This is a genomic window from Massilia sp. S19_KUP03_FR1 (assembly GCF_036688685.1).
In the GTDB taxonomy this organism is placed as follows: domain Bacteria; phylum Pseudomonadota; class Gammaproteobacteria; order Burkholderiales; family Burkholderiaceae_D; genus JALYUM01.
The window spans coordinates 57672-114518 of sequence record NZ_JAQQPS010000015.1 but is presented as its reverse complement, the minus strand read 5'-3'; the positions used below and the strand labels follow the sequence as shown (position 1 = coordinate 114518).

The following is a 56847-nucleotide window of genomic DNA, read 5'->3' as shown; positions in this document are numbered from 1 at the left end:
GTGCCGGTGAACTTGTTCTGGATATCGGTGAAGGCCTGCACGTTCTTTTCCAGGTAAGAACCCATCATGCCCTGCATTGCGTGGCCGTAGTAGCGGATGATTTGCGACAGCACGGCGCTGGAAAACATCGGCGCGCCATTCGCTTCTTCTTCCAGGATAATTTGCAGCAGGATGCTGCGGGTCAGGTCTTCGCTCGATTTGGCATCGATCACGGTGAAAGTGTCAGCGTCCAGCACCAGTTGTTTTACATCGGTCAGCGTGATGTAGGAACTGGTTTGCGTATCGTACAGCCGGCGGTTCGGGTACTTTTTGATCAGGCGTTCGGTACTTTTTTTCGTACTGCTCATCTCGACGTTCCAGGTAAAAGAAGTTACCCCGCTAAAGTCTCCAAACTCGGCGGGGGCGCAGCGCCTAAAAATACCACGCTATTGCTGCACGTGCAGCAATTATTAGGCGCACATCATCTTTTATGCGTTAGCAATGAAAGTTAATCAGCACGCGCTTTCACGTAACTGCCGGGCGCCGGCTCACCTGGCTGGTAGTCGGCATTGCCCGCCACAACCGGCGCGGCGACCTCTGTGCCACCATGTTTTTTCAGGAAGTCGGACCATGCAGGCCACCAGCTGCCGGCCTGCTCGCCAGCGCCTTCCATCCATTGCGCCGCCGACGCCGCAGCGCCGTCACGCAACCAGTGGCTGCGTTTCTTCTTGGTGGCCGGGTTGATCACCCCGGCGATGTGGCCGGACGCGCCCAGCACGAAGGTATTGTTCTCGGGTTTGGTGGGATTCAACAGGGACAGCGAGCGGAAGGCCGCATCCCACGGCACGATATGGTCTTCCTTCGAGCCGTAGATGAACACCGGCGCATCGATCGCGCCCAAATCCACCTTGGCACCGGCCACGGTCAGCTTGCCGGGAATGCGCAGATTGTTTTCCAGGTACATATTGCGCAAGTAGAAGCAGAACATGGGGCCCGGCAAATTGGTGCTGTCGGCGTTCCAGTACAACAGGTCGAAGGCCGGCGGTTCCTTGCCTTGCAAATAGTTCGACTGGACGTAATTCCACATCAGGTCGTTCGGACGCAGCGACGAAAAGGTCGTCGCCAGGTCGCGCCCCGGCATCAGGCCGCCCTTGGCCAGCATGCTTTCGCGCAGCGCCACCTGTTGTTCGTCGATGAAGACATCGAGCACGCCAGTGTCGCTGTAGTCGAGCAAGGTGGTCAACAAGGTCAGGCTGGCGGCGGCTTGCTGGCCGCGCGCGGCCAGCACGGCCAGCGCGCTGGCGGCGATGGTGCCGCCCACGCAAAAGCCGAAGATGTTCAGCTTGTCCTGGCCGCTGATGGCGCGCGTCACGTCGATGGCGCGGATCGCGCCTTGCTCGACGTAATCGTCCCAGGTGGTGTGCGCCAACGACTGGTCGGGATTGCGCCAGGACACCATGAACACGGTATTGCCCTGCTCGACCATGTAACGCACCAGCGAATTGTCCGGCTGCAGGTCGAGGATATAGTATTTGTTGATGCACGGCGGAATCATCAACAGCGGCACGGCGTGCACTGTCGGCGTCACCGGCGTGTATTGGATCAACTGGAACAAGTCATTTTGAAAGACCACGGTGCCGGGCGTAGTGGCGACGTTTTCACCGACTTGGAAGGCCGACTCGTCCGACTGCGAAATACGCCCCTTCTGCAAATCCTTGAGCATGTTTGCCATGCCCCTGGTCAGGCTGTCGCCCTTCGAGTCGATCAGTTGCTGCTGCGCTTCCGGGTTGGTGGCCAGGAAATTGGCGGGCGACATGGCGTCCACCATTTGCTGTACGGCGAAGCGGATTTTTTGTTTTTCGCGCGCCGGCGCCTCGACGGCATCGGCCATCGCCGTCAGGAATTCGGCGTTGAGCAGGTAGGAAGCGGCACTGAAGGAGGACATCACATTGTCCTGCCAGGCCGGCGTCGCGAATTGCTTGTCCTGCACGACGGGCAGGTTGCCCAGCATGGCGCTTTGCCACAGCTCAGTCGCTTTCTTCAGGTAAGCGTTGCGTATTTCTTCCAGCTTCGATGGCGCAATGGCGCCGGCGACCTGCGCGGGCGCTAGTGCGGCAGCCGGGTTGCTGAACTGCGCCATCCACGCAGCGAGGAAGGCTTGGGGATCAGGCATGTTCATATTCGCGTCCATTGGTTAAAATTGCGTGATTAATCAAGGATAAGGGGCAAAGACAAAATGATGTGGATCGTTGCCATCGCCTGGATGTACGTCGTGGTATTGATGGCCGCCACCGAAAGTTCGGTGCTCGGCGGCGTCCTGACGCTGCTGTTTTTTGGCGTGCTGCCATTATCGCTACTTTCGTACTTTTTTGGCGCGAAAGGCAGGCGTGCGCGGCACAAGGAGCGCGTCGAGAAAATGGTGCGGAAGAATGGAGACCGCCGCGATGAACCGCGGCTTTGATTATGAGTTGATCCAGATCAAACTGGCTTGCCGGCCTGTGATGCCATCCCTGCGGTAGGAATAAAACAGCTCGGCTTCGGTGACGGTGCAGTGCTCACCGCCCCAGACGCGTGTGACGCCGTCGGCTGCCAGCAGCATCCTGGCCAGCATGTTCATGTCGGCCAGATACTTGCCCGGACGCCCAGGATAGTGCTTGAATGCATCTTGCGCGCCGGTCACAGCGGCGAGAAACGTCGCGCGTACATCCTCCCCTACTTCAAACGCCGCGGGACCGATGGCCGGCCCCAGCCAGGCGGTGATCTCGCCGGCGCCGGCGCTGCGCATCGCGCGCACCGTGGCGCCCAGCACACCGGCCGCCAGGCCGCGCCAGCCGGCATGTGCGCCGCCGACCACCTTGCCCTGCATGTCCGCAAACAGCACGGGCAGGCAATCGGCCGTCATGATGGCGCAGGCGACGCCGGCTTGCGTGGCGATACTGGCGTCGGCCTCCGGCGCGCTGACGCCGACCGTGGCCGCATCGACCACCGTGACACCGTGCACCTGCGCCAGCCAGGCCGGATGGCCCGGCACCAGTGCCCGGTTGCGCGCCACCGAAGCAGGATCGTCGCCCACGTGGGTACCGAGATTGAACCCGCCGCCACCGTGGCCGTCATCATAGGGCGCCACGCTGACGCCGCCCACCCTGGTCGTCGCCAGGGCGTTGACATTGGGTGGTAAATCGGGCCAGTGCGGCGTCATTACACCGCTTCCGGTTCCGGAATGCCAGCTTTGGCGATCAGCTCGGCGAAATCGTCGGCCAGCGGCACGATCCATTCGCAGGCAACACCCGTGGCCGGATGCACCAGGCCGAGGCGGCGTGCCTGCAGCGCCTGGCGGCCGAAGACTGGCGTCAGGTGTTGCTTGCCGTAGGTCGAATCGCCCACCAGCGCGAACCCCAGGTGTTGCATGTGGACGCGGATCTGGTGGGTGCGGCCGGTTTCCAAATTACACTGCACCAGTGTCACCGGGCGGCGGTCGAGTAAACCCGATTCAATGCGCTGGTAATGGGTGATGGCCGGCTTGCTCGACATGCTGGTCGATACGGCCATCTTGATGCGGTCTTTCGGGTGCCGGCCCATCGACGCGTCGATGGTGCCAGACAATTGCGGCGTGCCCCACACCAGCGCAAAGTATTCGCGCTTGACGGTACGCGCTTGCAGCTGGCGCACCAGATCGGTCTGGGCGGCCAGCGTTTTGCCAACCACCATCAAACCGCTGGTGTCCTTGTCCAGCCGGTGCACGATGCCGGCGCGCGGGACGCTGGTCAGCTGCGGCGCGTGGTGCAATAAACCGTTGAGCATGGTGCCAGACCAGTTGCCGGCGCCCGGGTGCACCACCAGGCCGGCTGGCTTGTTGATCACCAGGATGTGGTCATCTTCGTAGATGATATTCAGGTCCATCTTTTCCGGCGTGAACGCCGTGTCTTCCGGTGCTTCCTGGGGCGCGACGACGATGCTTTCGTCGCCATACGCCGTGTCCTTGCCGCGCGCGGTCTTGCCGTCGACGAGGATGTGGCCGCCGTCGAACCACAGCTGCAGGCGGCTGCGCGAAAATTGCGGCACCAGGCCAGCGACAACTTTGTCGAGGCGCTGGCCGCAGGCGTCCGGCGTCAGTTGCAGGTGAATCGGCGACAGGTCGATGCCATGGCCGGCGCCGAAATCGATCTCGATCTCGTCGTCGATATCGACGTCCATCGTTAAACTTGGTAAATCCACCGAAATCGGCGTTGTAGGTAAGGTCACATCAGTCCCATCGGCTATAATCAGCCTTCGTAAAATCTTGGTAAAACTTTCTTGCAAAACGCTATGCAAAAAAAACTGTCTCTCCTGCTGGCCGCACTGACTCTGTTGAGCATCACTGCGTGCGGCGTGTTCGGCGATAAACCCGACGAAACCAAAAACTGGTCGGCGACCAAATTATACTCGGAGGCGCGCGAGGAAATGGCGGGCCAACACTATGAGGCCGCAATCAAGCTGTTCGAGCGCCTCGAGTCGAGCTACCCGTTTGGCACCTACGCCACGCAGGCGCAGATGGAAATTGCCTACGCCTACTACAAGTCGCAGGACCAGGCCCAGGCGCTGGCAGCGGTGGAGCGCTTCATCAAGCTGCACCCGAACCATCCGAACGTCGACTATATGTATTACCTGCGCGGCCTGGTCAATTTTAATGACCAGCTTGGCTTCCTGAATTTTGTCTACACCCAGGACCCGACCGAACGCGATCCGAAAGCGACGCGCGAATCGTTCGCTGCCTTCAAGGTACTGGTCGATAAATTCCCGAACAGCAAATACGCACCGGACGCGATCGCGCGCCTGAACTACCTGATCAATGCGATGGCCAACTATGAAGTGCACGTGGCGAGCTATTACTATCGCCGTGGCGCCTTCCTGGCCGCGCTGAACCGGGCCCAAGGCGCCGTCAAGGACTACGCCGAATCGCCGGCCACCGAAGAAGCGCTGTTCATCATGATCCAGAGCTACGACAAGCTGGGCATGCCTGAACTGCGCGACGACACCCGCCGCGTGTTCGTGAAGAATTATCCGGACAGCCGCTTCATGGGCGGCGGCGCCGGTCGTGATGCGCCATGGTGGCAATTCTGGGCCAAGTCCGGCGCGCGCGCTGCGCCGAAAGACGCCATCAAATAAAGCAGAAAGCGGAACCTCGGTTCCGCTTTTTTTACGCCCTTATTTCGCTGCGCAGGCCGGCAGCGCGGCGCGGGTGCGGCCGGTAGCGGCGCTGTCGTCCGGCCCCACCGTGTTGTCGGTGAATTTGCAGCCGTATTGCGGATCGGCCACCGTGGCCGGCGCCAGCACCTCGTCACCCGCCGGTTTTACCCCGGTTTGTTCCCACTTGACCATCGCGTCGAATGCGGATGCCTGTTCCGCCACCGTGAAATCGCAGTGGCTGATGCCGCGGATGGCGCGCTGCACCAGCAGATTCGAGGTGCCCAGCTTGTCGGCCCGGCGTTTATAGATCTGCTCCATGCTGAACGGCACGTACATATCGCCCAGCGTGTGGATCGTGACCATCGGCACGGAAATTTGCGCGTTCGTTTTGGGCACCCAGCGCAGGCCGTCGCGGCGCAGGCGGTTGGCGTCCGGCGTTGCCTGGACCCGGAAGATGGTGGCATTGAAGGCTTGCTCGTCGCTGGTGAGCGCCGCATTGGCGTCGAACTGGAACACCGTGTCTCTGCTCGTGTTCACGTCCTCGTTGAGGATGCCCTGCAACTTGCCGTCGCGCCCGAACACGCCCCAGACGGTCGCCTGCAGCGCGCCGGCGTAGGCGAAATCGAACAAGGGACGCGTGCCACCGGTGAGGTTTTGCACGATGGCCTTCAGGCGCTGGCCCTGGGCGGTGGGCACGGCGGCCGCCGTCGGCGTGCTGCCTCCCGGAAAACTGCTGAACAATCTGGCTTGCACCTGCGGCCCGATGGTGTTCCAGTTCGCTGGCGGCCAACTGGTGGCCGGGAGGCCGGCCTCCTGCTGGGCGGCGGTCTGGTAGGCGGCGAAATAATCGAACAGCTCGGTGTCGCCCAGTACGCCGCACATCGGCACGGCGCCGGCATAGCGGATGCGGTTGTTGGCGCTGCGGATGTTTTCTTCATCCACCGCGGCGGCCGTGATGTGCCCGCCCATCGAGACGCCGGTGATATACACCTTCGATGGCGCCGACACATTTCTGCCGTTCTGGCGCGCGATGTCGTTAAATGCCAGGGCCAGCGCATTGGTGTCCTCGACGCCGGCGCGCACATCGTAGTAATTCTTGCTGTAGCTCGACGCCGCCCAGGCATAGCCCTGGCTGAGCAGATAGCGCCGGATGGCCGGCGGCGCCACGGTCAGGGCCTCGCCCGTGCCGGCGTAGCCGTGGGCGTACATGACCAGCATGCCGTTCCAGTTTTTGGGCACTTCGACCTGGTAAGCCGCGCCCTTCAGGATGCCGGCCCAGCGGTCGGTTTCCGGCACGCCGGCCATGGCGGCAAAGGTATTGCCGGTCTGGACGGCGGCAAACAGGCGCGTGTCCTGCGGGCGCTGGGCTTCAGGGGTGGTGTCGACGCGCACGTCGTCATTGCCGCCGCCGCAGGCCACGAGGGCGCAGGCGGCAAGGATGGGAAGTGCAAACAAGCGATGGGTCATCAGATGTCTCCGTTATTTTAATGTGCATGGTTAGTTTTACTCTGCGAAACCGTGTTTCTAACAGCGGTTTTATTGTAAAACTAACTGCAAATTATGTATATCGGCACACCTGACGCTGATTACGCTGCCTGCTTGCGCCGGAAAACCCAGCTGGTTTCAGTCGAGTCGGCCTTGTCGAAGGCATAGCCATCGACGTCGAAGCGCTTCAGCTTGACTGGGTCGACGATGCCCTTGACTGCCGCATAGCGCGCCATCAGCCCGCGCGCGCGCTTGGCGTAGAACGAGATGATCTTGTATTTGCCGTTCTTGAAATCCTCAAATACGGGCGTGATCACCGGTACGTCCAGCGACTTCGGGCGCACCGATTTAAAATATTCTTCCGAGGCCAGGTTGACCAGCGCGGTGGACCCAAGCTGCGCGACTTGCCTGTTCAGCGCTTCGGTGATGGTGTCGCCCCAGAAGGTGTATAAATCCTTGCCGACAGGATTGGCCAGCTTGATGCCCATCTCGAGGCGATACGGGTGCATCAAGTCGAGCGGGCGCAGCAGCCCGTACAGGCCGGACAGGATGCGCAGGTGCTCTTGGGTATAAGCCAGCTGCTTCGGGGTCAGGCTGCGCGCATCGAGGCCGCCATAGACGTCGCCGTCGAACGACATCACCGCCTGGCGCGCGTCGGAGACGTCGGTGCGCCACTCAGCGTAGCGGCCGACGTTCAGGTCGGCAAGTTTGTCGGAAATGCCCATCAATTCGCTGATCTCGCCCGGCGAGCGGGTGCGCAATACCTTGATCAGTTTCTCTGAGCGATCCAGGAAATCGGGCGTGCTGTGCAGTTTGGTGGTGGGCGGCGTAGTGAGGTCGAGCGTCTTGGCGGGCGAAATAACAAGCAACATGGTGATAGTTCAGTACTCAGCAATTAGAATGGCGACCATGATACCTGCTCCTACTCCACCACAACGCGTCATCCTCGACACCAACGTCTGCCTCGACCTGTTCGTGTTTCACGATCCGCGCTGGGCGCCGCTCCTCGCTGCGCTCGAAGCCGGCACGGTGCAAGCCGTGACGCGCGCGGATTGCCGCGATGAATACCTGATCGTGCTGCACTATTCCCACTTGCCGCTGGACGAGGCGACGCGGCCCATTGCGGCGGCGCGCTTCGACCAGCTGATCACGGTGATCGATCCGCCGGTCAGCGGCGTGCGCCTGCCCGTGTGCACCGATCGCGACGACCAGAAATTCCTGGAACTGGCGCGCGATGCGGCGGTCGATACCTTGATTACCAAGGACAAGGCCTTGCTCAAGCTGGCGCGCAAGACGGCGCAGGCGGGGATGTTCAAGATTATGGTTCCGGAGGCGTGGTTGAAAGTGTTTGGCGCAGACCGTGGTGAGGTGTCGGTGTCTTGAGGTCGTTGGTGCTGCAAGCTCAGCATGGATCCCGGCCTGCGCCGGGATGACGGTTTCGCATGAAATGAAATGAAGCACGTGAGCGCTTGGCTGCGCAACTTCATCCGTAGGAAAGTCCGGACCGATGCTGAATATGACAACGCCGCGCTAGAATAGCCGCACCAGACTATTCAAAAAAATCCATGCCCACCGTCCCGTCCCGCCTCCCCGCCATCGGCACCAACGTCTTTTCCACCATGTCCGCCCTGGCCGTCGAACACGACGCCGTCAACCTGGGCCAGGGTTTTCCCGACTTTCACTGCGACCCGCAGCTGGTCGACCTGGTGCATCAATCGATGCTGGCCGGCCAGAATCAGTACCCGCCCATGCCCGGCGTGGCACCCCTGCGCGCCGCAATCGCCGCCAAGGTGGATTCCCTGTACGGCAAGCGCTACGACCCGCATACCGAGATCACGGTCACCAGTGGCGCCTCGGAAGCGATCATGTGCGCCATCCTGTGCAGCGTGGGGCCGGGCGACGAAGTGATCATCATCGAACCGGCCTACGACTGCTATCTTCCGGCCATTTTGCTGGCCGGCGGCAAGGTCGTCACGGTATCGATGCAACTGGGCGAACAAGGCTTCACGGTGCCGTGGGACCTGGTCGCGGCAGCCGTCAGCGCGCGCACGCGCATGGTCGTGATCAATTCCCCGCACAACCCTACCGGCGCGATCCTGCGCCAGGCCGACCTGGACGCGCTGGCCGACATCGTGGCCGGCACCGACATCCTCATCCTGTCCGACGAAGTCTATGAACACATGGTCTACGACGGCCAGCAGCACGTTTCTGTAGCGGGTCACGCGCGCCTTGCCGAGCGCGCGTTCGTGGTTTCGAGTTTCGGCAAAACCTACCACGTCACCGGCTGGAAAGTCGGCTACGTCCTCGCGCCGGCGGCCATGAGTGCCGAATTGCGCAAGGTCCACCAGTACAATGTGTTCACTGTGAACACGCCGATGCAGCACGGGATCGCCGCCTACATGGCCGACCCGCAGCCTTACCTGGACTTGCCGGCCTTTTACCAGCACAAGCGCGACCTGTTCCGCGCCGGTCTGGACAACACGCGCTTCACGCTACTGCCGGCCGACGGCACCTATTTCCAGTGCGTGCGCTACGACGCCATCTCGCCTTTGCCGGAGCTGGAATTCGCCAAATGGCTGACGGCGGAAATCAAAGTGGCCGCCATTCCGCTGGCGTCGTTTTATGTCGGCGGCAAGGAACAGGGCATCGTGCGCTTCTGCTTTGCCAAGCAGGATGCGACCCTCGAACTGGCCCTCGCGCGCCTCGCGCGCGTATGACAAAAAAAAAGCCCACCGGGGTTGAGCCGGTGGGCAAAAACCAGTCCCTGGGAGGAACGGATGCACAAGACGTATCTTAGTGCCCGAACATTTCACCCTCATGACAAGTCATTGTTTTAACTGCTGAACCTTGCGTTCGACAAACCCCTGCAGATTCGGCGGCAGCGCGCCGCTGGCATCAGCCTGCTGAAACGCAGCGAGCGCCTGCGGCAGGCGCTTCTCTGCCTGCAGCGAAATGCCCATCCCCATCAGCCAGATCGGGTTGCCCGGCGTGGCGGCCAGCGCCGCCTGATACTGGACGACCGCTTCGCCGTGGCGCTGCTGGCGTTGCAGCACGCCAGCCAGAAAAGCCTGGTAGTCGCCATTGCCCTGCGCGTACGGCAAGGTACGCAACAAGGTGTCGACGGCGCCGGCATCGCCCTGTTCAAGCTGCAGACGCGCCAGCAGCATGGCCATGGCCGGTTGGCGCGGATCGAGCCCCAGGCCCAGTTGCAGCTGGCGCTGCGCCGCCTCGCGGCGGCCGGCTTCGACCAGCAAGCTGACCAGGGTCTGGCGCGCGGCATCGTGGCGCGGGTCGGTTTGCAGCGCACGTTCCAGCGCGGCGATGGCGTCCGTCACACGCCCATCCTGCAAGTCCGCCAGCGCGCGGCGGTAATCGGCTTCACTGCCGCGTGGCGCCGCCGCGGCTGTACTGCGCGTAACGATGTTCTCCGTCTGCTCTGCGGGCTGTGCCACGCGACGCGGCGCGCGCACGGGCGCTTCGGCTTTGACGACCTTGACCCGCGCTGGCGGCGCAGCCACGACGGTGGCCGGCGCGATCACGGCAGGCGCGCTAACGACCGGCTGCGGCGGCGTCACACGCACCATTCCGGCCGGCACGGCGGCCAACGGCATCGGCCCTTTGGATGGCTGCGGCTTCTGCTGCACGCGCCAGCCGAGCCATCCCGCCACCACCAGCAGCGCGACCAGCCCCACTGCGAGCGCCACGCGCGGCACCAGCTTCGGCGTCGGCCGCAGCACAGGTTTCACCAGCACAGGATCGACTCCGCCGCCGGCGCCGCGCGCATCGAGGTCTTGCAGCATTTTGTTAATCAGACTCATTGCGCCAGCACCCATGCCAGACCGCCACCCGCGGCGGCCACCATGCCGAACGCGGTCAGCCACGGCCAGGCCAGCCGTTTGGCACCGATCGTGTCGCGCGCGGCCGCGACGATGTGCGCGTCGCTGACTTGCTGGCGGCCTTCGCCATACGCCAGCATCAACGCCTTGTGCGCAACGATGTTGACCAGGCGCGGAATACCGCCGCTGGCCCAATACAGGCGCCGCACAGCGGTGCGCGAAAACAGGCGCGCCCCGGTGAAACCGGCCACGCGCAGGCGGTGCGCCAGATAGAAATCCAGGTCGTCGCGCGTCAACGGCCCCAGGTGATAGTGGAAGGTGATGCGCTGGGCCAACTGGCGGATCGAATCGGCCTGCAGGTTGCGGTTCAGTTCGGGCTGGCCGAACAAGACGATTTGCAGCAGTTTTTTCTTCTCGGTTTCCAGGTTCGTCAACAGGCGCAGCGCTTCGAGCGTGACTTGCGGAATCGCCTGCGCTTCGTCCAGGCACAGCAGCACGCGCTGGCCGCCGGCGGCCAGTTCCATCAGGCGCGCCGTGATCGATTTGAGTAACTGGTGCTGATCCACCTCCGTGTCCAGCACCACGTCGAGTTCGTCGGCCAGGGCCAGCATCAGCGTACGCGGCTCCAGATAGGGGTTCGGGATGTAGGCGCTGACGAAATCCGGGCCCAGCGTGGCCAGGAATTTGCGGCACAGCAGCGTTTTGCCGGTGCCCACTTCGCCGGTGATTTTAATGAAACCCTCACCCGTGCGCGCCGCCACCAGCAGCGTGTTGAGCGCTTCCTGGGAATGCGGACTGGTGAAAAAATAACTGGTGTCCGGGGTGATGCCGAACGGCGCCTCGCGCAGGCCGAAGTGGGCGGTGTACATAAACTAGGGCCGCCGCTGGTTCGGATCCAGCTGGTCGACGCGGGCTCTGGTGTCGAGCAGATCCTGGTTCCAGCTGTTGGCGCCATCGACAATGGTCGGCTTGATCAGCACCACCAGCTCGCGCTTCTGGTTGACGTTTTTATTGTTGCGAAACAGCGCGCCCAGCACAGGGATGCTGCCCGCGCCCGGCACTTGCGAATTGTCGCCGGTCGACGACTGCCGCATCAGCCCGCCGATGGCCACCACGCGTCCATCCTGGCCGCGCACCATCGAATCGATTTCCGAGGTCGACGACGCCGCCAGTGGCAAACTCAGACTGCCGGCCGTGCCGAGGTTGATGTCCTTGGTCACCTCCGTCACCTGGCTGACCGACGGGTGCACATGCAGCAGGATATTGCCCTTGTCGTCGATCTGCGGCGTCACGTCCAGCACCACGCCGGAAAAGAACGGCTGCAAGGTCACGCTCGGGGTCACGGTGCTGCCGGTGGTATTGCTGTTGGTGGTGCTGGTGACGCCGGTGACATAAAACTCGTCGGTGCCGATTTTCAGCACGGCTTTCTGGTTGTTCAGGGTGGCGATGCGCGGGCTGGACAGCACGTGCACGGTGCCCTGCGACTCGAGGAACGACAGCAGCGCGGCAAAATTGCTGGTCTGGAAAGCCAGTCCGAACAAGGAACCGGCCGCCTGGCGCGCATTGCCCAGGCTGAAACCGGTGCTGGCCGTGAGGCCATCGGCGCCAATCACCGGCGGTTGTCCGCCGCTGTAGGGCAAGGGCGCCAGCGTCGTGCCAGGCGAGACAAAGCCGGTCGACACGCGGTTGCTGTGCTTGCTGTTGAAGGACGCGAACGAGGCCCAGTTGATGCCGCTCTGAAAACTGTCGTTCAGCTCGACTTCGAGGATCTTCGCTTCCAGGATCACCTGGCGGTCGACCGACAATTGGGTCGCTTTCAGGTACAGGTCGACGTTGCGCAGTTCCTCCGGCATGGCGCGGATCACCAGCACGCCCGACTGCGGGCTGACAACGACGCTGCGCCCGCCGGCCTTGCCGCCCACAATCGCTTCGATCGACTCCTTGAGTTGCGGCCAGAAGTCGGTTTCCGAGGTGGTCAACAGGTCGGTGCTGTTTCTCTGGCTGCCGGACTGGCCGTTGGTCTGGTCGTTGTTGTTCTGGTTATTGTTCTGGTTGTTGTTCTGGTTATTGCTGTTCTGGCCGTTCTGGCCGCTGTTACTGTTCGCGTTCGAGACCGACGTCGAACTGACCCGCACGCTGGACGCGCCGCGCCGCGCAGTGTTCAGGTAATTCACCTGGAACATGCGGGTCTGCATCGTCAGCGGACGGATCGACACGCGCGTGCCATTGATCTGGTAATCGTAGCCATACATGTCGCGAATGGCGTCCAGCGTTTCGACCAGCGTCACGTCTTTCAGATTGGCCGTGATGGTGCCGCTGACGTCCGGGTGCACCAGCATGTTGTAGCGCGTGCCGGCCACGATCGACTGGAAGAACTGCTGCGCCGGCACCTGGCGGAACGCCACATTGAACCGTTCTTCCAGCGCCGGCCGGGCTTTGGGCAGATTATTGGCCAGCGCCCCGACCGGCGGCAGCAAGGCATTCGCGACCGCGTCGTCGAGCGGCGCGGCCGGCGTCGACGCGCGTGCGGCGCCGGCCATTTCCTTGCTGATCTCGTCGTAGGTGGAACGGGCGGTCGGCGTCTGGCAGCCTGCCACCAGGCTGAATATGGCAAGCAGGACGGGTGCAAGGGCGCGGCGATGGTTCGGCATGGTATTCCTCATTCTGGCTTGCCTGCATTTAAAGCAGGCGCGGCGTCGGGCGTTTGCAATTTCAGGATCTCCTGGCTGGCACCGCGCCGCAAGTGCACCTCGGCGCTGAGGATGGCGATGACGCGCGCGCCCGCGACCCGGTCACCGACCCGCACCGTTTCGCCATCGATGACGGCGACGCGGCGGCCGCCTGCGGCGCGCCCGATCAGGATCGATTGCAGGCGCGGGCCCTCGGCGCCCGCTGCGCCGGCGACCGGCTGCAGCAGTGCCGCCGGCGGGCGGGTCGGGTCCTGCAGGGCCTGGGCGCAGACGCCGGCGCCCGCCAGCGCCAGCAGCAGGAAGAATAGCTTCATAGTTTCAGCCATTTGCTGTCCAGGCTGAGTGTGTACAAGGTCAGCGTGACGTGGGCGCGCGGGTAGTCTTCCACCGTCAACTGCGCCGGCCCCCAGAACAGCTGGGTCGGCAGGTTTTCCAGCGCAGCCATGTAATCGATCATGTCGGAATAACTGCCGCGCACCGTCACCTGTACGCCGTGGCGGTACAGCAGACCTGCCATGGCCGTCGCGGCAGTTGGTGCAGACGCGCCAGCTTTGGCAGGATCGGCCCCGGCGGCACCGACCGCGGTCACCGGCAAGGTCGTCAGCGACACCAGTTGCAGGCGCGCGTTGGCGCGCAGGATGCTTTGCAGCAGCGGCGTCATCTGCTCGGGTGCGACCAGGCCTTTTTGCATGGCGGCCAGGCTGTCGCTGAGCGTGCGCGTTGCAAGGCGCGCTGCTGCGACGCGTTCCCGACTGGCCGCATCCGGGTCGCGCGCGAATGCCTCGAGCAAGGCGGTCAACTGGCTGTCGGCCCCGGCCATGGCGGCCTGCTGCGCGCCGATCTGGACGCGCAGGCGGGTTTGCTCCCGCTGCAGCGGCTCGAATGCATACAAATAAAACAGGTACAGCACCACGAAGGCACAGGCCGCGAACAGGCCGACGCGCTGGCGCGGGGTCAGCACGTCGATGCGGGCGGCCAGTTTCAGCCAGCGCTGCTTCATGATTTGACCTCCGCCGCGTTGGCCTGCAGCGAAAATTCAATGAACCGCTGCGTGGCCGCTGGCGCCGACACGCCCGGCGCACCGGCGGCCGGCGCAGCAGCGGGCTGGCTGATCTGCAGATCGCCGAACGCCTTCCCGCGCAACGCCGGCTCCCGGGTCAGGCGAGATATATAGGCTGGCACCAGCGTGGCGTCCAGCGCCCTGCCCTGCAGCGACATATCGGCGCCCAGCCCGATCCCGACCGCCGTCAGCCACAGGCCGTCCTGGTGCTGACGTCCAAGCGCGCGAAAATGTTCTGCGTAGCCATGCGTGTTGCCCAGGTCGCCGCCCTGGATGACGTGCGCCACCCGGCGCAGCGCTGCCAGCCGGGTTTCGGCATCGGCTGCTTCCGCTGTCAAGTCCGGGTTCGGCTTCCTCGGTGCAAATTCGGTCGTCGCGGCGAGCAGGCGCGCCTGTTTTTTGGTCGCCTGCAGGGTCAGTTCGGCGGCTTCCTGGCGCAGTTTTCCGACACTGTGTGAGGCTGCGCTGGCGATCGCCAGGGCGCCCAGCGCCAGCAAGCCGAGCGACTGCGCCATGGTGCGCGCCGCAAAAATTTTCTTCTGCTGAAGGAAGATCGGGTTGAACAGATTGATCTGCTGGCTCACAGCGCCTTCTCCTCGCGCCGCAGCGCCGCACCCAGCGCGATGAACAGTTGCTGCTGCAAGTCGGGCGCCGCCAGTTCCGGCACGGCGGCGATATCGAAGACATCGGCCAGGTCGAAGCGCGCCACCGGCGTGTACAGGTTGCTCGACAGGTATTCTTCCAGGCCCGTCACCGGCGACGGCGCCAGCAGCAGGCGCGCGACGCTAATGAAGTGGAACTGGCGGTCGAAGTGGTCCAGCGAGCGCTGCAGTTCGAGCGTGATCTTTTCAAAGCGCTGGTGCTTGCGCTCGTGTTCTGGGTCGAGCAATTGTTCGAGCGTGACATCGATGCGACGCGACAGATACAACTCGCCCTGGAAGGAGACCGTCAGCAAGCCGCCGTCCGCGTCGAACGACAGCATGGCCAGGCCGCGTCCGGCCGTCTCCAGCAAGGCCGCGATATTGCGCTGTGCCATCTCCGGGATATCGATGGCCAGCAGCTGAATTTTGGCCAGCGCAAACTGTTTCTGGCGTTGCTCGATGACGCTGTTGCGCGCGGCGATCGCGAACATCGCGTGCGGGTGCACGGCCGCGGTTTTGTCGACGGGGATGTCGAGCACGTCGATGCTGGCGTCGTCAATATGAAAATCGAGCATGTCCTTCAGGCGCCAGCGCACGGCGGTGCGCAATTCGTCGGGCGGCACATTCGGGGCATCGACGCTGAGCATCTGGTAATGCCCGCCCGACAACACGGTGCTGACCTGGTAGCGGCTGGCGTGCAAAGCGCGACCGGCTTTTTCCAGGCCCGCGCCCTGCGCGCCACCTTCAATGATGGCCGCCAGTTGCACCACCGGCCGGGCGTTCTCGGGACGCGCGACACTGGCCGCCGCCAGACGTTCCCCCTTGGGTATCAGCGCCAGCCAGCCATCGGTTTTCCGGGTTTTTTTGAACAAGCGCATGCGACGCATAAAAGAGTATTAACGAGAAGGTGAGGAATCCACGCTAGCTGTTTGATTATATTCAAGTCCTGGACAAAATCGATGCCAAGTTTGCACAGAGGCAACAAAAGTCGGCAAACTTTGTTGAAGTGTCGCATTTCTATGTGGTAATTATCACAACGCCTTAACCGACTGTTAGTAGACCTCGCGTAAATAGATGAAATTACTCTTGTAGGCGCCAAAAACGGCCTGGGCCTGGGTGCTGGGCAGCCACGCTGGCGCGCCGGTCATATTGAACGTGGCGCTGCCGGTTTTGCCGGCGCCGGGGGCCGCGATGAAGAATTTGGCGACGCCGGCCGCGAACACGGTGTCGCGCGCCGTCATCGACAAGCCGCTGTAGCACGCGCCCGCTACCAGCAGATTGCGCTTGCAGTTGGAAAACGCAATCGTGGTCGGCGTGGCGCTGTTGTCGGCCGGGTTGGTGGTCCAGGCGCCGCCGTTCGCGCCCGGCAGCCAGAACTGCGCTGTCATCGTCACGGGCAGGCGCAGCAGTTCGGAACCGGAGACGGTCGACAGCAGCAGGCGGCCGTTCAGGATGGTGATGCCAGCTTCCAGCGTGGTGTCGGCCTGCTTCGAGGTAATGAGCAGCCCGTTCGGGGTGTCTTGCGCCGTGGCGCGCAGAAAAATGGCGGTCGGGCCGGTCCACGCGGTGTTGGCAGCCAGGCTGCGATCGAACGGCCTGAGCAGCGCATACGCCGCGGCGCTATGGAGCTGCGCATTGGTGCTGCCGGGAGGCAGGGCCGGGATCGTGGCCGCCGTCAGGCCGGACGGCCCGCCCGCCGGATTCTGGACGCTGCCGGCAGCGCTGTCGTATGCCGCCAGGGTGATCACGTCGCCGAACACGCCGCGAAAATTCTTGACTTCCTTGCTGCTTGCGTCGACCGGCATCACGGCCACGTCGAAAGCCTGGGTGGCATACGCAGCGCCCGGCGGGGCCGTCGGACAGGCCGCGAACACGTCCGTGCATTTGGCGAAAACGGGCGTGACCGTGGTCTTGAACGCGAACGGCACGAAGCGCCCTGCTTGCTGGACCGCGTCCGTCACATCGTCAACGCCGAAATAACCGCCGTCGACGCTGGCCGTCACCACGATCACGCCCACCTCGTTAAACGCCGCCGTGCCGCTGAAGGCGCCGCCAGAGCCGGTGTTCATGCCGGTCGTGACCAGGTCGGGAACATTGCCCATGGCGGCGGCCATGGCCTTTTCGTCGGCGCTGCCGCTGGCCGATGGCGTGGCCGGCACCAGGGCGATGCTGGCGTCGCCATTGCCGAAGTTGGGCGCCTGGACGTTATTGTTCATCAAGGCAATGACTTTCACGGGGAAGGACACGCCTGCCGCCCGCAACACGGCCGAGGTCGACGACACCGTGGCCGCAGTCTTGTTATCGATCGTCATTTGCAGCGAGACGGGACGGAAGATGATCGACGGGCTGGTCGAAATCGCCCCCGCCAGCTCCTTGACGGAAAGGAGCACCTTGCCCACGTCGGCATAATACAAGGTGATTTTCGACGACGGCGCATTGGCCGCGAATACCAGCGAAATCGCGCCGCTGAAGGCCGTCGTGAGTGCGGTGGGCGCGCTGGGGCCGTCGGCGCACAAAGGCAAGGCAGTGCCGTTGATGGTCGGCCTGACCCCGGCGTTTTGCAGCGGTAGCACGCATGTCATGGCAAAGTACACTGGCACCGTGGACGACGCGGTGGTACTGCGCGCCACCGGCACGCCACCCGACAGGGTGGTCAGATAGCGGTCCTGCGCAAGCGCGGCCGGCAGGCGCGTGTCGGCCGCCAGCACGCCGCACTGGCCGCTGGTGCCGAACACCACATTTGGTTTACAGGCGCTGTCGGTGAAGACATAGGTATACGCCCCTTTTGTGACCGTGGTGGTATCGGACGCCGTGTTGTTGCTGGTGTAGTAATCGTAGTCGACACCCGACACCGTGGCCCGGTTGGTGATGCTGCCCTCGGCCGTCGGCAAGACATTGAGCGTTAGATCCGGCAGCGCGGTGTTCGGCGTGAACAAGCCATCTATCTTGCAGGTGACCACCTGGCCCGACGCCGAACAGCTCCAGCCGCGCACTGCGGAAAACGACAGGTAACTCACGCCTGCGGGCAGCGTATTGACCACCGTCACCGGGCCATTCTCCGTGGCCGTGCCGCTGTTGTAGAACGACAGCGTGTAGCTGCCGGCCACGCCGCTGGTAAAGGCGCCGTTTCGCGTCATCGTGATGGCGATGTCGACGGCCGGCACGCTCGGCAAGGCAATCAGCTGGGCCGACAGCAAGGCCATGTCGATGCCGGACGTATACAGCGTGGTGGCGCTGGTCTGGCCGGCGGCAATGATGGGCGCGCTGACGGTGTAGGCATCGAAGTCGATCCCATACGAGGCGGAATTACCGTTGATATTGCTTTTTGAGTTGAACTGGTTGCCGGAGGGGTTCAGCGTGTCGGTCAGTTTGGTGCCGTTCAAGGCGATGTCTTCACCGGTCTGGCCGGCCGTGCCATCGCCTTCGAAGGTGATGTGGCCAATCCGGCCGGTCATGGCCGCCGTCAATGGCGACGGGATGCGCAGGTTGCTGATGGTGGTCGTCAGGCTGCTGTTCTGGTAGTACTGGAAGCCTTCGTACAGGTTCAGCACCCGGTATGGCTGGCCGCTGTCGGAATACACCACCAGCAAGGACATCGCCGACAGCACGCCCTGGACGGCGCAGTACGGCGCGCCGCTATTCACCACCAGGCCATAGAACTGGTAATTGCCGTTGCGCCGTGCCTGCACCTGCGCGGTGACGTCGACCGCGCCGCTGAAAAAATCGTAGCCCACCGACTGCGAGGTGTAACTGCGCGCCGGCGTGGACGTGACATCGCCCGACTCGAAGCCGACCGTGTAGTCGGGCGTGCTGCCGGAACCGGCCCAGTACAGCTGTGCGGTCAGGATGGTGGCCGTCGTCGGGATGCCGGCCAGCGATACCGACAGCGCGGTATTTGCGCCGTACAGCGAGCAGACATTGGTACTGCTGTTGCGAAAGCTGACAACGGTGCCGGTGAAATTGACATTGCCGGCCCAGCTTTTGAACAAGGTCAGCGGCATGTCGGCATGCGCGCCGCCAGCAACCAGCAATAGCAACAGCCACACCAGGCGGCGCATCACAACTGCACCTCGATGACACGCTCGACATAGTCCAGGTTGGCGGCGGGCGCCGGGCAGGCGCCGCCGGATGGCTGGTTGCAGGCGGTGGCGGTCAGCCTGCGCACGCTGGTGCCAGCGTCGCCGCCGGGACCGGCAACCGTCTCGCACACCACCGTCACCGTGTACATGCCGAGCATGCTCGCCGCCGGCAGCGCGAAACTGTTGGTGACGTCACATGCGCCAGCACTGCGTTGACGGAACAGGCCCCATTCGATGCCCGCCCGCGCCGCCTGGTAGGCGCGCGCGCCCTGCACGTCGAGCTGACTGGCGGCCTGCTGTGACGAGAACACCGTGACCATCGCCGCCGCCAGGCCAGCAATGACGACCAGCAGGAAGATGGCAGTGACGAGGCCGACGCCGGTTTGCCGTTGCAAGGAGCGCATCATGGCGTGCTCATGGCGTATTATCCACGTGCACCTGGTGCACCAGGCGGATCGAAGACACGGCGGCGGCACCGTCCACGCTGCGCGCCGCCAGCGCCAGCGTGATATTCACCAGCGCCGAGCGCTGGGCCGCCGTGTCGAGGGTAAAAATGCCGGCGCAGTTGTTGACGCGCCGGCTCAAGGGCGCCACCGAGCCGGCGCCGACCGGTGGATTGACCTGGCCGACATTGATGCCGTAGCCGGCGTAACGCGTCAGCACCAGCGCATTGTCGCTCGCGCGCGCGCAGGCATACGTGACCGGTCCGCTGACGATCTGGTAGCGGTGGTCCGGCGACGGCATCGAAGGTGACTGCGCGGCGAAGGGATTGTTGACCAGTTCCAGCACGGGACGGATGGCGTTTCTGGGGAGCGCAGTCCGGACGCGCGCAATATTCCGGTCGGCCGTCGCCAGACCCCAGGCATCGGCCGGCGTCATGCCCTCTCCCAGGTTGTTGACGACGAAAAAGTCGGTCGTTGCAATCGGCTCGGACAGCGTGCCGAGCAGTGTCACGTTCGTCCTGGTGCTGTCGCCGAAATCGAGGATGGGAAAGGTGCTGGCCAGCTGGTCTTCCAGCGCCAGGTAGCGCCCGCCGGTCTTGGTCAGCAGGAATTCGATGGCGCTGCCGTCGCTGGTCACGCGCAGGCTGTTCGGCAGCGCCATGCGCAGTTCGCGCGCCATCCGGCGCAGGGCCAGATCGGCCTCGTCGCTCACTTCCGCGCGCGCCACGCTGTCGGCGTAATTCTGCACCGGCAGGCGAATAAAGACGGCGACAATGGCGCCGATGATGCCGATGATGGCAATCACGATGACGGCTTCGACCAGCGTGAAGCCCCGCTGCACGCTGCGCATCAGATGGCGGGCGCGTAACGCGCGCGGTAGCCGTCCAGCACCAGCGACTGGTTATCGTAAAACACCGTGATGCGGATGCGCAGCATGTCGGTGTCGGCAGACGCGCCGCCAGCGCCAACCTGGAAACCGGTCGGCCCCACGGCTTCCGGCGTGATCGCCACGGTGGCGCTGTAGCCGGTGACGGCCAGCGCGCGCCCGTTGGCGTCGGCCAGCGCGCCGCCCACGTTGAAGGCGGCCACGGCCGTGCCAGCGGCGCTGACGTAATCGTTGACGTTGTCGTAGGGACGCGGGCCTACCGGCTCTGGCGCCACCTGGCCCCAGTTTTCCGGAATGGTGCAATTGCCGCTGGCGTCAACATCGCCGCTGGGGTCGCACTGGGTAAAACGCGCCAGTTGCACTTCTTCCAGCAAACCCTCGGCAATCATCAGCGCCTGCTTGGTGCGCACCGGGTCGGCGCTGCTGCTGGTGGTGACGTTCATGACGCCCAGGATGGCCGTCAGCGCGATACCGATGATCATGATGAACAGGATCAGTTCGATCAGCGTCACCCCGCGCTGGCGCCTAGTAAACATAGCCGGTCTCCGTCACGACGTTGACCTGCGTGGTATTGCCGTCGCCGCTGATGTTCACTGTCAGGTTCAGGAAGGCGCCGGCGTTGCAGGCAGTCGTGCTGCCACTGACCGGCAGTCCCGGCTGGCCGAGGGCGTTGAAGCAGAGCGTGCTGGTGGCCGATGGGCTGACGGCATACGACATCGTCGCCGGCGGCGCTACGCAATACCAGCTGCTCGGCGCGCACACCGTCGCCCCGCCATTGCTGCCGGGCGCTGGCACGCGGCTTGCGGCCGGGCATGGCGCCGTGCTGGCAAAGCACAGCGCGATGGTGCTGCCGTTCATCTGGGCGTAGACGGCGCGGTGCTGGGCGATGGCCAGTTTCTGGCCGAAGCGCAGTGCGGCGCGGGTTTGTTCGGCAAAGGCCGCGCTGTCGAAACCGCGCCGGTCGAAATAGCGCACGGCGCCAATGGCGCCGAGAATGCCGACAATGATCAGAACAACCACCAGCTCGACCAGCGTAAAACCGCGCTGCCGGACGTGAAAGTGGCCGGCGACGATATTCGATGCACGAAACTCGAGGCCGGCCACAGCGTATGTAAGACGCAGGTCTTTAGCAGGAGGTGGTGATGCTGGTAATCGCTGGCGCGGCCACGGTGCCGGCCGCTGGCTGGGCGTAGGAAGCGTAGCAGCTGACCGACGCTGCGGAATCAGCAATGCCAATCGGAATAAAAACCAGCTGGCCAGCGGCATTGCCTGGAGACGTGGTACTGGCGGCAGTCAGGGCTGGGCCAAGAATTTTGTAGTCGACGGCCTGCAAGCCCGCGGTGGCAGTGAAGACCGAGTCAGCTGCAGGATAGCCATTGCCAGCAACAACGGTTACCGTGACGCCTTCCACGGTGACAGTCGTACCTTTGCTGCCATCGACGATCCAGCGCCCTTTGATCATCGACGAGCTGCTCGACAGCGCGCCGCGCACCGCAGTCACGCTGGCGGCGCGGGCATCGCCGCCGAAGCTGACGAATTTCGGCAGCGCGGTGGCAGCCAGGATGCCCAGAATGACAATGACAACGATCAGCTCGATCAGGGTGAAACCAGCTTGCGCGACGCGTTTAATGCTTTTCATCAGTGTATCTCCAGGTGCGGATGGGGGGATGGGGCGAGATTGCCGCGCATCAGAATGGGCGGGGTGATTCATTGCCATTTGTGCATGCTGCGGGGGCGATTCGGCGGAAATCTTGTTCCCTTTACCATCCCACGAGCATTCTTAATTGCCACTAAGAAATAATAGCACAGCCAAATTTTTCCGCAATTTAAGATCATTGCTGAGTTGTATTGACGCCACAATGTCCTGGACAGAATGACAAGTACCAAGCAAGCCTGGCAGTGCCAGGCTGTCTACGCTTTGTGCATGGCCACCTTGCCCAGGTCCCACATCGGCAGGAAGATGCCGAGCGCCAGCACCAGCACCATCGCGCCCAGGAAGGAAATCAGGATCGGCTCGATTTGCGCCGACAGTGTTTTCAGTTCGTAATCGACCTCGCGCTCGTACATCTGCGCGATTTCATCCATCAATTCTTCCAGCGACCCGGTCTCCTCGCCCACCGCGATCATCTGCAGCACGATGGGGGTGAACACCCCGGCCGCCGTCGAGGTCCGCAAAATGGTTTCACCGCGCTCCACGCCGTCGCGCATCTGCTCGATGCGGGCCGCCAGGTAGGCGTTGTCGACCGTCTGCGACACCACGGTTAGAGCCTGCACGATCGGCACCCCGCTCTTCATCGACAAGGCGAAGCTGCGCGCGAAACGGGCCATGGTGCCCTTCAGGATGATCTTGCCGGCAATCGGGATGCGCAGCTTGTGGCGGTCCCAGGTGTACAGGCCGTCTGGCGTGGCGGTCCAGGCGCGAAAGCCGAACAAGCCGGCCACGGCCAGACCCAGCAACAAGCCCCAGTATTTCACCGTGAAACTGGAGGTGCCGATCAGGATGCGCGTCATCAGCGGCAACTCGGCGCCGAACTTGGCGAACACCGTCACGAACTGGGGAATGACGAACACATTGATGATGGCGATCGCGACGATCATCGCCAGCACAACGAACATCGGATAGCGCAGCGCGCTTTTGACGCGCCCGCGCATGTCGCGGTCGAATTCCAGGTGGTCATACAGGCGCAGGAAAACTTCTTCCAGGCGCCCCGTCATCTCGCCGACGCGGATCATCGACAGGTAAAAATTCGAAAAGCATTCCGGGTGGCGGCGCATGGCCGCGGACAGTTCCCGACCCGAGTCAAGCGATTCCCTTAAATCCTTGATGACCCGGCCAAAGCTTTTGGAAATTGCCGACTCCTGCAAGCCGGCCAGCCCGCGCATGATCGGCACGCCGGACTTGATGAGCGTGTACATCTGGCGGCTGAACAACTGCACGTCGATCGGCGTGACCTTCTTTTCGCTAAACTTTTCCCAGGTGCTCTGTTCGCCCGAGGCGGCCGAGACCGCACGGCTGGTGGCGCGAATGTCGACCGGTGTCACGCCGGTGCCAAACAGCTGGTCGGCAACGGCGCCGGCGTCGGCGCCTTCCAGCACACCTTGCATCAGCTCGCCGCGGCTGTTGCGGCCTTTATAGGCAAAAAACGGCACCTCAATCCTCCAGCTGGTTACTGATGCGCATCGCCTCGAGCACCGTCGTACGGCCCTGCACGGCCAGTTGCACGGCGTGGCGGCGCAAGGTTTCGCCGGCCATCTGCGCCTGCGCCACCTTCAGGAAGTGGGCCGGGTCGGGATGGTTCACGGCATCGGTCACGGCGCGTGTCATTTCCAGCAATTCGTAGACACCGGTTCGGCCGCGAAAACCGGTACCGTTGCAGTGCGAGCACCCCTTGCCATAGAAAAACGGTGTGCTCGCCGCCAGTTCTCCCAGCTCGGCGCGTAGCCAGGCCCGCTCCTTGGGTTCGAGCTGGGCCGGCGCGGTGCAACTTTCACAGATCACGCGCACCAGGCGCTGGGCCAGCACCGCCTGCAGCGAGCCGCCCACCATGTAACGCGGCACGCCCATATCCATCAGCCGCAGCGGGGTGCTGGCGGCGTCGTTGGTGTGCAAGGTCGACAGCACCAGGTGACCCGTCATGGCGGCGCGCAGGCCAATTTGCGCCGTTTCCTGGTCGCGCATCTCGCCGACCAGCACAATGTCCGGGTCCTGGCGCAGCGCCGAGCGCAGCACGCGGGCAAAGTTCAGTTCGATCTTGTCGTTGACCTGCACCTGGTTGATGCCGGGCAACCGGTACTCGACCGGGTCCTCGACCGTGATGAGTTTTTTCTCGACCGAGTTCAGTTCCGCCAGCGCGCTGTACAAGGTCGTGGTCTTGCCGCTCCCGGTCGGGCCGGTCACCAGCACCAGGCCGTTCGGGCGCGCGACGATGGCGCGAAATTTTTCCACCAGCGCGCGCGGCATGCCGATCGCATCCAGCCGCAAGCTCATGCCGCCCTGGTTCAGCAGGCGCATCACGACCGATTCGCCATACTGGGTCGGCATGGTCGAGATGCGCACGTCGATGCGCTGCTGGCGCACCTTGACTGCAAAGCGGCCATCCTGCGGCAGGCGTTTTTCTGAAATATCCAGGTCGGCCATCAGTTTCAGGCGCAGCGCCAGCGGGGTGGCGATCTTGATGTCGGCTTCGGTCTGAAGGTGCAACACGCCGTCGATGCGAAAGCGGATTTGCAGGCGGGCATCCTGCGGCTCGATGTGGATGTCGGATGCGCGCACCTGGGTCGCATCGTCGAACACCGATTGCAGCAGCTTGACGATGGGCGCCTCTTCCAGCCCCGGGTTGGCGGCCAGCATGCCGAAATCGATGGAGCTGTCGCCCAAATCCTGCTCGACCTCGCGCGCGAAGCCGGTGATGTCGCCAGTGCGGCGGTACAGACGGTCGATCACCGCCAGCACTTCGGTTTCATTGACCACGGCCAGTTCGATGTCGCGCTTCACCAGGCGCGCGATTTCGTCATAGGCGAACAGGTCGGTCGGGTCGGAAATGCCGATCAGAAGACTGCCGCGCCGCTCTTCCAGCGCCAGGGCGCGGAAGCGGCGCGCCTGGGTTTCCGGCAGCAGCCGCACGATCTCTGGATGAATATTGAAGAACTTCAGATTAATATAGGGAATGTCGAGCTGGCGCGCCAGCGCGCCGGAAATCTGCTCTTCGGTGACAAACCCGTTTTCGATGAAGACGCGCCCGAGTTTGCGCCCGGTGCGTTTCTGGTCGGCCAGCGCAATCCCCAATTGCTCTTCCGACAGCAGCTTTTGCTGGACCAGGATTTCACCGAGCCGGACTTTTTCTGGGCGTGCCATGTTCTTCCTCTGACCAAATCATTTCTTTGGGGCATTGTATGCCAGATCGCTGGCGTATTTACCCCAAGGTATTATTTCCGCGCTATCTGTACGATGCGCGCCACGTTCGACCACTTTTTATGCAAATAACGATGCCTGAACTGACAACAAAAACCAGCGTGCAGCGCCGCCGCATCGTCCTGATGCGCCATGGCAGCGTGACGTATTTCGATGCGGCGGGTAAGCCAGTACTGCCCGAGCAAGTGCCCCTGAATGCCGAGGGGCGCGACCAGGCCGATGCGGCGGGGCGCTCCTTCGCGGCGGAGGGTGTCATATTTGACAAGGTGATCGTCTCGGGTTTGCCGCGCACCGTTGAAACCGCGGCGCGGGTGCTCGCCGCGGCGGGGCTTGCACATGCCGTCGAGACCTGGCCGGAATTGCAGGAAATTCGCGGTGGACGGCTGGCCGATATTCCACCCGACCAGTTGCGCGCTGCCTTTACCGGCGTCTTTTCCGGTTCGGTCGGGGAAGACACCCGTTTTCTGGGTGGCGAGTCGGTTGGCGAATTGCTCGACCGCGTGCATCCGGCCATCGCGCGCCTGCGCGCGGACCCGGACTGGGATTGCGCCCTGCTGGTGCTGCACGGTGGCGTCAACTGCGCGATCCTGTCGCTGGCCATGACCGGGCAGCGCATGTTTTTGGGCGGGCTGGCCCAGGCGCCCGGCTGCATCAATGCGATCGACGTGGGCGCAAACCAGGGCGACTGGGTGGTGCGCTACGTGAACTACGCGCCCCCTGCCCCCTTGCAGGCGCGGGTGCGCAGCACGACCATGGAAGACCTGATTCAACAATATAAAAAAACAAAATAGCACGACCGTGTTTTACCGCTAGAATAGTAAAACAATAAACCGCTCAGCGGAATCCAGGAACAACCAGGAGACAAGATGTTTGAAGAGATGATCGGGACCAAGCCCGTATCGGATCGGCAAAAGTTCGACGTTACCGCACTCGCCGCTTACCTGGAACAACACGTGCCCGGCTATCCCGGCGGCGTGCCCACCGTGGAACAATTCAAGGGCGGCCAGTCAAATCCCACCTTCCGCCTGACCGTCGCGAACCAGCGCTATGTGCTGCGCACCAAGCCGGGGCCGGCCGCCAAATTGCTGCCATCGGCCCACGCCATCGAGCGCGAATACCGCGTTATGGCCGCCTTGCACGCGGCCGGCTTTCCGGTGCCGCGCCAGTACGCCCTATGCACCGACGAAGCCGTCATCGGGCGCGCGTTTTTCGTCATGGAATGCATCGAAGGCCGGGTGCTGTGGGACCAGTCGCTGCCCGGCATGACGCCGGAACAACGCGCCGCCATCTACGCCGAACAGAATCGCGTCATTGGGCAATTGCACACCATCGATTACGCGGCCATCGGCCTGGCCGACTTCGGCAAGCCCGGCAATTATTTTGCGCGCCAGATCGAACGCTGGACGCGCCAGTACCAGGCCTCCGCCACCGAATCGATTCCCGAGATGGACCAGCTGATCGCCTGGCTGCCGCAGCATATTCCGCCCGGCGACGACACGTCCATCGTGCACGGCGACTTCCGGCTCGACAATATGATCTTTCACCCCACCGAGCCGCGCATCCTGGCCGTGCTCGACTGGGAATTGTCGACGCTGGGCCACCCGCTGGCCGATTTCTCGTATCACTGCATGAGCTGGAACATCGTCCCGGGCAAGTTCCGCGGCATTGCCGGCCTCGACCTGAAAGCGCTGGGCATTCCGTCGCAGGAAGAATACGTGGCCGCCTACTGCGCCCGCACCGGTAAAACCATCCGGCCGGAAGATTTCAATTTTTATCTCGCCTACAACATGTTCCGGCTGGCGGGCATCATGCAGGGCATCATGAAACGTTATGTTGACGGCACCGCCGCCAGTGCGCAAGCCCTGGAAAACGGCAAGGCCGCCCGCCCCATGGCCGAGCTGGCATGGCACTTCGCAACGCGCACCTAATTAACCCAAGGACGCCAGATGAATTTCGATTATTCCGAGCGCTGCACCGAACTGCAGGCGCGCCTGCTCGCCTTCATGGATGAACACGTTTATCCGAACGAAACCGCCTTCCAGGCCGAGGTCAACCGGAATGGTGTGGAACGCGGCAACCGCTGGATTCCGACCGAACTGGTCGAGCGCCTGAAACCGCTGGCGCAGGCGCAGGGCCTGTGGAATTTGTTCCTGCCCCAGTCCACGCGCGCGCCCGAGGGCTTGTCCAACCTGGACTATGCTCCGCTGTGTGAAATCATGGGCAAGGTGTGGTGGGCGCCGGAAGTATTCAATTGTTCCGCGCCCGATACCGGCAACATGGAAACGCTGGAGCGCTACGCCAGCGGAGACATCAAACAGGCCTGGCTGGAACCCTTGCTGCGCGGCGAAATCCGCTCGGCGTTTGCGATGACCGAGCCGGATGTGGCGTCGTCGGATGCGACCAATATCGCCACCCGGATCGAGCGTGACGGCGACGATTACGTCATCAACGGCCACAAGTGGTGGATCTCCGGCGCCGGCGACCCGCGCTGCAAAATTTTCATCGTCATGGGCAAGACCGACCCGGAGGCGGCGCGCCACCAGCAGCAGTCGATGATCGTGGTGCCGGCGGACACGCCGGGCATCACCATCAAGCGACCCTTGCCCGTGTTCGGTTATGACGACGCGCCGCACGGCCATTGCGAAATTCTGTTCGAGAACGTGCGAGTGCCGGCAGCGAATTTATTGCTGGGCGAAGGCCGCGGCTTCGAAATCGCCCAGGGCCGGCTGGGACCGGGCCGCATTCACCACTGCATGCGCGCCATCGGCGTGGCCGAGCGCGCGCTGGAACTGATGTGCCGGCGCCTGAACAGCCGGGTCGCGTTCGGGCGCAAGATTTCCGAACAAGGGGTGTGGCGCGAACGCATTGCCGAGTCGCGCATCCGGATCGACACGGCACGGCTGCTGACGCTGAAAACGGCGGCGCTGATGGATACGGTCGGCAACAAGCATGCAAAAGCCGAGATCGCGATGATCAAGGTGCTGGCGCCGAATGTCACGCAGCAGGTGCTGGATTGGGCAATCCAGGCCTACGGCGCGGCCGGCGTGTCGGACGATTTCCCGCTGGCGAACCAGTGGGCGGGCAACCGCACCTTGCGGCTGGCCGACGGGCCGGACGAGGTGCACCGGAATGCGATTGCAAAGATCGAACTGGCGCGTTATTTGTAGCAGCGCGCCGCGCAGTGCCGTCGGGCAGGCACTTGAACAACATGATGCCGATGCCTGTATAAACCGGGGTCAGGGCTGTCTCCCGAGGCCTCTCGTGCGACTGGGACAGCAGCGGCGCGGGCAGCCCGTCAACCCGGCACTTGCGTGTCCGGGATATCAGCAAGAATACCGAGCAGCTTGCCGATGTCGAGGGGCTTGGTGAGGTGATGATCAAATCCCGCTTCGTGGGACTTGCGGATATCTTCTGGTTGTCCATATCCCGTCAGGGCAATCAGGGTGAAGTTTCCCAGAGAGACATTGGCGCGCAGGGTGCGTGCGACCGTGTACCCGTCCATGCCCGGCAAACCAATATCCAGCAGAACGATGCTTGGCAGCTCCTGATCGATAAACGATATCGCTTCTTGCCCATCAAAAGCGACCGATACCTCGTTGCCGAACACGCGCAGCAACTCGGCCACCATGGTTGCGGCATCCTGGTTGTCGTCAACCACCAAAATTTTTCGGCGAGCAGAGATGGCGGGAGGCGAATGCGGCGTTGACGGTTGCGCAGAAACTGCATGTACCACCGGAAGACGAATACGGAATTCGCTGCCTGTGCCAGGCCCGTCGCTATGGACGGCAACCGTGCCACTGTGCTGTTCGACCAGTCGGTGGACGACCGTGAGACCGACACCCAACCCTCCTTCCGAGCGAGCCAGTGTGCGCTCGGACTGCGTGAAGATGTCGAAAACACGGGGTAACAAGGTCAGCGGGATTCCCATGCCATTGTCCCGGACGCAAATTTCGACAGCGTCGTCGATCCTCCTGCTGGCCAGATGAATCGTGCCGCCAGGCGGCGTGTATTTCGCCGCATTGTTTAATAGATTGCCGATCACCTGTATCAGTCGGTGCAGATCGCCGTTGACCTGCAGGTTCGCCGCTGCCAGGTCGGTGAAAAGGGCGTGGCGCTTTTCCCGCAGCATTGGCTCAACCAATTCCAGTGCCCTGTGGATGACCAGAGAAATATCGAGCACTTCACGATGTAAATTGATTTTCCCGCTGGCGATGCGGGACATATCCAGCAGCTCGTCCACCAACCGCGTCAGGTGCTCGACCTGCCGCGTCAGTACACCGCCAGCACGTTGCAGCATCGCGTCGCTTGCGTTTGGTATGCGCTGCAATTCGAGGGCGGTTTTAATGGCCGACATCGGATTTCGGAGCTCGTGACCGAGCATGGCCAGGAATTCGTCCTTGCGGCGGTGCTCCTCTTCCAGTTCAACCTTCCGGGCTCTGACTTGTTGCTCAAGTCGCCAACGTTCGGTGATATCGTGAAACACAAGCACGACGCCGATGAGTGTTCCCTCTGCGTCGCGAATCGGTGCGCCCGAATCGTCGATATGCAGTTCAGAGTTGTCTTTCCGAATCAGGATGGTATGGTTCGCCAGCCCGACAATGCACCCCTCCGCAAGGACTCTTCGCACCGGACTCTCAACCTTAGTGCGCGTTACCTCATTGACAATACGGAATACGTTTTCAATGGGCTGACCAAGTGCATCTGCGCGGTTCCAGCCGGTCTGAGATTCGGCAACGGGGTTCAGGAAGCTGATGACGCCATGGACATCGGTGACGATCACGCCATCGCCGATACCCGCGAGCGTGACCCTGAACCACTCGCGCTGCTGTATCAATTCGAGTTCAGCGCGCCGCCGCAGATCGATTTCATGCGCAAGTTTCTCGATCTGCCGGTTCATGGCCAAAAAACGACTTTCAGCCGCGTGCTTGGGAATGAGCCGCAATAGCACGCAGCACGATGTCGCCTGTCCAGCCAAAGCGAATCGCGCGCCTTGCGCACGCACGGGAAGCGCTGCACCGCCAGGCAAGCGAAAGGTCAGCGTTGCGGGCATGAGTGCTGTAACTCGACGGCAATTGCGCAGATAGACGTCCAGCTGTTGCGGCGGCTCCATGCAAAGCGCTGCCAGGGCGGTCTGTCCCAGTGCAATATTCAGCGCGCCAAACTGCCGGATAGCAGCGGAATTGGCCGCCTGAATGAACCCGTCCATGTCGACCAACAGCATCGCTTCTGGCAAGAGGTTAGCCCAAGCATCGAATTGCGAACGCGCCTGCATCGAAGCAGACTCAGCCGGAAAAATATTCCCGCCCGTGCGCTGGGTGCGCATCCGCTTGCGGCTTCAGATACACGACGACGCGGCATTCCGGTGCGCCTTCAGCGATGGTCTGTTCCAGCGCGACTTTGGCATAACCCGTATTTTCTGCTGCGATGGTACCGAAGACATTCGATGTCATCATGCACATCGACGGCCGCCCGATCACTTTTTCGGCGAACGGGCAGACGCGATTGCCGAATACGATCTTTTCATCGGTTTGCTCCAGAATAAAGAAATCACCCTGGATCCTTCGTTTCAGATCCACCAACACTTCCGCCACTTGCTGCTTCGAGAGCTGTTCAACGCCGAGGGCCGAACGGTAACTGAGGTTGATCTGGTCGCCAATGCGCTGACCAACCGTACTGACAAATCCTGACGCTTCTTCCAGCCCCACGACATCCTCTAACGTCCCGGCAAGCTCACGTATGAGCGTCCTGAGAAATAAATCGCGATCGAGTTGTACAGGCAGCAGGTGGATTGGTACGGTTTTCGTTTGCATGGTGTGGCCTTCCCTATTTAACGGTTCATAGGTCCCGTTATGACCATCGTCTTCAAGAGCAGGAAAGTCAACCAGGATTTGTTGCGCCGACGCGATGGGCAGTTGATTATCACACAGAACGGTGCGTTATTTCGAGCCGAAGCAATAGCGCATGGGCTGCGTCCGAGCGAATTGGGGGCGCGCTACTTGTAGCAGCGCGTCGCGCGCTGCCATCGTCCTTCCGGCCTGTTACAGCTTCATCTCCAGCATCGCCCTGAACACCGTCACCGTCGGCGTATGCACGGCATCGGACAGCGCGCCATGGGCATCGACATACGTGGTCGCGCTGCCGTTTTCCTGGTGCAGCAGGTTGGCAAGCGAAACACGCAACTGGTTTTTCGCGCTGAATTTGACCAGCGCGTACATGTCCAGCACACGCTTGGGTGTCGAGTAATCGAATTGCTGAGCGCTGAAGCGTACCGGCCCGCCGTTGGTAAACGTGTAGGTAGCACCCATCGTCAGCGGCAGCTTGCCGGCCTTGTAGTCGACACCAACATTCGCACTGACCGGCGTCTGGCTCACCAGCCGGTTGTTCGGACCTGGCACCGCGTCCAGCGAGGACCAGTTGCGTGTCAGGTTGGCGCGCACGTCGATGGCCGGCGCCGTCTTGTAGAAATGACGCAGTGGGAACTTGGCCTCCAGTTCGATGCCGTGGGCTTGCGCCGTGCCAGTGTTGACGGGCATCGACAGCCACGTACCATCGATCAGCGCCGTGTTGTTGCGCTGGTTGTCGTCGATGCGGCGCAGATAGGTGCTGGCACTGAGCAAGCCGCCGCCTTCGATCGTGTGTTCGAACGCCAGGTCCAGGCCCCAAGCCAGTTCGGGCTTCAGGTTCGGGTTACCCTGCTGATCCGGCGTGGTGGCCGTGTTGTTGATGGCGTTGAAGCGGCGCGGAATGAGCTGGTTGATCACTGGCGCCTTGTAGGTACGCGTCAGGCCCAGGCGCAGCTGGTCACTTTTCGACGGCAATTTGTAGAGCGTCTGGAACAAGGGGCTCCAGACGCTGGACGTGTTTTCCACGGCACTGTAATCGGCCCCCGCACTGCGCGTGCGGATGGCCTCCCAGCGCAAGCCCAGGTAGACCGACCACTGTTTCGTGATACTCCACTCGTCCTGGCCGAACACGGCAATGCGCGCGACGGTCGCGTCGAAATCCTGGTCCAGGTTGGCGATGGGGAAGCCGACGCTCGAACTGTCGCGCTGGATGCGCGACTCGCCGTGGTTGCTCCACGCACCATCCCAGCCGGTGGTCAGCGCATGGCTTGCAACCAGCGGCAGCGTGTATTTTCCGCTGGCCGTCACGCCCCGGTCGCTGGCGTAGGAATCAATGTTGCGGGTCAGCGCCAGGACGGCGCCAGGATAAAAATTGTGATAATCGATCGTCGTCTCCCGGTGCGCGTAGTTGATGCCGGCTTTCGCGTCGAGCTTGGCGCCGCCCGCCATCTTGTGCGTCCACGACAGATCCGTGCGCAGCGCTTCGTTGGTCTGGCCCACGTCCTGACTCGAGCTGGAGAACTGGGGCAGCGTGCCGAACCGCGTATCTGTGTCGCCCGTGTTGACGCCGCGCCATTGGGACGCACTGACGAAACTTTGCGACGTCAGCACATCGTTCGGTCCCAGGTTGATGTTCACGCGCGGCGCCAGGTTCAAGGCCTTGAAATTGCCGCGACTGTCGTTGGCCGTCTCGCGCCGCGTGGTTTCCACGCCGTTCGGGTCAAGGATGGTCGTGCTGTCGCTGCTGGGCCAGTGCTGGCGCCCGTAGGTGACGCCGCCGCCGACGGCGTACGAGTAGATGCCGACCTTGTCGGACACCTGGAAATTGGTATTCGCGCCCGGCTGACGGTTATCCGACTGCAGGCCGACCTTGAGTTCGCGCTGCGCGGTGACGATCGCCCGCTTCAGGACGATGTTGATGGTGCCGGCAATGGCCTGCGTGCTGTACTCGGCCGTCGCGGCGCGCATGATCTCGATGCGTTCGATCATGTCGGGCGCCAGCGTGTCGAGCGAAAACCCGGGCGGGCTCGGCTCGCCGTTCAGCAGAATTTGTGTGTAGCCGCTGCCCAGGCCACGCATGCTGATTGCGCCGCCGCGCCCCTGCACGCCGCCGATGGTAATGCCGGGCAAACGCTTGAGTACGTCGCCGATGGTCGTGTCGCCGTTTTTCAGGATCTCCTCCTGCGTGACCACGATTTTCGTCGCCGTGTCCTCGCGGCGCGCATCGTACGCTGATGCTTTTACCTCCACCTTGTGAACCGGCCCATCGACGACGGGCGCGGCGGCGACAGCTTGCTGGGCGGCGGCGTAATTGGTCAGCAGCAGGCACAGCAAAGGAGAGAGCAGCAGGAAGCGCAAGGAGGTTTGCATACACAGTTGTCAGGATGAAAGGTGACGCATCATCCCATGCCAACCATGTGGTCGTAAATCCCTGTGACGAACGGTTGGAAAACGGGGACAAACGACGTCCAGGGACGACTGAACGATCCCGCGCCAACACAAGCACGGGGTGTGTCGCACCTTGCATTCCTTTCGTCGCCCCACCAGAAAACTGGTCTGTCCAATTGCCTATCTGGCCAGGCCAATATAGAATCAATTTCCTGCCTGTTGCACGATCACCTGGATTGCCCATGAATCACTGCCTCACTTGCCTGTTCATCGCCTTAAGCCTGCTCGGCGCTCACGCAACCGGCGCCGAACCGGCCTTGCCGATCCGCGTCATCCTGGTGGGCGACTCGACCATGGCGACGCGCTCGGGCTACGGCGACGCGCTGTGCGCTCTGTTCACGTCGGAGACCACCTGCATCAACCTCGCACGGGGCGGACGCAGTTCGGGCAGCTTTCGCGCCGAAGGCCGCTGGGACGAAGTGCAGGCACTGCTCAAGGACAGCGCGGCCTACCGCGCCAGCTACGTGCTGGTGCAGTTCGGCCACAACGACCAGCCGGGCAAAGCGGGCCGCTCGACCGACCTGGTGACCCAGTTCCCGTCGAATATGGCGCGCTACGCCAGCGAAGTGCAACAACTGGGCGGCGTGCCCGTGCTGGTCACCCCGCTGACGCGCCGCAGCTTTCGCGGCCCCTACCTGAAGGACGACCTGGCACCCTGGGCCGACGCCACCCGTACGGTCGCGCGCGCGCTCAAGGTGTCGCTGCTCGACCTGCATGCGCTGAGCGCGGCGAGCGTCCAGCAGATGGGCCAGCAGGAGGCCGACACGCTGGCGATGGCGCCACCACCGCAAGCCGCAGTAGCAGCCACGCCAACCGTCAACGGCGCGCTCGGCGAGCCGCAAGGCACGCCCAAAACCACCTTCGACCGTACCCACCTGGGCCCGAAGGGCGCCAGCCTGTTCGCCGCCATGGTCGCGCGCGAACTGGCCCGAGGCAATCCGGCGCTGGCGCCGTCGCTCAAATAAGCGCAGAAAGACCACGCATGAAGCAGACTGCCTTCGCCGCCCTCCTTTGGGCCGCCTTGCCGATGCCCGCACAGGCAGCCCAACCCCGACACTGTCCCGCTGGCGCCAGCTGGTGCGATGATTTCGAACGCGGCGCCGCGCGCTGGCAGCCGGAGCGCGGCGCGGCGGCGCTGCAGCGCGCGGCCGGCGCCGATCAGCACGTCCTGCACGCCGTCGACGGCCAGGCGCTGCTGATCGCGCCGGACCAAACGGCGCCACTGACCAGCGCCGGCTACTTCATCGAAGCGCGCCTGCGGCCGTCCGGCCCGGGGGCGGGCCGGCTCTACCTGCTGGCCCGCTACGTCAACGCCAACAACTGGATCGGCGTCAGCGCTAGCATTACCGGCGGCCGCGGCGGCAAGCGGCTTCTGCTCGAACTGGTCGCCATGGAAAACGGCAAGCTGGTCAAACGCAAACAGGTGGGGCGCGACAGCGAGGCCGGCGACGGCTTCAATACGCTGCGACTGGAAGTGGGCGCCGAGCTGCTGTCGGTCTATCTGAATGGCGAACGGCTGACCACTGCACCGGCTGCGTTCGTGCCGGGCGGCCAGGCCGGCGTGCTGGCCGACGGCGGCAACTTCGACGTCGACGACGTGCGCCTTGGCGCCGCGCTGCAGCTCCCTGGACGCATCGCGCTGGCGCGCATGACGAGCCGCATCGGCCTGCAGGCCGGCGAGGCGCCGCGGCGCCAAGCGGTCAGCGCCCTCGCTGGCGACGGCGTCACCGCCGTGCCCTTTTACGCCCGCTCGAGCGACCCCGCTGTCGCCAGCGTGGCCGTCGACGGCGACGCGCTGATCGTGCGCGCGCGCAAGCAGGGCGCCGCCATCATCACGCTCACCGGCCGCGACGACATCAACCTGTCCGCGGCGCTGGCGCTCACGGTCGATGCCCCGTTCGCCGCGCCGGCGCGCGCGCCTGCAACGGACGGTCGCCTCGCGCCGGCCGCGGGTGCAAAGTCGGTGCCGGTCGACACGCGCCTGCACATCACGTTCGACAATGTCCCGACGCTCGGCAGCAGCGGCTCGGTGCGGATTTACCGGGCCGCCGACGGCGCCCTGGTCGATGTCATCCGCACCAGCGACGAAGTCGACACCATCGGCTATCCAGGCCAGGCGTTCAAGCGCGTGGTGCGCTACCCGCAGGTGCGTATCGACGGCGCCACGCTCACCATCCGCCCCCACAACGCGCGCCTGAACTACGGCACCGAGTACGTGGTGGCCATCGACGCCGGCGTGGTCAGCGGCGCCCGCCTCGGCGGCCAGCCGTTCCGCGGCCTTGGCCGGGCAGCCGGCTGGCGCTTTCGCACCCGCGCCGCGGCGCCGACCGGTCGCACGCTCAGCGTCGACGACGACGGCCCGGCCGACTTTCGCACCGTGCAGGGCGCATTCAACCACGCCATGCGCTATCTGGCGCGCGCCACGCCGGTGACCATCAACGTGGCCAACGGGCGCTACGAGGAACTGCTCTACCTGCGCGGCAAGGACCGCGTGACGCTGCGCGGCGCCAGTCGCGACGGCGTCCTGATCCACGCCGCCAACAACGACCTGGCCAACCCTGGCTCGGGTACGGCGCAGGCGGCGACCTCGCCCTCGGCCAGCGGCGGGCGTGCGCTGCTGCTGATCGAGGACGCCGACCTGGTCACGCTCACCAATCTGACCCTGCATAACAGCAGCCTGCGCGCGGACACCGCCGGCGGCTCGCAAGCCGAGGCGCTCTACTTCAACAGCGAAAACGGCCGCCTGGTCGCCCATCACGCCACCTTCCTGAGCGAGCAGGACACCATCCAGGTCAAGGGCTATGCGTGGTTCTACCGCACCCTCATCGCCGGGAATGTCGACTTCATCTGGGGTTACAACCGCGCCGCCCTGTTCGAGCAGAGCGAGATCCGCTCGCTCGGCGACAGCGCCAACCCGGCCAGCGGCGGCTACCTGGTGCAGGCGCGCACGGTGGCGGCGGACGATCCCGGCTTCGTGTTCCTCGACAGCTGGCTCACCCACGCCCCCGGCCCGGCCGGCAACGACGTCCCGGCCGGCAGCACCTACCTGGCGCGCAGTCCCGGCACCGCCAGCACCTGGGACAACGTCAGTTTCATCAACTGCCGGATCGGCGATCACGTGGCCGCCGCCGGCTGGGCCGGCGCCGGCGTGCAGGGCCAACCGGCACCCAATCCGGCCGGGCCGCACGCCAGCGCTGTCGCCGGCTGGCACGAATACGGCAGCATGGACCTGGCCGGCAAGCCACTCAACCTGGTCGGGCGCGTCGGCGGCCAACTGCCAGGCCAGGCGCAGCCGATGGCGCGCTGGCAGGTGTTCCAGGGTTTTAATGGCGGCCGCGGCTGGCGCCCTGTGGCACCGATGGGTCAATAAACTGCCCGCACGCGCCTTCTTATTGGTTGGTCCGGATTGCCAATCCGGTCAGACCACTTTAAAATCAGCTGATCATAAAAACACGCCGGAGACAGCATGACACCTTCCAGGACTTTCCTCGCCGCCGCAGCGCTGCTGGCCAGCTTCACCAGCCCGGCACAGGCCGACGGCCCGTATCGCAATCCCGACAACAAGAACCCCAATGACGTGAGCGAAGGCAGCTATCCGGTACCCTACAAGATGCCGGTGGTGGCGGAAATCACCGCCTCGCTCGAACGCATCCGCAATTACCTCGATGCCGCCACGCCCACCCGCATCATCAGCAAGAGCAGCGGCGCGCAGATCACCGACCTGGCCACGCCCGTGGCCGACGCCATCGTCGAGCCGAGCAAGGGCGACTTCGGCATCACGGTCTACGAAATGGGCGTGGTGCACGCAGGCCTGCTGCGCGCGCGTGCGGTCACGGGCGACGCCCGCTTTAGCGCAATGACCGAGCGCCATCTGCAGTTTTTCAGCGACGCCCTGCCCTACTTCCGCGCCCAGGAACAACAGTTCAAACTCGAGCGCGCCAACAGTTTTGCGCGCCTGCTCGAACCGCGCTCGCTCGACGACGCCGGCTCGATGTGCGCGGCAATGGTGCGCGCCCGCTTCGCCGCCGTCGGCCCCGACCTGTCGCGCCAGATCGCCATCTGCGCCGACTGGGTCGCCAACAAGCAGGTGCGCCTGAAGGATGGCGCGCTGGCGCGCAATCGGCCGCAGGCCTGGTCGTTGTGGGCGGACGACCTGTACATGGGGGTGCCGGCACTGGCCGAAATGGGCCACCTGAGCGGGCAGAAAAAATACTTCGACGACGCCGTCAACAACGTGCTGCGCATGTCGCAGCACATGTTCAATCCGCAGCTGAACCTGTACACCCACGGCTGGAACGCCAACCATCCGGATGCGCCCCGGTTTTACTGGGCGCGCGCCAACGGCTGGGCGGTGCTGGCCATGTCCGACCTGCTCGACGTGCTGCCGACATCGCATCCCGGCTATCCGAAGGTGCTGGCGCAACTGCGCAAATCGCTGCACGGCATCGCCGAACTGCAGTCAGGGTCCGGCCTGTGGCACCAGATGATCGACCGGAATGACTCTTACCTGGAGACCTCGGCCAGCGCCACCTTCGTCTATGTGATCGCACACGCCATCAACCAGGGCTGGGTCAGCCCGACCACCTACGGCTCGATCGCGCAGGCCGGCTGGAACGCCCTGTCGACCCGCATCAACGCCCAGGGCCAGGTCGAAGGCACCTGCGTCGGCACCACCTTCGCCGGCGACCAGGTGTACTACTACAACCGTCCGACCAGCGTGAACGCCTTGCACGGCTACGGCCCGACGCTGTTGGCGGGTGCCGAGATGATCCGCCTGATCAGCAATCCGGCCATCGTCGTCGAATACCGGCTGCGCACCTACCACTACCGCCCGAAGGATGCGGCGCCGGCCAGCGAGCACTGATGCAAAAAGGGCCGCGTTCGCACGCGGCCCTTTTTGCATTGCACGCGCTTACTTGTACTGCGGCCCGTTCAGCACGAACGGGCCGCCCTGATAAATAGTCGTCACGTCACCCGCCTCCGGATACTCGGCGGTGGCCGGGAACAGGTGGGCGAACTGGCTCGAACTGTCTTTCGCCCTGAAGCCGAGGTGGGCCGCCTTGGTGTTGTCCCACCAGCTGCCGGCATTGTCGGACTGGCCGAACACGATGGTGTGCCCCACGCGCGGCGCGAACAGCGAGCAGCGCAGCAGTTCGACCAGGTCGTCGTAGCTGAAGTAGGTCGTCATCATGCGGCGGTTCTTCGGCTCCGGGAACGACGAGCCGATGCGCACGCAGACCGTCTCGATGCCCTTGCGGTCGTAGTAGTAGCGCGAGAGCGATTCGCCGAAGCACTTGCTGACGCCATAGAAGGTGTCCGGACGGGTCGGCGCATCGGCATCTATGACGTCGGTGGTGCGATAAAAGCCGACCGCATGGTTCGAGCTGGCGAACACCACCCGCTTGACGGCGCACTTGTCGACCGCCTCGTAGATGTTGGCGGTGCCGAGGATGTTCGCCTGCATGATGTCATCGAACGCATACTCGGTCGACAGGCCGCCGAAGTGCAGCACCACGTCGACGCCATCCATCATCGCCAGCACCGCAGCCTTGTCGGCCAGGTCGCATTGAACGATCTCTTCGCCCTGGCGTGCCGCGCCCAGACTGTCGATGGTCAGATCGGACAGGCGCACCACTTCGGCCCAGGCGCCGATGCGCTCACGCAGCACGGTACCCAGGCCGCCGGCGGCGCCGGTCAGCAGGATGCGTTTGAAGGGCTTGCCAATAGATTGTGTAGTCATGGTCGTAAAGGAGTAAGGATGAAAGAAAGGGCGCGCCGCATCAGGTCACCGGCGCCGGATTGAACAGCACCAGCGCGTTGTGCAGCTTCCACTGTTCGGCCCAGGTCTTGCGACCGCTGGCGACATCGAGCAGCATGTGGAACAGGTCCCAGCCGACATCGGCGATGCTGGCCTCACCGCTGGCGATGCGGCCGGCGTCGAGGTCCATCAGGTCGTGCCAGCGCGTGGCCAGCGCGGTGCGGGTCGCCACTTTGATGACGGGTACCGCCGCGAGCCCGTAAGGGGTGCCGCGGCCGGTGGTAAAGACGTGCAGGTTCATGCCGGCAGCGAGCTGCAAGGTGCCGCAGATGAAGTCACTGGCCGGGGTCGCGGCATACACCAGGCCCTTGCTGGTGAGCTTTTCGCCGGGCGCGAGCACGCCCGAGATGGCCATGCTGCCGGACTTGACGATCGAGCCCATGGCTTTTTCGACGATGTTCGACAAGCCGCCCTTCTTGTTTCCCGGCGTGGTGTTGGCGCTGCGGTCGACGCCGCCCTTGGTCAGATAGGCGTCGTACCACGCCATCTGCGCGATCATGGCGTCGGCCACCGCCGGCGAGGCCGCGCGCGCGGTCAGTTGATCGATGCCGTCGCGCACTTCGGTCGTCTCGGAGAACATCACGGTGGCGCCGGCCCGCACCAGCAGGTCGGTGGCAAAGCCGAGGGCCGGGTTGGCGGTGACGCCGGAGAAGGCGTCGCTGCCGCCGCACTGCATGCCGACGATCAGCTCGGACGCCGGGCACGTCTCGCGGCGGCGCAGGTTCAGCCGGGCCAGCTGGGCGTCGGCCATTTTCATGATGGACTCGATCATCGACATGAAGCCGACATGGGCCTCATCCTGCAGGCACACGTGGGACGGCTCGCCACCATTGCCGACGATGGCGATGCTGCCTTTCGGGAACAGCCGGGCCGGTTGCAGTTTTTCGCAACCGAGGCTGACCAGCATGGCCTGGCCGCCAAAATTCGGGTTGCGGCTGATGTTGCGCACCGTGCGGATCGGGATCTCGGCGCCCGGCGCGTCGATCGCCACGCCGCAGCCGTAGGTGTGTTCGAGGCCGACCACGTCGTCCACGTTCGGATAGCGCGGCAGCAGTTCGGCCTTGATGCGCGCGACCGCATGCTCGACGACGCCGGCCACGCACTGCACCGTGGTGGTGATGGCCAGGATGTTGCGGGTGCCGACCGTGCCGTCCGCATTGCGAAAGCCCTGGAAGGTGTAACCGGCAAGTGGTTCGACCAATTCCTGCGCCCTGGTGCAGACCGGCAGGTGGTCAAGTTCGCGCGCCGGCGGCATCATCACCTCGGCCTCGGCGACCCAGCTGCCGGCCGCCAGCGCCCTGGCGGCCGCACCGATGGCGACGTTGTAGCGCAGCACCGGCGCGCCGGCGGCGATGTCGACCAGCGCCACCTTGTGCCCCTGCGGGATCGCCTCGCGCACAATGAGCCCGTCGGCAAACACGGCGCCGGCCGGCAGGCCGCCGTCGTTCACGACGATGGCCACATTGTCGTTGTCGTGCATGCGGATGTAACGGGGGATGGCGGCTGGGGCGGCGGGCGTCGCAGTGGTCATGATACGTTCCTTGGCGTGGTTGATGCTAAGCTTTGCCAAGCAAGTATGCCAGCAAAAAAAATATTTGGCTAGTCCACATTGAAAAACTGGTCTAACCACTTTACAATAACCGTCACCACGATCACACCGCCATGAACAAGAAAATTTCCCCACTCCCCGAGCCGGCCAGCCAGGAACCGCGCCTGTACCGCGTCGTCGCCGACCGCATCGTGCAGATGATCGGCGCCGAGCGCATCGCGCCCGGCGAGCGCCTGCCGTCCGAGCGCGATCTCTCCATCAAGCTCAGTGTCAGCAGGGCGTCGCTGCGCGAAGCGCTGCTGGCACTCGAACTGGGCGGCGTGGTCGAGGTGCGCAGCGGCTCGGGCGTCTACGTCAGCGCTGCCGCCGACGTCGAGGCGCCCCTCGGCGAAGCGGGCCCGGGCCCGTTCGAAGTGCTGTCGGCGCGCCGCCTGATCGAGGCCGAAGTGGCCGCCATCGCCGCGCGCATGGCCACCGACAGCGCGATCGACGCCATCCTGCGCGCCGTCGAGGAGATGGAGCGCCAGCACGCCGACAAGTCGAGCAACGAGCAGGCCGACCGCAACTTCCACCTGGCCATCGCGCGGGCCACCGGCAACAGTGCGCTGGTCGGCGTGATGAGCTATCTGTGGGATCAGCGGGGACACATGTGGCACAAGCTCAAGCAGCATTTTCAGACCGAAGAACTGCGCCTCGAAACGCTGGCCGATCATCGCCGTATCGTCGCGGCGATCGCGGCGCATGACCCGGCCGAGGCCAAGCGCGCCATGCGCGCCCACCTCGAACGGGTCACCCGCACCTTTTCGCGGGGCTAAGTCCGGCAATTTTGCAATCCCCGCCTGCGACCTCGGCCACCTTCGGGTGGCCCTCGTCGGCAGCGGCACGGTGCACGCGAGGTGCGCCAACGAGCAGCCACCGCCCCCGCAGGGTGCGATCCGCTCGGCCGACCATAACAGGGGACACAAACATGAAGCTGCCGATTTTCACGCTGTGCGCGCTCGCGCTCTCGCTCTGTACTGCTGCCGCGGCCCAGGATAGTCGCACCGTCACCGAACCGCGCATGCCATCGTCGTGCGCGCAGCTGCTGCCCGCAACAGGCGCGAACGACGCGCCGCGCATCCAGGCTGCGCTCGACGCCTGCGCGCCCGGCCATGCGCTGCACCTGGCCCCCGCTGGCGGCCAGCATGGCTTCACCAGTGGCCCGCTGCGCCTGCCCAGCGGCGTCACGCTGGTCATCGATGGCGGCGCCATTTTGTATGCCAGCAGCGACCCGATGGCCTACGACCGCGGCGCCGGCACCTGCGGCAGCATCGACGCCGTCGGCCGCGGCTGCCGGCCTTTCATCAGCGCCGACAATACCAGCGGCGCCGGCATCATGGGCGATGGCGAGATCGACGGCCGTGGTGGCCAGCTGGTCGACGGCAAGGCCGAATCGTGGTGGCAGCTGGCGCGCCGCGCGCAACAGGAAAAGGGCCGCCAGAACGTGCCGCGCCTGATCGAAGTGAGCGCCTCGCGCGCATTCACCATGCACGCCATCACGCTGCGCAATTCACCGAACTTTCACGTGACGCTGAACCGGGTCGACGGCTTTACTGCCTGGCGCGTGCGCATCGACACCCCGCCTGACGCGCGCAACACCGACGGCATCGACCCGATCTCGTCGCGCAACGTCACCATTGCCCACAGCTTCATCCGCACCGGCGACGACAACCTTGCCATCAAGGCCGGCAACAACGGCCCAAGCGAACACATCTCGATCCTGCACAACCATTTTTACAGTGGCCACGGCATGTCGATCGGCAGCGAGACCAACGGCGGCGTGCGCGCCGTGCTGGTCGACGATCTGACCATGGACGGCACCACTGCGGGCCTGCGCATCAAGAGCAACGACACGCGCGGCGGCGACGTGCACGGCATCGTCTACCGCGACGTCTGCCTGCGCAACGTGAAGACGCCCATCTCCATCGGCACCCGCTATGAAGCGCAGCCGCCGGGCGCGCTGATCCCCTCGTATTCGGCCATCTCGATGGAGCGCGTGCACAGCGTCACGCCTGGCCGGGTACTGCTGCAAGGCTACGATGCGCAGCACCCGCTTCTGCTCGCCATGGGCGACGTCGTGGTCGCCGGCACGCCGCAGGTGCAGATCGAATTTGCCCGCCTCAGCGCCATCGGCAGCGGCTGGCCGGGCCAGTCTGGCCAGCTCAATGCGCCCGGCGTCGAGGGCATCGATTGCAGCGCGCGCTTCATCCCCTTTCCGCCAGCACGGCAAGCATCGCAGCAGCAAACTTCCACCACCAAACTAAAATGAAAACAGAGACCATGCGAGAGACCATCAACAGCAAACGCCGCGGCTTGATCCAGGCCCTTGGCGCAGCCGGACTGGCGCCGGCGGCCAACGCAGCGCTGGCGGCAAATCAGGTCGCCGCCGACCCGTGGCTGCAGGCCCAGGCGATCATCGATCGACTGGCCAAGCCGGTACCGCGCCGCAAGGCCGACTACCTGGCGACCGACTTCGGCGCCGCGCCGTGCAAACTGGTGATGGTCAAGGGCTGGCACTCGTCGGACGAACAGGGCGAGATCGCCACCCCGGCGGCTGACTCGAAGGATTGCTACCCGGCGTTCGCCGCCGCCATCGCCGCCTGCCATCAGGCCGGTGGCGGGCGCGTGCTCATCGCCGCCGGTACCTGGTATTGCGCCGGCCCGCTGGTGCTGCTGTCGAACGTCCACGTGCACCTGGCGGCGGGCGCCCGCATTTACTTCAGCAACAACCCGCTTCACTATGCGACCTACGGCGACTACGACTGCGGCGCCAACGGCAAACTGGTGCTGTCGCGCTGGCAGAGCAACGACTGCCTGAATTTTTCGCCGATGGTCTATGCACACGGCCAGGACAACATCGCGCTGACCGGCGACGACTGGACCAGCATCCTCGACGGCCAGGGCGGCATCCCCTTCGAAGGCAGCAAGGACTGCTGGTGGACCTGGAAGGGCAAGGACAAGACCATCGACGCGCTGGCCCAGCGCAGCACCCCGAATTTCACCGCCAACAAGCCGTCGCAGCGCACACCGAATCCGCTCAATCCGGCCTCGCTGGCGACCATCGCGCCACAGCTCGACGAAGCGCAGCGCCTGCTGATTCAAGGCCAGCGCGAGACCTGGCGCGCCGACGAAAACTACCTGCCGGCGCTGTCCGAAGCGGGCGTGCCGGTGGCGCGCCGGGCGTTCGGCCTGGGCCACTTCCTGCGCCCGCCGATGATCCAGCTGATCGGCTGCACCAACGTGCTGCTGCAGGGCTACCAGGTGACCAATACGCCGTTCTGGCAGCACCACCCGGTGCACTGCCGCAACCTGGTGATCCGCAATGTCTACGCCAACAGCCTGGGACCGAACAGCGACGGCTTCGACCCGGAGTCGTGCGACCATGTGCTGGTCGAAGGATGCACCTTCGACACCGGCGACGACTGCATCGCCATCAAATCGGGCAAGGACCTCGACACCCAGTTCGGGCCGTCGCAAAACATCGTGATCCAGAAATGCACCATGCACAGCGGCCATGGCGCGGTGACCCTGGGCAGCGAAATGGCGGGCGGCATCCAGAATGTGTTTGCCCAGGACCTGGTCTTCGAGAACGTCCATTGGGCCACGAATGCGCTCAACACGGCGATCCGCCTGAAGACCAACATGAACCGCGGCGGCTACCTGCGCAATTTCTACGTGCGCAATATATCGATTCCGAACGGCGTGCAAACCAGTCCGTCGTTCTACGCCTCGCTGCCTGGCTCACCGATTGCAACGGGCAGCGTGGCGGCCGCCGCCGGCGCCGTCGTCACTTTCGACTGCGACTATTCGCCACGCGCCGACAACGTGCGCACGCGCCCGCCAGCGGTATCGAACGTGCACATCTCGAACGTCCGGGTCGGCAATGTCACCAAGGGCGGCAAGCAGGTGTCGTGCTTCCAGGCGATCATCATCCTCGGCCCGGTCGCCTTCGACTACAACGGCCCGCAGCCGGCGCCGGCGGTTTTGCCGGTGCACGACATCACTATCAGCGACTGCGATTTCGGCACGCCTGTCAACACGGCCAAGCCCTGGTATCTCTATAACGTCCAGGGCCTGACGCTGAAAAATGTGACCATCGCTGGCCGCGTCCACAACACCACGCTGTCGGCTTGAGCCACGCGTCCCACTACAGGAAACTTCACCCATGAACATTCGTCATTTGCTGTTTGCCGCCGCCGCCGCCGCCTCGTCCCTGGCCAGCGCCGCCGAGCGCCTTACCGTCGCCGTCACCAACACGGGCGCACTGGCACGCCCGGCCGAAACCATCGCCATTGCCTGGGCCAGCGTGAATGCGCACCTGCCGGGCGCGCTGCTGCAACAGATCGTCGTCAAGGATGCGACCGGCAAGGTGCTGCCTTACCAGGTGACCAACGTCGCCCCGCTGGTCAAAGATCCGCGCGGCGAGGGCGTGGCCTACGGCGAGCTGTTTTTCCAGCACGATTTCGTCGCCGGCGAAAACAGCGCCACCTTCACCATCGAAAAAACCACGACGGTGTCGCCGCCCTTCCCGTCCAAGGCGTTCGCGCGCTACGTGCCGGAACGGCTCGACGACTTCGCCTGGGAAAACGACAAGATCGCGCACCGCACCTACGGCACCGCGCTCGCCGCGCCGGCCACGCCGGGCTCCGGCAAGGAAGTGCTGGTCGCGAGCGGGATGGACATCTGGTTCAAGCGGGTGCCCTACCCGATCGTCGACCGCTGGTACAACAAGGGCCATGACCATTACCACCACGACGAAGGCGAAGGCATCGATATGTACAACGTCAGTGGCAGTCGTGGCAATGGCGGCACCGGCGTGTGGGACGGCACCAGCCTGCACGTGGGGGTCAACTACCGCACCTGGAAGGTGCTGGCCAACGGGCCGGTGCGCGCCATTTTCGAACTCGGCTACGACAGCTGGGACGCCGCCGGTGTGCAGGTGTCCGAGGTCAAGCGCTTCACCGTCGACGCCGGCCATTATTTTGACCAGGTCGAGAGCACCTTCTCGTTCAGCGGCCCGCAACAGCTGACCGTTGCAGTGGGCATCAACAAGACGCCTTCCGACAAGGGCCAGCAACCGCAGGTGCGCTTTGCCAGGGTGGCCGCGGACGCCGCGCTGATCCAGTGGGTCGAGCAACGCTCGAAAGGGGCGTTCGGCACCGCCGTCATCGTGCCGACGGCGAGCCAGCCAGCCTACGCGGAGGATGCGAGAAATGCCCTGATGACGGCGCCGGTGCGGGCCGGTCAGCCCTTGCGTTACTACGTCGGCGCCGCCTGGGTCGGGTCGGGCGAGATTACATCGGAGCAGGAGTGGCAGCGCTACGTCGCGCAGCAGGCCGCGCGGGTTCGCGCGCCCGTTACCGTGCGCCTGTCGGCCACGCCTTGAACTGCGGCCGCGGCGTCCGGTTTCAGGATGGCCGCGGCGCCCCGAACAAGGCCGCCACCAGCGGATCGCGCCGTGCAAGCTCGACATCGGCTGCGTTGCACCAGCGGCGCGCCATGCCGGCGACATTCGACAGTCAGGGCGCTGCTTCGACAGCAGGCGCCCTGGTCAATTTTTCTGAAAATCGCTACTACCAGGACAATTGGTTCTTTGGGTGATTGTTGTTCGGATCGTAAACGTTGATGGCATCTGCGCCAGTCAGCGCGTCAGTGTCGATGACAAGATTCGCGCCGTCGGTGATCGCGGAATTGAACAGGATCCCCTTCGCGCCAGCAGCGAGGACCTGGTCGCCGATGACCCAGGATGGGGGTTCAATGCCTTGGTTGAAATGCATGTTCCGCCAGTCGCAAAAAATCTTGCCAGAGCGCGTCCCAGGCGCTCGTAAAGCCGGCGCGGAAGTCTGCGATGGCGTAGATGCTTACGTTATAGCTGACCATGAGCCCAGGCGGCAGGAGCGTATCGAGCTGCTGGTACTCGGCCAGCGCGGTCTCCAGCGCCAGTGACAAGTAGAGCGCATTGACACCCGGCCTGTTGGCGCGCCCGCCATAGGTGCCGGCACCGGCTCCCGAGGACGGCGCAAATGACCATTTCGGCTGATGGACCCGGTAGACCGCAGTGTTGAGCGGGTTGAGAATCATCCGGTATAGCCGGCCTGGAGCGACTGGATGTACTTGATGAGGGCTTCCGTGCGTTATTCTGAAACGAGTTCCTGCGGCGTCTTGTAGTCGAAAGTCGGCAGCGGATGATTCTTGAACCAGTAGATCGCCTTTTCGATGCTGCCGGAAATATCGGCAGCAGCGCGCATCACTCGCACCGATTCACGCAGGTGCGACTGGATGGTCTCGGTGTCCGGTGCCAGCCTGACGGTGTTCCTGTGAACGTGTGCCTGCGCCGCGAGGGTCTGCATATCTACCCTAAAAACAAGTCCGAATCGTTTTGGGGAAATCGACGGGCTGGCCTCGGAGTTGAGGAAATTCATGAAACCGTCAAAGTTTCGATCGAATACGGGAACTGCCTCGCCGACTGGGACGGCCCTTTTTGCGTTAGCCATGACTGCTCCTCGATGCACATTTTATGCACTATTTTTACACTATTTCTAAATTATTCAACCTCACAATGTAGGCACCATCATGGCCAGCCATCCGCCAGCGAGGGAGAATATCGGTGCATCGCCTATTCTCGCCAAGGATAGCTGCGGCCGTTACGCGACCCGGCCAGCGATGAGTAGAGTTGTCAGCCGGGATACGGCCAGAAATGACCATAGACGCAAAAGCAATAACTGGCTGATTCTTTACGTGTAGTGAGTAAATCCCGTCCAGTCGTCCACCTCCGTCAGCAGACTGGTGATCTCGATGCGCGCTCGTAGGGCGCTGACCTGGTCGATCAACGTCTGTGCCGACTTCGGCACCACCGCGTCCTGCGAAGTGATCCTCAGACAGGTATCGGTGATGATCGCGTCCGGCAGTCAGTTGGCAAGGGCAAGCCGGTTGATCGTGGCACGCTGCTGGTTAAGCAGTAGCACGCGATCAGGCAGATATTGGCCGCAGTCGGGATTGATCGCAGTCCGCATTGATCGCTATGGGCAGCGCCCGTGTCCGCCGAAGCGTTCTGAATTTCTCCTGCGGCAGTAAGTATTCAAAGTCGCGGAACTGGCGCGAACCCTGTACCCATATGTCGCCTGAGCACAAAGCGTTTTTCACGCTCCAACAGTACGCATATTTCGTAGAAACCACGATCGATTCCCTCGTTGGTGATGACGAGAGGCTTCCAACGCGCTTTAACAAAAGCGATCGATGTATCGTCCGGCACCTCGCGAGAGCCGGTCATATTCATCTCACGCACCACATTGATGCCATCAAGGACAGCCTGCGCGGCCGGCGCCGCCTTCAGTTTCAGCACGTCCAGGAACTCAGGCGTATACCGGCGCAGCGTGCTGTAGCGCTCCACGATCAGGTATAGATGGTCGAGCGTTTGTGGCTGGGCAAGCTGTGCCGCTTCGGTGACGCTCTTCGTGAACTCGTTCCACGGGAGCACTGCCTCAATGGAAGCATACGGGTCGGCGCCCGATACTTTGGCTTCGACCAGCGCGCGGCCGACCTTCGAGTACAACCGCACTTTGTCGTTGAATCCATTTCCCTGCTTTTGAAATTCCTGCTGATGTTTGTTTTTGGCGGCACGGAATAGTTTGATCATGCGATCCCATCCGGCAGGGCGAGCGACTGGTAGATCTTGATGCTTTCGATGTGCTCACGCATATACCTGGAGCTCGGCTTCAGCGGCGACTGCCGTAGCCACAACAGCCAAGTCATATTGAGGTCTGGCGCAACGTTGAGCAGATTATCCAATCCCCGCAGATGATGCTGCTGTAACGGCGCCAGCAATGCCTGATAGATGCGGCGGTTGGCACGCGTCACGGCCTCCGCGCAGGCCCGCTCGATCACCGGCAGAGCCGGTAGAATGGTATTAAGCCGCCGTAATGTACTCAAAGCTTGGACTGCGAGCACCCGTCCTTTATCAGTCTGCTTGGCGAGGTCTGCAAGACTATGCGCCAGCTTGCGGAAATCCGGCAGGCCGAACAGGGACAGGCTGAGGTAGGCGCGCAATTCCTGAAAGTGTTCGCGTCGCGTGTGATCGCGAACGCCATACTCTGACCAAGCGGTGGCATCGGTTTGAATCTGGCGGAATATCCACTGAATGATCGGGTCCGGCACCTGCATGTCCACCGCCAGCGCATAGCCCGGATAGCGCAGCAGACAAAACTGAATGGCGAAGCCGATCCGGTTGGCGTCGCCCCGCCGCTGTCGAATCAAGGATAAATCGGACTCGGTGAAGCTGTAATGCTGAATGAGGTTGCCCGGGCTTTCTGGGAGTGCCAGCAGGCTATCCAGCTCCGCCGCGGAGATAATACAGCGGCGCGGCATGCGTTACGTTGTCCCAGTTCCGCCGATTCTTGCGATCGTTTCAATCAGCGGGGTGCGCTTGACTCCGAAGGTTCGACACACAGCAGCCTTGGACATGCCACTGTTCAGGGAGACAATGATGGAGTCCAGTTTTTCACCGGCGATCGCTTGCGGACGACCACCGACGCGGCCGCGCCGACGCGCGGCTGCGAGCCCGGCGTTCACGCGCTACCTGGTCAACGCGCGTTCATACTGGGCGAGCGCGCCGAATACATGGAACAGCTATTCACCTGATGGGGTCGTGGTGTCCATGCCTTCGGTGAGCGAACGAAAGGCAAGCTGCCTGTCTTTCAGCGTGTTCACGATGGTGAGCAAGTGCGCCAGAGAGCGTCCAAGCCGGTCCAGCTTCCAGACAACAAGCACGTCACCACGCCGCACGAATTCAAGCGCCTGGACCAAGCCGGGCCGATCATCCTTGGCACCGGACTCGCGATCTTCGTACAGGTGCCGGGCATCGATACCGGTCGCCAGCAGCGCGTCGCGCTGCAAATTGGTGTTTTGGCGGTCTGACTCGGACGAAACTCGCATGTTCCTAAGAATCATACGGAAAACCTGTGAAGTGCAGTTAGTGTATGCTATATCATGACGACATAGTTTTACGCACATTTTCACGCCTTCCCCATGCCTTCACGTGTAAGCTTTACGATTCGCATATAGATCTGTCGCCAAACAACTGTTTTCCGACAGTCCGCTTTTGGCAAGACCTGGCCATCCTCAATCTAGTAAACTTCATTCTTTCGATTGACATATATGATAAAGACCTTAGTCCGAATCGGGACGCTCAGGTCACGACTTACCGTAGTGGTGATTTTCTTTGTATTGCTGGCAGCGGCATTAGTCGCCTATGTTTCCTTGCACCTTGCGGAACGGCAGATGCGTGCCGTAGTTGGCGATCAGCAGGTTTCGTTACTGTCCAGTGTCGCCTCCTATATCGACGAAGACCTCTCATCGAAAAAAACGCTCATGGCGTCGATGGGCGAGCAATTGAGTCTGGGCGATTACAGCGCACCGTTGGCGATCCAGCAGTTCTTCGAGGCTCATCACAGCTTGCGCGATGAATTTTTTAACATGATCGCCCTTGATGCGACGGGTAACCTGATCGCAAATCTCAACGACAGGCGTGCCATCGGCGGATCTAATTTTGGGAAGCGTGAATATTTTCTCGATACCGTAGCAAATCGCGAAGGTGTGATATCGGCGCCGTTTCAAAGCAGTTTGTCCAAGAAAGCTGTAGTTGTAATAACCGAACCCGTGTTCAATGCCAGTGGCAAACTGATCTACATCATATTGGGAGCCATTGACCTGCAGACGCCACGTTTCTTCGGCCAACTCGAGACGCTGAAATCTGGCAAGAGCGGCTATCTGTTCATGCTCACGAAACAAGGAATTATCATTCACCATCCCGATCAACAGCGAATCCTGATGAACGTTAAACAAGAGGTGGGGGGCGCTGTTCCGTCGACGCTAGCGGCGATGAATGGTTTTGAAGGGTGGGTCGAGGGCAGTTCTAAAAAGGGTGTCAAGTCGCTCATTACATACAAGCGACTGTTTCGTACGGACTGGATACTTGGCGCAGTCTACCCGATGGACGAAGCGTTCGCGCCATTAATCGATATGCGCGGAAAAGCCCTGCTAGCATCTGGCTTTGTGGCAATCGCTGCAGGTCTGCTCGGCTGGCTCGCGATTATGCGGTTGTTGCTGCCGTTGGGTGCTTTACGCCAGCACGTTGCGAACATTTCTGGAGGTAGTATTAACATTGAGGTTTTCGATGTCGACCGCCGCGATGAATTCGGCGAATTGAGCAGAGCGTTTTTTTTACTTTCTCAGCAACGACGGGGGGCGGAAAACGAGCTTGTCAGACTGACTCACACGGATACATTGACTGGTCTTTATAACCGACGCATGTTTGAAGAAACGATGGTCATTGCGTTAGCGCGGGCGCGTCGAAATAAGCAACATCTAGCGTTAGCGTATCTCGACATCGACCACTTCAAACATATCAACGATTCATATGGCCACGGCGTCGGTGATCAGGTATTAATTGAGTTCGCGCGGCGGCTCAAGCTTGCGGTTCGCGTCACCGATACAGTCGTTCGCCTGGCCGGCGACGAGTTCGTGGTAATTTTCGAAAATCTGCAGGACGACACTGCGAACTCAGAACTGGCAAGAAAAATTCTTGTCACGATCGAGCCGACATTCGTCCTCGGTGAACTGAGCTTTGCGGTCACTACCAGTATCGGCATCGCCGCTAACGCCAACGGCAGCTGTAGCGTTGCCGCGTTGATGGAAGCGTCGGACAGTGCGCTCTACGAAGCCAAACGCGCCGGGAGAAACGGCTTCGCGCTGCGATCAGTGCCAGACACGTTATCGCTTAGCTAACCCAATCGTACGGACTAAGATTATTCGATAGCGCTTCCAAATGTCTGCTTAGAAGCAAAAAGCGAACTGTTTTAGCGGGGGGGGGAATAAACTTAACAGTCGCGCCATCGAGGAGTAGCGTGCGATTTTTCCCGTTTTCCCTATTCCCCCCCAACCAGGCGAAACAGGCGTCGCCGTCGCCCCAGGTCAGTTTACTACGCATAACAATATCCTTTCCATAAGAACGGTTATGGAAAGCTTTGCATAACCGTTCCACTGCACCTCAGACCCCAAACAGGGCAATACCGGCGTCGCCAATATCGCGCGCCGCGAACTTGACGACGAGCGCACGTAGATTGACGATCCGCGGCGCGCTCGCTGGCCGCATTGCAATTTGCCTGGTTTTCAAAGTGGCCTCCGGATGGTGTTGCGCGTCGCGCGTCAGTACTGTCGTTCTCCGATGATTCTAATGTCGCCTGACCACATTAGCCAGCTGGCATTAGCAATTACAAGGCCGACTCGCGGCCATGCAACTGCTCGACGCTGAACGTGAACTGGCGCCGCAAGCGCTGGCCCGGCGCCAGCACGGTGAGACCGTGGCGCACTGGCCCACCGGGCAGGTTGTGGGCGTTGATCATATGGTCGACCGGCTCGAAGCAAAAGAAATCGCCGCCCGCCGGGGCATACACGATGTAGTAGCTGGCATCGGTCTCGATCCGCAACTGCAAGCCGCGCTCCGGCCAGGCAATCTCGGCGCAGCCGTCCCAGCCGGCGAAGGCGTTATCGAGCGCGCTTGCCGGCAAGGGGCCGGCTTGGTCGAAGCACCACGCGGCGGGAACCGGCACGGCCGCTGCCGGCAACTTGTCAGCGCCGCCGAGCCAGACTTCGCGCGCAGCCGCGCGCAGCGTCACGCCGGCGCTGCGCGGCATCCACGGATGCAGGCCAAGGCCGAACGGCAGCGCGCAGTCGCCGCTGTTGCGCACCTCGAGCGTGATCACGAGGCTGGCGTCGCTGAGCACATAGTCCATCGTCGCCAAGAACGAGAACGGCGCGCCACCGGTGTGCTCGAGCAGCAGCGCCACGCTGGTGGCATCCTGCTGCACAAGCTGCCACGGCAGCAGCCAGCCGTCGCCGTGGATCGGGTAGCTGTCGCCGGCGCGGTTGGGAGCAATGCTGTAACTGCGCCCTTCGAATGTAAAACCGCCGGCCAGCCGGTTCGACCATGGCACCAGCGGAAAGCATGCCAGCTGGTTCGGGCGCGGCACGCTGCCGTCGAACACCAAGGGGCGCAGCACCGGCACCGGGCCACCCGCCCCGCCGATGGCGTCCAGGCGCGCCAGGGCGCCGCCGATCTCGGGCAGGATCTCGGCGCGCAGAAAATCATTGCGCAGCGTGAGCGTGCGCATTCAGGCGCCGGCGAAGCGCTGCTCGGGCATGCCGGCGACGCCGGCGTCGAGCATCAGGACGGCGCCGGCGAGCAGGTCGCCGGCGGGCGCGCCGGCGCTGATCGACGTGACCAGCAGCGTCTTCATGTCGGCGCCGCCGAAACTGCACATGCTCGGCTTGGCCAGCGGCAGCGCGATCGAGCGGTCCAGCTTGCCCGCCGGTGTGAAGCGGTGCAGCTGACCGGCATCGTTGGCGCAGGTCCAGTAACAACCGTCGACATCGATGGCGGCGCCGTCCGGCCGCCCGGGATGCCGGTTCATGTCGACGAACACGCGCTGGCCGCTGGGCGTGGCGCTGTCGATGTCGTAATCGAAGGCCCACACCAGGCGGCGCGAGGCGTGCGAGTCGGACAGGTACATGGTGCGGCCGTCGGGCGACCAGGCCAGCCCGTTCTGCGTCACCAGGTTTGAAACCAGCGGCGCCGAGATGCCGGCGTGCGCGCTGTAGCGATACAGATTGCCGCAGGCCGGGTCGAGCGCCGGGTCGAGCGCCATGGTGCCGCTCCAGAAGCGCCCCTGGCGATCGCAGCGGCCGTCGTTAAAACGCATGCCGGCCATGCTCACGGCCGGCGTGGCCAGGCGCGTCGCCTCGACCGCCGCGCCAGCTTCGTCAAGGCGCAGCCGAAAGATGCCGCTCTCCATGCCGGCCACCAGGTCGCCCTGCTCGTCGAGCGCGATGCAGGCGACCATTTCTGCGCTCTGCCACGAGCGTACCGTGGCGGCGGCAGGATCGAAGCGCCAGATCGCGCGGCCAGCAATATCGACCCAGTACCAGTGGGCGTGGCGCGCGCACCACAGCGGACTCTCGCCGACCACGCAGGCCATGTCGCCGACGCGATCGATGGATGGTGTGGTGCCGATACTTGCTAGAATTGCCATGGCTGCCTTTTGAAAATTGCTGGAAAATGATGCAACCGGAATGATATCGGTCGTCGTACAACACTGGCGGTAGTATAATCAGCGCACTTTCAAATAGCAACGACAGCCCTTGACACACCCCGTTCCGAACGAGCCCATGACCACGACACCGATCCCCTCCGCGCCCCCCAAGAAGCACCGCAACCTCGCCCAGGGCGTGGTGGCGTACATCGGCGATGGCATCCGCGCGGGGACGCTGAAACCGGGCGACAAGCTGCCGACGGAAGCCGAATTTATGCGCATCCTGGGCGTGAGCCGCACGGTGGTACGCGAAGCCATTTCGCACATGCAGGCGGCCGCCATGGTTGAGACGCGCCACGGCATCGGCACCTTCGTGCTCGAGCCGCCGCCGCCGGCAGCGGCCACGCTGGGCATTGACCCGAACACGGTCGTCACCATGCGCGACGTGCTGGCCATCCTCGAACTGCGCATCAGCCTCGAGACCGAAGCGGCCGGGCTGGCCGCCAGCCGCCGCAGCGACACCCAGTTGCAGCAGCTGCGCGCTGCCCTCGACAACTTCCAGACCTGCGCGCGCAATGGCAGCGAAACGGTGGCGTCGGACGTCCAGTTTCACCTGCTGATCGCGCAGGCGTCGGGCAACCGCTACTTCCACGACATCCTCAATCACCTGGGCACCAACATCATTCCGCGCTCGCGCGTGAACTCGGCCAAGCTGGCCCAGGACGAGCCGGCCGCCTACATGGAGCGCGTGATCCACGAGCACGAAGACCTGTTCAATGCGATCAGCCGCAAGGACCCCGAATCGGCGCGCGCGGCCATGCGCACCCACCTGAGCAACAGCCGCGAACGCCTGCGGCGCGCGCAGGAACTCATCGAAGGCAAGCTGCCGTAAGCGTCGCGTTACAGCACCGGGGCGACGTGCGCGGTAACAGGCAGCAGCATGATGATGTCGGCCTGGCGCGCCACGCCCTGCCCGGCCAGCTGCGCCGGCAGCGCTTTGCGGTGGTGCGCGAACATCTGGTGACCGCCTTTGACGAGGCTGGCCGCCATCGGCAAGTCCATGACGCCAAGGCCAATCAATCCCACTTTACGCATGCTGCTGTCGCCTGCATAGTTGAACGAGTCAAATAGCCTGAAGCACCGTAGCTTGAAGAACCGGCGAACGCTGCTTACGCGAGCGGCCTGAACCTGGCGGCGGGCGCTTCGGCGCCGCGTGCGAGGATGCCGTCGCTGTCGACGGCGGCAATCACCTCGATGTTCGCCAGCGCGTGCGCGGTTTTCACCTGCAACAGCACGCACAGCTGTTCTTCGCAGCGCAAGTCCAAACCACGTGCAACTTTTCCCTTGTTGTCTGTTGTCGTACCTTAAAATACTAGCAATATACAGCGGGAAAAACAATCGCTTTGAGCGACAGTTTGGGCGAGTGTGACAAAAACACAGCAGCGGCAAAGACATTACTTGTGATAGGACGTCGTATGACATACTATCTACTCAACTTGTTGCCTATCTGCAGTGCGCAATGCAGCGACAGTGTTGGAATAATTGACCACCTTTGACCTCGGCCGCAGCCCGTCTGCCGGCCCTCGTCGCAGTGGCACAGGGGACGCGAGGTGCCCTGACAGAGCCGCCCTAGAAGAGGCAGGCGAATTCCCACCTACTTATAATCAGCAGGAGACAACGTCATGCAACACCACCCCCATTTTTCCCAGTCCCGACTGGCCCTGACATCGGTCGCCCTCGCGGTGCTCACGATGATGCACGAGGCGGCTGCACAAGAAGCCGAAGCGCCGATGCAGCGCATCGAAGTGACCGGTTCGAGCATCAAGCGCCTGGCCACCGAAGCGGCGCTGCCGGTAACGACCATCAAGGCCGAGGAATTTGCGCAGCGCGGCATGACCACCCTGGCTGATGTGATGATGGCCTTGCCACAGTCGGCGTCGCTGGCGCCGTCGAACGCCGGCTCCGGCACCAACATCAACCTGCGCGGCCTGGGCGTGAACCGCACCCTGGTGCTGCTCAACGGCCGCCGCCTGGCCAATGAGGCGATTGCCGACGGCTACGCCAACCTGGACGTTATCCCGATGAGCGCGCTGGCGCGGGTCGAGATCCTGCGCGACGGCGCATCGTCGATCTATGGCTCCGATGCGATTGGGGGCGTGGTCAACTTCATCACCAAAAATGCCTTCGAGGGCACCTCGCTGACGGCGCAGTACATCCAGCCGGAAAAAAAAGGCGGCGGCGACGAGCAGCGCGCCACCATCACCTTCGGCAAGGGCAACCTGGCCACCGACGGCTGGAATGTCTACGCGACCATCGACGGCCACCGCCGCAGCCGGCTGGCCTCGAAAGACCGCGCCGAATTGAGCTCAAACGAACTGCTCACCAGTATCGGACGCGCGCCGACCCTGGGCAGCGGCGGCTATGCGTCGCCGGCCAATTTCACCACCAGCGCCAACAAGACCGCCCAGAACCCCTACTACAAAAGCGGCTGCACCAGCCCGTATTCGATCCAGGGCGCCAAGAGCACCTGTATCCTCGACGCCAACGAATACGGCACCGCCCTGTATGCCAACGAGCAAGTGACGTTTTATGCGCGCGGCACCAAAAATTTCTCCGACGACCATAGCCTGAGCATCGATTTCATGCGCGGCCAGGAGTACATTCTTGGCACCAAAAATCCAAGCACCAGCCTGGCACCGAACGGTATCAATGCCACAGTGCCGGCGACCAGCAAGTGGTATCCGGGCGCCAGCGGCGGCGTGCCGGCCGTGGCCGGCCTGAAAGGCGAGCCGCTGATCGTCACCTGGAGCGTGGCCGACCTCGGCCTGGCTGTCACCAAGGACGTGCAGGTCAACCAGCGCCTGTCCATCAGCGACGATGGCCGCATT

At 63.2% G+C, this 56847-nt stretch carries 52 protein-coding genes and 1 pseudogene (2 of these 53 running past the window's edge); 17 read left to right on the top strand and 36 right to left on the bottom strand.

The window, feature by feature from the left end; all coding sequences use genetic code 11:
- On the bottom strand, positions 1 to 347 hold the 5' portion of the coding sequence (phaR, locus tag V6M87_RS17550) for a polyhydroxyalkanoate synthesis repressor PhaR (protein WP_332877941.1). The gene continues 217 nt to the left of window position 1, outside the view; only the first 347 of its 564 coding nucleotides appear in the window; the start codon lies at positions 345 to 347; its stop codon lies beyond the left edge, outside the window.
- Positions 348 to 487: 140 nt separating this feature from the next.
- A complete protein-coding gene (phaC, locus tag V6M87_RS17545; RefSeq protein WP_332877940.1) occupies positions 488 to 2158 on the bottom strand; it encodes a class I poly(R)-hydroxyalkanoic acid synthase in 1671 nt (556 codons plus the stop codon).
- A 57-nt stretch (positions 2159 to 2215) separates the two neighbouring features.
- On the opposite strand from phaC, the gene V6M87_RS17540 reads away from it, so the two are divergent.
- Positions 2216 to 2440 carry a hypothetical protein gene (locus tag V6M87_RS17540; protein ID WP_332877939.1) on the top strand — a complete coding sequence of 75 codons (225 nt, stop codon included), beginning with the start codon at positions 2216 to 2218 and terminating at the stop codon, positions 2438 to 2440.
- On the opposite strand, the gene pgeF is transcribed toward V6M87_RS17540, so the two are convergent.
- Both pgeF and V6M87_RS17530 read right to left on the bottom strand, forming a co-directional pair.
- Positions 2441 to 3178, bottom strand: a complete 738-nt coding sequence (gene pgeF, locus V6M87_RS17535) for a peptidoglycan editing factor PgeF (RefSeq protein WP_332877938.1) — start codon at positions 3176 to 3178, stop codon at positions 2441 to 2443.
- Positions 3178 to 4173, bottom strand: a complete 996-nt coding sequence (locus V6M87_RS17530; protein ID WP_332877986.1) for an RluA family pseudouridine synthase — start codon at positions 4171 to 4173, stop codon at positions 3178 to 3180. Before V6M87_RS17530 ends, pgeF begins: the two co-directional genes overlap by 1 nt.
- A gap of 111 nt (positions 4174 to 4284) precedes the next feature.
- Between V6M87_RS17530 and V6M87_RS17525 the strand changes: the two genes are divergently transcribed.
- Positions 4285 to 5124 carry an outer membrane protein assembly factor BamD gene (locus V6M87_RS17525; RefSeq protein ID WP_332877937.1) on the top strand — a complete coding sequence of 280 codons (840 nt, stop codon included), beginning with the start codon at positions 4285 to 4287 and terminating at the stop codon, positions 5122 to 5124.
- A gap of 39 nt (positions 5125 to 5163) precedes the next feature.
- Here V6M87_RS17525 and V6M87_RS17520 read toward each other — a convergent pair whose 3' ends face one another.
- On the bottom strand, positions 5164 to 6612 hold the full coding sequence (locus tag V6M87_RS17520) for an alpha/beta hydrolase family protein (protein ID WP_332877936.1): 1449 nt from the start codon (positions 6610 to 6612) through the stop codon (positions 5164 to 5166).
- 119 nt (positions 6613 to 6731) lie between these two features.
- A complete protein-coding gene (gene yaaA, locus V6M87_RS17515; protein WP_332877935.1) occupies positions 6732 to 7502 on the bottom strand; it encodes a peroxide stress protein YaaA in 771 nt (256 codons plus the stop codon).
- Positions 7503 to 7539: 37 nt separating this feature from the next.
- On the opposite strand from yaaA, the gene V6M87_RS17510 reads away from it, so the two are divergent.
- Positions 7540 to 8013, top strand: a complete 474-nt coding sequence (locus tag V6M87_RS17510) for a putative toxin-antitoxin system toxin component, PIN family (protein ID WP_332877934.1) — start codon at positions 7540 to 7542, stop codon at positions 8011 to 8013.
- 182 nt (positions 8014 to 8195) lie between these two features.
- Positions 8196 to 9347 carry a pyridoxal phosphate-dependent aminotransferase gene (locus tag V6M87_RS17505; protein ID WP_332877933.1) on the top strand — a complete coding sequence of 384 codons (1152 nt, stop codon included), beginning with the start codon at positions 8196 to 8198 and terminating at the stop codon, positions 9345 to 9347.
- A gap of 108 nt (positions 9348 to 9455) precedes the next feature.
- Here V6M87_RS17505 and V6M87_RS17500 read toward each other — a convergent pair whose 3' ends face one another.
- The 15 genes from V6M87_RS17500 to V6M87_RS17430 all read right to left on the bottom strand — a co-directional run bounded on the left by V6M87_RS17500 (position 9456) and on the right by V6M87_RS17430 (position 25120).
- On the bottom strand, positions 9456 to 10448 hold the full coding sequence (locus tag V6M87_RS17500) for a tetratricopeptide repeat protein (RefSeq protein WP_332877932.1): 993 nt from the start codon (positions 10446 to 10448) through the stop codon (positions 9456 to 9458).
- The gene (locus V6M87_RS17495; protein ID WP_332877931.1) at positions 10445 to 11335 is read right to left on the bottom strand and encodes an ExeA family protein; all 891 of its coding nucleotides are present in this window, start codon (positions 11333 to 11335) and stop codon (positions 10445 to 10447) included. The genes V6M87_RS17500 and V6M87_RS17495 overlap by 4 nt, the downstream gene beginning before the upstream one ends.
- Positions 11336 to 11338: 3 nt before the next feature.
- Positions 11339 to 13117: a pilus (MSHA type) biogenesis protein MshL gene (mshL, locus tag V6M87_RS17490; protein WP_332877930.1), complete on the bottom strand. Its 1779-nt coding sequence runs from the start codon at positions 13115 to 13117 to the stop codon at positions 11339 to 11341.
- An 8-nt stretch (positions 13118 to 13125) separates the two neighbouring features.
- On the bottom strand, positions 13126 to 13470 hold the full coding sequence (locus V6M87_RS17485) for a hypothetical protein (RefSeq protein WP_332877929.1): 345 nt from the start codon (positions 13468 to 13470) through the stop codon (positions 13126 to 13128).
- The gene (locus V6M87_RS17480) at positions 13467 to 14156 is read right to left on the bottom strand and encodes a hypothetical protein (protein WP_332877928.1); all 690 of its coding nucleotides are present in this window, start codon (positions 14154 to 14156) and stop codon (positions 13467 to 13469) included. The genes V6M87_RS17485 and V6M87_RS17480 overlap by 4 nt, the downstream gene beginning before the upstream one ends.
- Entirely contained in the window at positions 14153 to 14800 is a 648-nt protein-coding gene (locus V6M87_RS17475) for a hypothetical protein (protein WP_332877927.1), read from the bottom strand. The genes V6M87_RS17480 and V6M87_RS17475 overlap by 4 nt, the downstream gene beginning before the upstream one ends.
- Positions 14797 to 15735: a type IV pilus biogenesis protein PilM gene (gene pilM / locus V6M87_RS17470; protein ID WP_332877926.1), complete on the bottom strand. Its 939-nt coding sequence runs from the start codon at positions 15733 to 15735 to the stop codon at positions 14797 to 14799. Before pilM ends, V6M87_RS17475 begins: the two co-directional genes overlap by 4 nt.
- Positions 15736 to 15909: 174 nt before the next feature.
- Positions 15910 to 18915, bottom strand: a complete 3006-nt coding sequence (locus tag V6M87_RS17465) for a DUF11 domain-containing protein (RefSeq protein WP_332877985.1) — start codon at positions 18913 to 18915, stop codon at positions 15910 to 15912.
- Complete coding sequence (locus tag V6M87_RS17460; protein WP_332877925.1) at positions 18915 to 19343, bottom strand: agglutinin biogenesis protein MshP; 429 nt, start codon at positions 19341 to 19343, stop codon at positions 18915 to 18917. Before V6M87_RS17460 ends, V6M87_RS17465 begins: the two co-directional genes overlap by 1 nt.
- Positions 19344 to 19350: 7 nt before the next feature.
- Positions 19351 to 20229: a prepilin-type N-terminal cleavage/methylation domain-containing protein gene (locus V6M87_RS17455; RefSeq protein ID WP_332877924.1), complete on the bottom strand. Its 879-nt coding sequence runs from the start codon at positions 20227 to 20229 to the stop codon at positions 19351 to 19353.
- Positions 20229 to 20801, bottom strand: a complete 573-nt coding sequence (locus tag V6M87_RS17450) for a type II secretion system protein (RefSeq protein WP_332877923.1) — start codon at positions 20799 to 20801, stop codon at positions 20229 to 20231. Before V6M87_RS17450 ends, V6M87_RS17455 begins: the two co-directional genes overlap by 1 nt.
- Positions 20791 to 21369, bottom strand: a complete 579-nt coding sequence (locus V6M87_RS17445; RefSeq protein ID WP_332877922.1) for a prepilin-type N-terminal cleavage/methylation domain-containing protein — start codon at positions 21367 to 21369, stop codon at positions 20791 to 20793. Before V6M87_RS17445 ends, V6M87_RS17450 begins: the two co-directional genes overlap by 11 nt.
- A gap of 22 nt (positions 21370 to 21391) precedes the next feature.
- Positions 21392 to 21904 (bottom strand): type II secretion system protein, encoded by a 513-nt coding sequence (locus tag V6M87_RS17440; protein ID WP_332877921.1) that lies wholly within the window; start codon positions 21902 to 21904, stop codon positions 21392 to 21394.
- Between the two features lie 272 nt (positions 21905 to 22176).
- Positions 22177 to 23415 (bottom strand): type II secretion system F family protein, encoded by a 1239-nt coding sequence (locus V6M87_RS17435; RefSeq protein ID WP_332877920.1) that lies wholly within the window; start codon positions 23413 to 23415, stop codon positions 22177 to 22179.
- A gap of 1 nt (position 23416) precedes the next feature.
- Complete coding sequence (locus V6M87_RS17430) at positions 23417 to 25120, bottom strand: GspE/PulE family protein (protein WP_332877919.1); 1704 nt, start codon at positions 25118 to 25120, stop codon at positions 23417 to 23419.
- Positions 25121 to 25251: 131 nt separating this feature from the next.
- Here V6M87_RS17430 and V6M87_RS17425 point away from each other — a divergent pair, with 131 nt between their 5' ends.
- The 3 genes from V6M87_RS17425 (at position 25252) to V6M87_RS17415 (ending at position 28344) form a co-directional block, all read left to right on the top strand.
- Entirely contained in the window at positions 25252 to 25968 is a 717-nt protein-coding gene (locus V6M87_RS17425; RefSeq protein WP_332877918.1) for a histidine phosphatase family protein, read from the top strand.
- A 75-nt stretch (positions 25969 to 26043) separates the two neighbouring features.
- A complete protein-coding gene (locus V6M87_RS17420) occupies positions 26044 to 27105 on the top strand; it encodes a phosphotransferase (RefSeq protein WP_332877917.1) in 1062 nt (353 codons plus the stop codon).
- 18 nt (positions 27106 to 27123) lie between these two features.
- Positions 27124 to 28344, top strand: coding sequence for an acyl-CoA dehydrogenase family protein (locus tag V6M87_RS17415; RefSeq protein ID WP_332877916.1), 1221 nt, complete (start codon positions 27124 to 27126; stop codon positions 28342 to 28344).
- A 128-nt stretch (positions 28345 to 28472) separates the two neighbouring features.
- On the opposite strand, the gene V6M87_RS17410 is transcribed toward V6M87_RS17415, so the two are convergent.
- From V6M87_RS17410 to V6M87_RS17400, 3 genes are all read right to left on the bottom strand, one after another.
- Positions 28473 to 30500 (bottom strand): PAS domain-containing hybrid sensor histidine kinase/response regulator, encoded by a 2028-nt coding sequence (locus tag V6M87_RS17410; protein WP_332877915.1) that lies wholly within the window; start codon positions 30498 to 30500, stop codon positions 28473 to 28475.
- A complete protein-coding gene (locus V6M87_RS17405) occupies positions 30460 to 30987 on the bottom strand; it encodes a methanogen output domain 1-containing protein (protein ID WP_332877914.1) in 528 nt (175 codons plus the stop codon). Before V6M87_RS17405 ends, V6M87_RS17410 begins: the two co-directional genes overlap by 41 nt.
- A 228-nt stretch (positions 30988 to 31215) precedes the next feature.
- Positions 31216 to 33390, bottom strand: coding sequence for a TonB-dependent receptor plug domain-containing protein (locus V6M87_RS17400; RefSeq protein ID WP_332877913.1), 2175 nt, complete (start codon positions 33388 to 33390; stop codon positions 31216 to 31218).
- Positions 33391 to 33650: 260 nt separating this feature from the next.
- Here V6M87_RS17400 and V6M87_RS17395 point away from each other — a divergent pair, with 260 nt between their 5' ends.
- The 3 genes from V6M87_RS17395 to V6M87_RS17385 all read left to right on the top strand — a co-directional run bounded on the left by V6M87_RS17395 (position 33651) and on the right by V6M87_RS17385 (position 38332).
- On the top strand, positions 33651 to 34433 hold the full coding sequence (locus tag V6M87_RS17395; RefSeq protein WP_332877912.1) for a rhamnogalacturonan acetylesterase: 783 nt from the start codon (positions 33651 to 33653) through the stop codon (positions 34431 to 34433).
- Positions 34434 to 34450: 17 nt separating this feature from the next.
- On the top strand, positions 34451 to 36838 hold the full coding sequence (locus V6M87_RS17390) for a pectinesterase family protein (RefSeq protein WP_332877911.1): 2388 nt from the start codon (positions 34451 to 34453) through the stop codon (positions 36836 to 36838).
- Between the two features lie 96 nt (positions 36839 to 36934).
- On the top strand, positions 36935 to 38332 hold the full coding sequence (locus V6M87_RS17385; protein ID WP_332877910.1) for a glycoside hydrolase family 88/105 protein: 1398 nt from the start codon (positions 36935 to 36937) through the stop codon (positions 38330 to 38332).
- A 48-nt stretch (positions 38333 to 38380) separates the two neighbouring features.
- Here V6M87_RS17385 and V6M87_RS17380 read toward each other — a convergent pair whose 3' ends face one another.
- Positions 38381 to 39208: an NAD-dependent epimerase/dehydratase family protein gene (locus tag V6M87_RS17380; RefSeq protein ID WP_332877909.1), complete on the bottom strand. Its 828-nt coding sequence runs from the start codon at positions 39206 to 39208 to the stop codon at positions 38381 to 38383.
- 40 nt (positions 39209 to 39248) lie between these two features.
- The gene (gene garD / locus V6M87_RS17375; protein WP_332877908.1) at positions 39249 to 40817 is read right to left on the bottom strand and encodes a galactarate dehydratase; all 1569 of its coding nucleotides are present in this window, start codon (positions 40815 to 40817) and stop codon (positions 39249 to 39251) included.
- A 131-nt stretch (positions 40818 to 40948) separates the two neighbouring features.
- Between garD and V6M87_RS17370 the strand changes: the two genes are divergently transcribed.
- The 4 genes from V6M87_RS17370 (at position 40949) to V6M87_RS17355 (ending at position 46260) form a co-directional block, all read left to right on the top strand.
- A complete protein-coding gene (locus tag V6M87_RS17370) occupies positions 40949 to 41650 on the top strand; it encodes a FadR/GntR family transcriptional regulator (RefSeq protein WP_332877907.1) in 702 nt (233 codons plus the stop codon).
- A gap of 152 nt (positions 41651 to 41802) precedes the next feature.
- The gene (locus tag V6M87_RS17365) at positions 41803 to 43143 is read left to right on the top strand and encodes a glycoside hydrolase family 28 protein (protein WP_332877906.1); all 1341 of its coding nucleotides are present in this window, start codon (positions 41803 to 41805) and stop codon (positions 43141 to 43143) included.
- Entirely contained in the window at positions 43140 to 45008 is a 1869-nt protein-coding gene (locus V6M87_RS17360) for a glycoside hydrolase family 28 protein (protein WP_332877905.1), read from the top strand. The genes V6M87_RS17365 and V6M87_RS17360 overlap by 4 nt, the downstream gene beginning before the upstream one ends.
- 31 nt (positions 45009 to 45039) lie before the next feature.
- Positions 45040 to 46260, top strand: coding sequence for a DUF4861 family protein (locus V6M87_RS17355; RefSeq protein ID WP_332877904.1), 1221 nt, complete (start codon positions 45040 to 45042; stop codon positions 46258 to 46260).
- Positions 46261 to 46447: 187 nt separating this feature from the next.
- Here the strand turns inward: V6M87_RS17355 and V6M87_RS17350 are convergent, their stop codons facing one another.
- The 5 genes and pseudogenes from V6M87_RS17350 to V6M87_RS27275 all read right to left on the bottom strand — a co-directional run bounded on the left by V6M87_RS17350 (position 46448) and on the right by V6M87_RS27275 (position 49805).
- Positions 46448 to 46651 carry an RES domain-containing protein gene (locus tag V6M87_RS17350; RefSeq protein ID WP_332877903.1) on the bottom strand — a complete coding sequence of 68 codons (204 nt, stop codon included), beginning with the start codon at positions 46649 to 46651 and terminating at the stop codon, positions 46448 to 46450.
- Positions 46629 to 46955, bottom strand: a complete 327-nt coding sequence (locus tag V6M87_RS17345) for an RES family NAD+ phosphorylase (RefSeq protein ID WP_332877902.1) — start codon at positions 46953 to 46955, stop codon at positions 46629 to 46631. The genes V6M87_RS17350 and V6M87_RS17345 overlap by 23 nt, the downstream gene beginning before the upstream one ends.
- 53 nt (positions 46956 to 47008) lie before the next feature.
- Positions 47009 to 47368, bottom strand: a complete 360-nt coding sequence (locus tag V6M87_RS17340) for a DUF2384 domain-containing protein (protein WP_332877901.1) — start codon at positions 47366 to 47368, stop codon at positions 47009 to 47011.
- Positions 47369 to 47611: 243 nt separating this feature from the next.
- Positions 47612 to 49238: pseudogene (locus tag V6M87_RS17335) on the bottom strand (DUF4158 domain-containing protein); the annotation flags it as partial.
- 261 nt (positions 49239 to 49499) lie between these two features.
- Complete coding sequence (locus tag V6M87_RS27275; RefSeq protein ID WP_442920608.1) at positions 49500 to 49805, bottom strand: recombinase family protein; 306 nt, start codon at positions 49803 to 49805, stop codon at positions 49500 to 49502.
- 273 nt (positions 49806 to 50078) lie between these two features.
- On the opposite strand from V6M87_RS27275, the gene V6M87_RS17325 reads away from it, so the two are divergent.
- Positions 50079 to 51656: a GGDEF domain-containing protein gene (locus V6M87_RS17325; RefSeq protein ID WP_332877900.1), complete on the top strand. Its 1578-nt coding sequence runs from the start codon at positions 50079 to 50081 to the stop codon at positions 51654 to 51656.
- A gap of 262 nt (positions 51657 to 51918) precedes the next feature.
- Here V6M87_RS17325 and V6M87_RS17320 read toward each other — a convergent pair whose 3' ends face one another.
- From V6M87_RS17320 to V6M87_RS17310, 3 genes are all read right to left on the bottom strand, one after another.
- The gene (locus V6M87_RS17320) at positions 51919 to 52044 is read right to left on the bottom strand and encodes a hypothetical protein (protein WP_332877899.1); all 126 of its coding nucleotides are present in this window, start codon (positions 52042 to 52044) and stop codon (positions 51919 to 51921) included.
- 97 nt (positions 52045 to 52141) lie between these two features.
- Positions 52142 to 53041 carry an aldose 1-epimerase gene (locus tag V6M87_RS17315; protein WP_332877898.1) on the bottom strand — a complete coding sequence of 300 codons (900 nt, stop codon included), beginning with the start codon at positions 53039 to 53041 and terminating at the stop codon, positions 52142 to 52144.
- Complete coding sequence (locus V6M87_RS17310) at positions 53042 to 53959, bottom strand: SMP-30/gluconolactonase/LRE family protein (RefSeq protein WP_332877897.1); 918 nt, start codon at positions 53957 to 53959, stop codon at positions 53042 to 53044.
- A gap of 136 nt (positions 53960 to 54095) precedes the next feature.
- Between V6M87_RS17310 and V6M87_RS17305 the strand changes: the two genes are divergently transcribed.
- On the top strand, positions 54096 to 54851 hold the full coding sequence (locus V6M87_RS17305; RefSeq protein ID WP_332877896.1) for a FadR/GntR family transcriptional regulator: 756 nt from the start codon (positions 54096 to 54098) through the stop codon (positions 54849 to 54851).
- An 8-nt stretch (positions 54852 to 54859) separates the two neighbouring features.
- Here the strand turns inward: V6M87_RS17305 and V6M87_RS17300 are convergent, their stop codons facing one another.
- Positions 54860 to 55054, bottom strand: coding sequence for an NAD(P)-binding domain-containing protein (locus V6M87_RS17300; RefSeq protein WP_332877895.1), 195 nt, complete (start codon positions 55052 to 55054; stop codon positions 54860 to 54862).
- 74 nt (positions 55055 to 55128) lie between these two features.
- Positions 55129 to 55284 (bottom strand): hypothetical protein, encoded by a 156-nt coding sequence (locus V6M87_RS17295; protein ID WP_332877894.1) that lies wholly within the window; start codon positions 55282 to 55284, stop codon positions 55129 to 55131.
- 357 nt (positions 55285 to 55641) lie between these two features.
- Here V6M87_RS17295 and V6M87_RS17290 point away from each other — a divergent pair, with 357 nt between their 5' ends.
- Positions 55642 to 56847, top strand: partial view of a TonB-dependent receptor gene (locus V6M87_RS17290; RefSeq protein WP_332877893.1) — the 5' end (the start) only. 1500 nt of this gene lie beyond the right edge of the window; 1206 of the gene's 2706 nt are visible here — the first part of the coding sequence; its start codon is at positions 55642 to 55644; the stop codon falls past the right edge of the window.

Bases quoted from the DNA above. Each gene is read 5' to 3' on its own strand.
- V6M87_RS17315 (WP_332877898.1), bottom strand. From the start codon at position 53,041: ATGCGCACGCTCACGCTGCGCAATGATTTTCTGCGCGCCGAGATCCTG.
- V6M87_RS17505 (WP_332877933.1), top strand. From the start codon at position 8,196: ATGCCCACCGTCCCGTCCCGCCTCCCCGCCATCGGCACCAACGTCTTT.
- V6M87_RS17485 (WP_332877929.1), bottom strand. From the start codon at position 13,470: ATGAAGCTATTCTTCCTGCTGCTGGCGCTGGCGGGCGCCGGCGTCTGC.
- V6M87_RS17520 (WP_332877936.1), bottom strand. From the start codon at position 6,612: ATGACCCATCGCTTGTTTGCACTTCCCATCCTTGCCGCCTGCGCCCTC.
- V6M87_RS17455 (WP_332877924.1), bottom strand. From the start codon at position 20,229: ATGCGCAGCGTGCAGCGGGGCTTCACGCTGGTCGAAGCCGTCATCGTG.
- V6M87_RS17425 (WP_332877918.1), top strand. From the start codon at position 25,252: ATGCCTGAACTGACAACAAAAACCAGCGTGCAGCGCCGCCGCATCGTC.
- V6M87_RS17525 (WP_332877937.1), top strand. From the start codon at position 4,285: ATGCAAAAAAAACTGTCTCTCCTGCTGGCCGCACTGACTCTGTTGAGC.
- V6M87_RS17370 (WP_332877907.1), top strand. From the start codon at position 40,949: ATGAACAAGAAAATTTCCCCACTCCCCGAGCCGGCCAGCCAGGAACCG.
- V6M87_RS17350 (WP_332877903.1), bottom strand. From the start codon at position 46,651: ATGCATTTCAACCAAGGCATTGAACCCCCATCCTGGGTCATCGGCGAC.
- V6M87_RS17310 (WP_332877897.1), bottom strand. From the start codon at position 53,959: ATGGCAATTCTAGCAAGTATCGGCACCACACCATCCATCGATCGCGTC.
- V6M87_RS17510 (WP_332877934.1), top strand. From the start codon at position 7,540: ATGATACCTGCTCCTACTCCACCACAACGCGTCATCCTCGACACCAAC.
- phaC (WP_332877940.1), bottom strand. From the start codon at position 2,158: ATGAACATGCCTGATCCCCAAGCCTTCCTCGCTGCGTGGATGGCGCAG.
- yaaA (WP_332877935.1), bottom strand. From the start codon at position 7,502: ATGTTGCTTGTTATTTCGCCCGCCAAGACGCTCGACCTCACTACGCCG.
- V6M87_RS17365 (WP_332877906.1), top strand. From the start codon at position 41,803: ATGAAGCTGCCGATTTTCACGCTGTGCGCGCTCGCGCTCTCGCTCTGT.
- V6M87_RS17410 (WP_332877915.1), bottom strand. From the start codon at position 30,500: ATGCGCACCCAGCGCACGGGCGGGAATATTTTTCCGGCTGAGTCTGCT.
- V6M87_RS17495 (WP_332877931.1), bottom strand. From the start codon at position 11,335: ATGTACACCGCCCACTTCGGCCTGCGCGAGGCGCCGTTCGGCATCACC.
- V6M87_RS17345 (WP_332877902.1), bottom strand. From the start codon at position 46,955: ATGATTCTCAACCCGCTCAACACTGCGGTCTACCGGGTCCATCAGCCG.
- V6M87_RS17355 (WP_332877904.1), top strand. From the start codon at position 45,040: ATGAACATTCGTCATTTGCTGTTTGCCGCCGCCGCCGCCGCCTCGTCC.
- pilM (WP_332877926.1), bottom strand. From the start codon at position 15,735: ATGCGCTTGTTCAAAAAAACCCGGAAAACCGATGGCTGGCTGGCGCTG.
- V6M87_RS17450 (WP_332877923.1), bottom strand. From the start codon at position 20,801: ATGTTTACTAGGCGCCAGCGCGGGGTGACGCTGATCGAACTGATCCTG.
- V6M87_RS17500 (WP_332877932.1), bottom strand. From the start codon at position 10,448: ATGAGTCTGATTAACAAAATGCTGCAAGACCTCGATGCGCGCGGCGCC.
- V6M87_RS17540 (WP_332877939.1), top strand. From the start codon at position 2,216: ATGATGTGGATCGTTGCCATCGCCTGGATGTACGTCGTGGTATTGATG.
- V6M87_RS17400 (WP_332877913.1), bottom strand. From the start codon at position 33,390: ATGCAAACCTCCTTGCGCTTCCTGCTGCTCTCTCCTTTGCTGTGCCTG.
- V6M87_RS17390 (WP_332877911.1), top strand. From the start codon at position 34,451: ATGAAGCAGACTGCCTTCGCCGCCCTCCTTTGGGCCGCCTTGCCGATG.
- V6M87_RS17460 (WP_332877925.1), bottom strand. From the start codon at position 19,343: ATGATGCGCTCCTTGCAACGGCAAACCGGCGTCGGCCTCGTCACTGCC.
- V6M87_RS17440 (WP_332877921.1), bottom strand. From the start codon at position 21,904: ATGAAAAGCATTAAACGCGTCGCGCAAGCTGGTTTCACCCTGATCGAG.
- V6M87_RS17420 (WP_332877917.1), top strand. From the start codon at position 26,044: ATGTTTGAAGAGATGATCGGGACCAAGCCCGTATCGGATCGGCAAAAG.
- V6M87_RS17380 (WP_332877909.1), bottom strand. From the start codon at position 39,208: ATGACTACACAATCTATTGGCAAGCCCTTCAAACGCATCCTGCTGACC.
- V6M87_RS27275 (WP_442920608.1), bottom strand. From the start codon at position 49,805: ATGCGAGTTTCGTCCGAGTCAGACCGCCAAAACACCAATTTGCAGCGC.
- V6M87_RS17300 (WP_332877895.1), bottom strand. From the start codon at position 55,054: ATGCGTAAAGTGGGATTGATTGGCCTTGGCGTCATGGACTTGCCGATG.
- V6M87_RS17480 (WP_332877928.1), bottom strand. From the start codon at position 14,156: ATGAAGCAGCGCTGGCTGAAACTGGCCGCCCGCATCGACGTGCTGACC.
- garD (WP_332877908.1), bottom strand. From the start codon at position 40,817: ATGACCACTGCGACGCCCGCCGCCCCAGCCGCCATCCCCCGTTACATC.
- V6M87_RS17530 (WP_332877986.1), bottom strand. From the start codon at position 4,173: ATGGACGTCGATATCGACGACGAGATCGAGATCGATTTCGGCGCCGGC.
- V6M87_RS17340 (WP_332877901.1), bottom strand. From the start codon at position 47,368: ATGGCTAACGCAAAAAGGGCCGTCCCAGTCGGCGAGGCAGTTCCCGTA.
- V6M87_RS17305 (WP_332877896.1), top strand. From the start codon at position 54,096: ATGACCACGACACCGATCCCCTCCGCGCCCCCCAAGAAGCACCGCAAC.
- V6M87_RS17465 (WP_332877985.1), bottom strand. From the start codon at position 18,915: ATGCGCCGCCTGGTGTGGCTGTTGCTATTGCTGGTTGCTGGCGGCGCG.
- V6M87_RS17405 (WP_332877914.1), bottom strand. From the start codon at position 30,987: ATGCAAACGAAAACCGTACCAATCCACCTGCTGCCTGTACAACTCGAT.
- pgeF (WP_332877938.1), bottom strand. From the start codon at position 3,178: ATGACGCCGCACTGGCCCGATTTACCACCCAATGTCAACGCCCTGGCG.
- V6M87_RS17360 (WP_332877905.1), top strand. From the start codon at position 43,140: ATGAAAACAGAGACCATGCGAGAGACCATCAACAGCAAACGCCGCGGC.
- V6M87_RS17395 (WP_332877912.1), top strand. From the start codon at position 33,651: ATGAATCACTGCCTCACTTGCCTGTTCATCGCCTTAAGCCTGCTCGGC.
- mshL (WP_332877930.1), bottom strand. From the start codon at position 13,117: ATGCCGAACCATCGCCGCGCCCTTGCACCCGTCCTGCTTGCCATATTC.
- V6M87_RS17385 (WP_332877910.1), top strand. From the start codon at position 36,935: ATGACACCTTCCAGGACTTTCCTCGCCGCCGCAGCGCTGCTGGCCAGC.
- V6M87_RS17430 (WP_332877919.1), bottom strand. From the start codon at position 25,120: ATGGCACGCCCAGAAAAAGTCCGGCTCGGTGAAATCCTGGTCCAGCAA.
- V6M87_RS17415 (WP_332877916.1), top strand. From the start codon at position 27,124: ATGAATTTCGATTATTCCGAGCGCTGCACCGAACTGCAGGCGCGCCTG.